The sequence below is a fragment of the Plasticicumulans lactativorans genome, assembly GCF_004341245.1.
Lineage (GTDB): Bacteria > Pseudomonadota > Gammaproteobacteria > Competibacterales > Competibacteraceae > Plasticicumulans_A > Plasticicumulans_A lactativorans.
In genome coordinates this window covers 169,865-227,180 of the sequence record NZ_SLWY01000004.1, presented here as the reverse complement: position 1 = coordinate 227,180, position 57,316 = coordinate 169,865, and the positions used below count along the sequence as shown (strand labels likewise).

General features: G+C 69.9%; 49 protein-coding genes and 1 pseudogene (2 of these 50 cut by a window edge). 29 read left to right on the top strand and 21 right to left on the bottom strand.

All coding sequences use genetic code 11. The annotated features are described in order from the left end of the window. The 6 genes from EV699_RS04535 to EV699_RS04510 form a co-directional block, all read left to right on the top strand. Window positions 1-657: the 3' portion of an ABC transporter permease subunit gene (locus EV699_RS04535; RefSeq protein ID WP_132539406.1), read on the top strand. It extends 327 nt beyond the left edge of the window; 657 of the gene's 984 nt are visible here — the last part of the coding sequence; its start codon lies beyond the left edge, outside the window; it ends in the stop codon at window positions 655-657. Between the two features lie 109 nt (window positions 658-766). Beyond that, window positions 767-1,702, top strand: coding sequence for an ABC transporter substrate-binding protein (locus EV699_RS04530; protein ID WP_132539404.1), 936 nt, complete (start codon window positions 767-769; stop codon window positions 1,700-1,702). Between the two features lie 163 nt (window positions 1,703-1,865). Continuing rightward, entirely contained in the window at window positions 1,866-2,624 is a 759-nt protein-coding gene (locus EV699_RS04525; RefSeq protein WP_132539402.1) for a response regulator, read from the top strand. A gap of 133 nt (window positions 2,625-2,757) precedes the next feature. Next, on the top strand, window positions 2,758-3,735 hold the full coding sequence (locus tag EV699_RS04520; protein WP_132539400.1) for a glucokinase: 978 nt from the start codon (window positions 2,758-2,760) through the stop codon (window positions 3,733-3,735). Between the two features lie 120 nt (window positions 3,736-3,855). Next, entirely contained in the window at window positions 3,856-4,581 is a 726-nt protein-coding gene (locus EV699_RS04515; RefSeq protein WP_132539398.1) for a response regulator, read from the top strand. 49 nt (window positions 4,582-4,630) lie between these two features. Further along, window positions 4,631-6,085, top strand: a complete 1,455-nt coding sequence (locus EV699_RS04510; RefSeq protein WP_132539396.1) for an ATP-binding protein — start codon at window positions 4,631-4,633, stop codon at window positions 6,083-6,085. A 13-nt stretch (window positions 6,086-6,098) separates the two neighbouring features. On the opposite strand, the gene EV699_RS04505 is transcribed toward EV699_RS04510, so the two are convergent. Genes EV699_RS04505 through EV699_RS04495 form a run of 3 tightly spaced genes read right to left on the bottom strand, consistent with a single transcriptional unit; the run spans window position 6,099 to window position 8,864 of the window. Next, the gene (locus EV699_RS04505; RefSeq protein WP_165904032.1) at window positions 6,099-7,799 is read right to left on the bottom strand and encodes a tetratricopeptide repeat protein; all 1,701 of its coding nucleotides are present in this window, start codon (window positions 7,797-7,799) and stop codon (window positions 6,099-6,101) included. 8 nt (window positions 7,800-7,807) lie between these two features. Further along, a complete protein-coding gene (locus EV699_RS04500) occupies window positions 7,808-8,173 on the bottom strand; it encodes a hypothetical protein (protein ID WP_132539392.1) in 366 nt (121 codons plus the stop codon). 10 nt (window positions 8,174-8,183) lie between these two features. Next, the gene (locus EV699_RS04495) at window positions 8,184-8,864 is read right to left on the bottom strand and encodes a YggS family pyridoxal phosphate-dependent enzyme (RefSeq protein ID WP_132539390.1); all 681 of its coding nucleotides are present in this window, start codon (window positions 8,862-8,864) and stop codon (window positions 8,184-8,186) included. Between the two features lie 111 nt (window positions 8,865-8,975). On the opposite strand from EV699_RS04495, the gene EV699_RS04490 reads away from it, so the two are divergent. Continuing rightward, entirely contained in the window at window positions 8,976-10,016 is a 1,041-nt protein-coding gene (locus EV699_RS04490) for a type IV pilus twitching motility protein PilT (RefSeq protein ID WP_132539388.1), read from the top strand. Between the two features lie 73 nt (window positions 10,017-10,089). Here the strand turns inward: EV699_RS04490 and folA are convergent, their stop codons facing one another. From folA to EV699_RS04440, 10 genes are all read right to left on the bottom strand, one after another. After that, a complete protein-coding gene (gene folA, locus EV699_RS04485) occupies window positions 10,090-10,584 on the bottom strand; it encodes a type 3 dihydrofolate reductase (RefSeq protein WP_132539386.1) in 495 nt (164 codons plus the stop codon). Between the two features lie 28 nt (window positions 10,585-10,612). Continuing rightward, complete coding sequence (locus tag EV699_RS04480) at window positions 10,613-10,894, bottom strand: Lrp/AsnC family transcriptional regulator (RefSeq protein ID WP_132539384.1); 282 nt, start codon at window positions 10,892-10,894, stop codon at window positions 10,613-10,615. Window positions 10,895-10,917: 23 nt separating this feature from the next. Then, entirely contained in the window at window positions 10,918-11,766 is an 849-nt protein-coding gene (locus EV699_RS04475) for a symmetrical bis(5'-nucleosyl)-tetraphosphatase (RefSeq protein WP_132539382.1), read from the bottom strand. A gap of 69 nt (window positions 11,767-11,835) precedes the next feature. Further along, entirely contained in the window at window positions 11,836-12,435 is a 600-nt protein-coding gene (locus EV699_RS04470) for a class I SAM-dependent methyltransferase (protein ID WP_132539380.1), read from the bottom strand. A gap of 13 nt (window positions 12,436-12,448) precedes the next feature. After that, the gene (gene apaG, locus EV699_RS04465) at window positions 12,449-12,829 is read right to left on the bottom strand and encodes a Co2+/Mg2+ efflux protein ApaG (protein WP_132539378.1); all 381 of its coding nucleotides are present in this window, start codon (window positions 12,827-12,829) and stop codon (window positions 12,449-12,451) included. A gap of 14 nt (window positions 12,830-12,843) precedes the next feature. Beyond that, a complete protein-coding gene (gene tal / locus EV699_RS04460) occupies window positions 12,844-13,953 on the bottom strand; it encodes a transaldolase (RefSeq protein ID WP_132539376.1) in 1,110 nt (369 codons plus the stop codon). Window positions 13,954-13,963: 10 nt separating this feature from the next. Next, window positions 13,964-14,776, bottom strand: coding sequence for a 16S rRNA (adenine(1518)-N(6)/adenine(1519)-N(6))-dimethyltransferase RsmA (gene rsmA / locus EV699_RS04455; protein WP_132539374.1), 813 nt, complete (start codon window positions 14,774-14,776; stop codon window positions 13,964-13,966). Next, window positions 14,773-15,783, bottom strand: a complete 1,011-nt coding sequence (gene pdxA, locus EV699_RS04450) for a 4-hydroxythreonine-4-phosphate dehydrogenase PdxA (RefSeq protein WP_132539372.1) — start codon at window positions 15,781-15,783, stop codon at window positions 14,773-14,775. The genes rsmA and pdxA overlap by 4 nt, the downstream gene beginning before the upstream one ends. A gap of 37 nt (window positions 15,784-15,820) precedes the next feature. Then, a complete protein-coding gene (locus EV699_RS04445) occupies window positions 15,821-17,227 on the bottom strand; it encodes a peptidylprolyl isomerase (RefSeq protein ID WP_132539370.1) in 1,407 nt (468 codons plus the stop codon). Window positions 17,228-17,240: 13 nt separating this feature from the next. Next, on the bottom strand, window positions 17,241-19,520 hold the full coding sequence (locus EV699_RS04440) for an LPS-assembly protein LptD (protein WP_165904031.1): 2,280 nt from the start codon (window positions 19,518-19,520) through the stop codon (window positions 17,241-17,243). A 118-nt stretch (window positions 19,521-19,638) separates the two neighbouring features. On the opposite strand from EV699_RS04440, the gene EV699_RS04435 reads away from it, so the two are divergent. The 3 genes from EV699_RS04435 to EV699_RS04425 are packed head-to-tail and all read left to right on the top strand — an operon-like array spanning window position 19,639 to window position 22,074. Then, entirely contained in the window at window positions 19,639-20,625 is a 987-nt protein-coding gene (locus tag EV699_RS04435) for an aminoglycoside phosphotransferase family protein (protein WP_424450019.1), read from the top strand. A gap of 7 nt (window positions 20,626-20,632) precedes the next feature. Beyond that, window positions 20,633-21,325 (top strand): N-acetylmuramate alpha-1-phosphate uridylyltransferase MurU, encoded by a 693-nt coding sequence (gene murU / locus EV699_RS04430; protein ID WP_207922989.1) that lies wholly within the window; start codon window positions 20,633-20,635, stop codon window positions 21,323-21,325. Continuing rightward, window positions 21,322-22,074 carry a class I SAM-dependent methyltransferase gene (locus tag EV699_RS04425; protein WP_132539364.1) on the top strand — a complete coding sequence of 251 codons (753 nt, stop codon included), beginning with the start codon at window positions 21,322-21,324 and terminating at the stop codon, window positions 22,072-22,074. The genes murU and EV699_RS04425 overlap by 4 nt, the downstream gene beginning before the upstream one ends. Before the next feature lie 10 nt (window positions 22,075-22,084). Here the strand turns inward: EV699_RS04425 and EV699_RS04420 are convergent, their stop codons facing one another. The 5 genes from EV699_RS04420 to dnaA all read right to left on the bottom strand — a co-directional run bounded on the left by EV699_RS04420 (window position 22,085) and on the right by dnaA (window position 32,947). After that, complete coding sequence (locus EV699_RS04420) at window positions 22,085-26,278, bottom strand: diguanylate cyclase (RefSeq protein ID WP_165904030.1); 4,194 nt, start codon at window positions 26,276-26,278, stop codon at window positions 22,085-22,087. 348 nt (window positions 26,279-26,626) lie between these two features. After that, on the bottom strand, window positions 26,627-29,044 hold the full coding sequence (gene gyrB, locus EV699_RS04415; protein ID WP_132539360.1) for a DNA topoisomerase (ATP-hydrolyzing) subunit B: 2,418 nt from the start codon (window positions 29,042-29,044) through the stop codon (window positions 26,627-26,629). A 30-nt stretch (window positions 29,045-29,074) separates the two neighbouring features. After that, window positions 29,075-30,151: a DNA replication/repair protein RecF gene (gene recF, locus EV699_RS04410; protein ID WP_132539358.1), complete on the bottom strand. Its 1,077-nt coding sequence runs from the start codon at window positions 30,149-30,151 to the stop codon at window positions 29,075-29,077. A gap of 68 nt (window positions 30,152-30,219) precedes the next feature. Further along, window positions 30,220-31,314, bottom strand: a complete 1,095-nt coding sequence (gene dnaN, locus EV699_RS04405; protein ID WP_132539356.1) for a DNA polymerase III subunit beta — start codon at window positions 31,312-31,314, stop codon at window positions 30,220-30,222. Window positions 31,315-31,549: 235 nt separating this feature from the next. Then, on the bottom strand, window positions 31,550-32,947 hold the full coding sequence (dnaA, locus tag EV699_RS04400) for a chromosomal replication initiator protein DnaA (RefSeq protein ID WP_132539354.1): 1,398 nt from the start codon (window positions 32,945-32,947) through the stop codon (window positions 31,550-31,552). 157 nt (window positions 32,948-33,104) lie between these two features. Between dnaA and rpmH the strand changes: the two genes are divergently transcribed. The 13 genes and pseudogenes from rpmH (at window position 33,105) to EV699_RS04340 (ending at window position 47,521) form a co-directional block, all read left to right on the top strand. Continuing rightward, on the top strand, window positions 33,105-33,239 hold the full coding sequence (gene rpmH / locus EV699_RS04395) for a 50S ribosomal protein L34 (RefSeq protein WP_132539352.1): 135 nt from the start codon (window positions 33,105-33,107) through the stop codon (window positions 33,237-33,239). An 8-nt stretch (window positions 33,240-33,247) separates the two neighbouring features. Next, window positions 33,248-33,607 (top strand): ribonuclease P protein component, encoded by a 360-nt coding sequence (gene rnpA / locus EV699_RS04390; protein ID WP_132539350.1) that lies wholly within the window; start codon window positions 33,248-33,250, stop codon window positions 33,605-33,607. Then, complete coding sequence (yidD, locus tag EV699_RS04385) at window positions 33,592-33,819, top strand: membrane protein insertion efficiency factor YidD (RefSeq protein WP_132539348.1); 228 nt, start codon at window positions 33,592-33,594, stop codon at window positions 33,817-33,819. The genes rnpA and yidD overlap by 16 nt, the downstream gene beginning before the upstream one ends. Then, the gene (gene yidC, locus EV699_RS04380; protein ID WP_132539346.1) at window positions 33,819-35,492 is read left to right on the top strand and encodes a membrane protein insertase YidC; all 1,674 of its coding nucleotides are present in this window, start codon (window positions 33,819-33,821) and stop codon (window positions 35,490-35,492) included. Before yidD ends, yidC begins: the two co-directional genes overlap by 1 nt. 91 nt (window positions 35,493-35,583) lie before the next feature. Then, entirely contained in the window at window positions 35,584-36,939 is a 1,356-nt protein-coding gene (gene mnmE, locus EV699_RS04375; RefSeq protein ID WP_132539344.1) for a tRNA uridine-5-carboxymethylaminomethyl(34) synthesis GTPase MnmE, read from the top strand. A gap of 769 nt (window positions 36,940-37,708) precedes the next feature. Further along, window positions 37,709-40,093: an N-6 DNA methylase gene (locus EV699_RS04370; protein ID WP_243662555.1), complete on the top strand. Its 2,385-nt coding sequence runs from the start codon at window positions 37,709-37,711 to the stop codon at window positions 40,091-40,093. A 23-nt stretch (window positions 40,094-40,116) separates the two neighbouring features. After that, window positions 40,117-41,334: a restriction endonuclease subunit S gene (locus EV699_RS04365; protein WP_165904029.1), complete on the top strand. Its 1,218-nt coding sequence runs from the start codon at window positions 40,117-40,119 to the stop codon at window positions 41,332-41,334. Window positions 41,335-41,371: 37 nt separating this feature from the next. Next, on the top strand, window positions 41,372-41,656 hold the full coding sequence (locus EV699_RS04360) for a hypothetical protein (protein ID WP_132539340.1): 285 nt from the start codon (window positions 41,372-41,374) through the stop codon (window positions 41,654-41,656). Further along, the gene (locus EV699_RS04355) at window positions 41,653-42,555 is read left to right on the top strand and encodes a TIR domain-containing protein (protein WP_132539338.1); all 903 of its coding nucleotides are present in this window, start codon (window positions 41,653-41,655) and stop codon (window positions 42,553-42,555) included. The genes EV699_RS04360 and EV699_RS04355 overlap by 4 nt, the downstream gene beginning before the upstream one ends. Window positions 42,556-42,602: 47 nt before the next feature. After that, window positions 42,603-43,187, top strand: a pseudogene (locus tag EV699_RS04350) (DUF1016 N-terminal domain-containing protein); the annotation flags it as partial. 7 nt (window positions 43,188-43,194) lie between these two features. After that, on the top strand, window positions 43,195-43,686 hold the full coding sequence (locus EV699_RS19855; RefSeq protein WP_243662558.1) for a Fic family protein: 492 nt from the start codon (window positions 43,195-43,197) through the stop codon (window positions 43,684-43,686). Continuing rightward, complete coding sequence (locus EV699_RS04345; protein WP_132539336.1) at window positions 43,683-46,808, top strand: type I restriction endonuclease subunit R; 3,126 nt, start codon at window positions 43,683-43,685, stop codon at window positions 46,806-46,808. Before EV699_RS19855 ends, EV699_RS04345 begins: the two co-directional genes overlap by 4 nt. Next, window positions 46,808-47,521, top strand: a complete 714-nt coding sequence (locus EV699_RS04340; RefSeq protein ID WP_424450020.1) for a M48 family metallopeptidase — start codon at window positions 46,808-46,810, stop codon at window positions 47,519-47,521. Before EV699_RS04345 ends, EV699_RS04340 begins: the two co-directional genes overlap by 1 nt. Window positions 47,522-47,621: 100 nt before the next feature. Here the strand turns inward: EV699_RS04340 and EV699_RS20075 are convergent, their stop codons facing one another. Further along, complete coding sequence (locus EV699_RS20075; RefSeq protein ID WP_132539332.1) at window positions 47,622-49,397, bottom strand: winged helix-turn-helix domain-containing protein; 1,776 nt, start codon at window positions 49,395-49,397, stop codon at window positions 47,622-47,624. 199 nt (window positions 49,398-49,596) lie between these two features. On the opposite strand from EV699_RS20075, the gene EV699_RS04330 reads away from it, so the two are divergent. Beyond that, window positions 49,597-49,902 (top strand): nickel-binding protein, encoded by a 306-nt coding sequence (locus EV699_RS04330; protein ID WP_132539330.1) that lies wholly within the window; start codon window positions 49,597-49,599, stop codon window positions 49,900-49,902. 153 nt (window positions 49,903-50,055) lie between these two features. Here EV699_RS04330 and EV699_RS04325 read toward each other — a convergent pair whose 3' ends face one another. Next, the gene (locus tag EV699_RS04325) at window positions 50,056-52,698 is read right to left on the bottom strand and encodes a PEP/pyruvate-binding domain-containing protein (protein WP_132539328.1); all 2,643 of its coding nucleotides are present in this window, start codon (window positions 52,696-52,698) and stop codon (window positions 50,056-50,058) included. Beyond that, complete coding sequence (locus tag EV699_RS04320; RefSeq protein ID WP_132539326.1) at window positions 52,688-53,305, bottom strand: TetR/AcrR family transcriptional regulator; 618 nt, start codon at window positions 53,303-53,305, stop codon at window positions 52,688-52,690. Before EV699_RS04320 ends, EV699_RS04325 begins: the two co-directional genes overlap by 11 nt. 185 nt (window positions 53,306-53,490) lie before the next feature. On the opposite strand from EV699_RS04320, the gene EV699_RS04315 reads away from it, so the two are divergent. The 5 genes from EV699_RS04315 to EV699_RS04295 form a co-directional block, all read left to right on the top strand. Further along, window positions 53,491-53,853, top strand: coding sequence for a gamma-butyrobetaine hydroxylase family protein (locus EV699_RS04315; protein WP_132539323.1), 363 nt, complete (start codon window positions 53,491-53,493; stop codon window positions 53,851-53,853). 110 nt (window positions 53,854-53,963) lie between these two features. After that, entirely contained in the window at window positions 53,964-54,713 is a 750-nt protein-coding gene (ubiE, locus tag EV699_RS04310; protein WP_132539321.1) for a bifunctional demethylmenaquinone methyltransferase/2-methoxy-6-polyprenyl-1,4-benzoquinol methylase UbiE, read from the top strand. Next, window positions 54,710-55,345 (top strand): ubiquinone biosynthesis accessory factor UbiJ, encoded by a 636-nt coding sequence (locus EV699_RS19845; RefSeq protein ID WP_279389398.1) that lies wholly within the window; start codon window positions 54,710-54,712, stop codon window positions 55,343-55,345. Before ubiE ends, EV699_RS19845 begins: the two co-directional genes overlap by 4 nt. A 28-nt stretch (window positions 55,346-55,373) precedes the next feature. Continuing rightward, window positions 55,374-57,044: a ubiquinone biosynthesis regulatory protein kinase UbiB gene (ubiB, locus tag EV699_RS04300; RefSeq protein ID WP_132539317.1), complete on the top strand. Its 1,671-nt coding sequence runs from the start codon at window positions 55,374-55,376 to the stop codon at window positions 57,042-57,044. Between the two features lie 41 nt (window positions 57,045-57,085). Continuing rightward, window positions 57,086-57,316, top strand: partial view of a GlsB/YeaQ/YmgE family stress response membrane protein gene (locus tag EV699_RS04295; RefSeq protein WP_132539315.1) — the 5' portion only. It continues 6 nt past the right edge of the window; the window shows 231 of its 237 coding nt (coding positions 1-231); it begins with the start codon at window positions 57,086-57,088; its stop codon lies off the right edge, out of view.

The window sequence follows — 57,316 nt, the reverse complement described above, 5'->3', positions numbered from 1 at the left end:
CTGTCGGGCCTGGTGATGGGCCTGATGAACGGTGCGCTGATCGCCGGCTTCAGACTGCCGCCGTTCATCGTCACCCTCGGCAGCTTCACCGCGATGCGCGGCCTCGCCTACCTGTTCGCCTCGGGCGGTTCGATCACCAACATGGAGATCAACTTCGCCTGGATCGGCAACAACTACTTCCTCGGCCTGCCCTGGCTGGTGTGGATCGCGCTGATCGTCGTCGCGGTGAGCTGGGTGCTGCTGAACCGCACCGTGCTCGGCCTGCACATCTACGCCGTCGGCGGCAACCCCGAAGCGGCGCGTCTCGCCGGCCTGCGCGTCGGTCGCGTGCTGCTGATCGTCTACGCTATCAGCGGCCTGCTGTCGGGCCTCGCCGGTGTGATGATGTCCTCGCGCCTGTTCAACGCCGACGGCAAGCTCGGTACCGGCTACGAACTCGACGCCATCGCGGCGGTGATCCTCGGCGGCACCAGCTTCGTCGGCGGCATCGGCACGGTTGTCGGCACGCTGTTCGGCGCGCTGATCATCGCGGTGCTCAACAACGGCCTGACCCTGATGAACGTCTCGTTCTTCTGGCAGCTCGTGATCAAGGGCCTGGTGATCGTGATCGCGGTGCTGATCGACAAGTACCGCAACAGCGCGAACCGGCGCGCCTGACGCCGGACGGCCTCGGGGCCGGCACGGCAGAACGAGCGGCGGCACCGGTCACGCGCCGCCGCACAACTCGAACCCGACCCACCACCACCACCGATCCGGAGAACCATCCATGCTCACCAGCCCGCGCTCGCTGCTCGCGCTCGCCCTGCTCACCGCCACCGCCGGTGCCCACGCGGTGGACCTCAAGTCGGTCGGCGTGTCCGTGTCCGACCTCGGCAACCCCTTCTTCCTCCAGGTCGCCAAGGGCGTCGAGAAGAAGGCGAAGGAAATCGGCGGACCCGACGTCAAGGTCACCGTGGTCGCCAACAGCTACGACCTGAATGCCCAGGTCGGCCAGATCGACGACTTCGTCGCCAACAAGGTGCAGATGATCGTCCTCGTCGCCGCCGATCCGAAGGCGATCGCCCCGGCGATCAAGCGCGCACGTGATGCCGGCGTGGTCGTGGTCGCGGTCGACGTCGCCGCCCAGGGCGCCGACATCACCGTGATGAGCGACAACGTCCAGGCCGGCGAAGTGGCCTGCGAGTTCATGGCCAAGAAGATGAGCGGCAAGGGCAACGCCGTGATCGTCAACGGCCCGCCGGTCTCCTCGGTGATCGACCGCGTCAACGGCTGCAAGAGCGTGCTGGCCAAGTACCCGGACATCAAGATCCTGTCCGACAACCAGAACGCCAACGGCAACCGCGAGGGCGGCCTGACGGTGATGGCCAACCTGCTCACCGCCAATCCGAAGATCGACGGCGTGTTCACGATCAACGATCCGACCGGCGTCGGCGCCGACCTGGCGGCCAAGCAGGCCAAGCGCAGCGAGTTCACCATCGTCTCGGTCGACGGCGCCCCCGCCGCCGAAGAGGTGCTGAAGAAGGAAGGCAGCCTGTTCGCCGCGAGCTCCGCGCAGAACCCGCAGCTGATGGCGACCCGCGGCGTCGAGATCGGCTACCAGATCCTGCAGGGCAAGCGCCCGGAGAAGAACGTCGAGCTGATCCCCACCCCGCTGATCACGCGCGACAACATCGGCGAGTACAAGGGCTGGCTCGCCAACTGAGACGGCAGCAATCGACCGCCGTTGCCGCTCACGCGGCAACGGCGGTTGCCCGATCCTGTGCGCCGCTTGCCCTTCCGTCCCGGATTCGCGGGTGCGGGGTGTCTTTGTGTCACCGATAGGCTAGCCTTTTGCCGCACGCGCCCATCGCCCACAGGTCACTGCGATGAACACCCCGAAGCTCCTGCTCGTCGATGACGATCCGGCCATTCGCGAACTTCTCGTCGACTATCTCGGTGAGCACGGCATCCGGCTGCACGCCGTGCCCGACGGCAAGGCGATGCGCGCCGCGCTCGAAACCAACCGCTTCGACCTCGTGCTGCTCGACGTGAAACTGCCCGGCGAGAACGGCCTGACCCTCGCCGGCAGCCTGCTCGCGCAGGGCGTGCCGCTGATCATGCTGACCAGTCTCGGCGGCGAGGTCGACCGCGTGGTCGGGCTCGAACTCGGCGCCGACGACTACGTACCCAAGCCCTTCAATCCGCGCGAACTCCTGGCCCGCATCCGCGCCGTGCTGCGGCGCACCCAGGGCACGCCGCAACCCGCCACCGGTGCTGCGCCGACGCTGGCTCCGAGCAACGGCACCGCCACCGCCACCGCGGCGGAGGTCTACCACTTCAGTCACTGGCGGCTCGATCTCGGCGCCCGCCGCCTGTTCGCCGCCGACAGCCGCACCGTCGGCCTCACCTACGGCGAGTTCAACCTGCTCGCCGCCTTCGTGCGCAACCCCAACCGCGTGCTCAGCCGCGACCGCCTGCTCGAACTCACCCACCTCGAACACGAGGACGTCTTCGACCGTTCGGTCGACGTGCTGGTGCTGCGGCTGCGGCGCAAGATCGAACCCGACCCGAAGCAGCCCAGCCTGCTGCGCACCGAACGCGGGGTCGGCTACGTATTCACCGCCGAAGTGCGTCGCGGCGCCTAAAAATGTTGCAAAACTACCTTTGTAGGCTGCACAGGCGCCCTTTCCTCACGCTATAGTGTAGTGACATTACATAATAAGCGCGGTCGGTCACGTGCCGACCGTTCGTCAACCGCTGCCCAGCAGGCCGACCACCATGAGCCACGCCGAACCCGCCCGCGCGCCCGCCCTGATCGCCGATATCGGCGGCACCAACGCCCGCTTCGCCCTGATCGACGAGCCGGGTGGCGAGCCGCGCTCGCTGCGGGTACTGCCGACCCGCGGCCACGCCACCATCGACGCCGCGATCGAAGCCTACCTGGCCGACGAGTCCGGGCCGCGCCCGGACCGCGGCGCCATCGCCATCGCCAATCCGGTGACCGGCGACGTGGTGCGCATGACCAACCACGACTGGCAGTTCTCGATCACGGCGGTGCGCGACGCGCTCGGCTTCCGTGAACTGCGCGTGCTCAACGACTTCACCGCGCTGGCCCTGTCGCTGCCGCTGCTGCGGCCCAGCGAACTGATGCAGGTCGGCGGCGGCACGCCGACCGAGGGTGCCGCCAAGGGGCTGGTCGGGCCGGGCACCGGGCTCGGCGTGTCGGGCCTGCTGCCCGACGGCCGCGGCGGCTGGGTGCCGATCGACGGCGAAGGCGGTCACGTCAGCTTCAGCCCCGTCGACGCGCTGGAGATCGAGATCCTGCGCTGGGCGCTCGAACGCCATGCGCACGTCTCGGCCGAGCGGCTGGTCTCTGGCAGCCTCGGCCTGCCCAACCTGTACCAGGCGCTCGCCGCGATCGAAGGGCGCAGCGCCGAGGCGCTGAGCCCGCCGGAGATCGTCACCCGCGGCAGCGACGGCAGCTGCGCGCTGTGTGCGCGCGTGCTCGACGTGTTCTGCGGCATGCTCGGCACCATCGCCGGCAACCTCGCGGTGACGCTCGGTGCCCGCGGCGGCGTCTACATCGGCGGCGGCATCCTCCCGCGCTTCCCCGAGCGCTTCGCCGCGTCGGCGTTCCGCGCGCGCTTCGAGCACCGCGGCCGCTTCGCCGACTACCTGCGGCCCATCCCCTGCTACCTGATCAACGCCGGCGACGCGGCGCTGCGCGGAGCCTCGGCGGCGCTGGCCAGCCGCTGAGACCGGGCGACAGCCGTCGCGCCCTGGGCGACGGCTCTTATATAAAGAAGGCCGGCCCGACGCCGCATGCCGGGCCCGGCCGATGACGCGGGAACCCACCCGCCGCATGGCCCGCCACCGATGAGCCAGCCAGCCCACATCCTGGTCGTCGACGACGACACCGAGACCCGCGAGCTGCTCGCGCAGTACCTGTCGCAGAACGGCTATTCGGTCGACGCCGCGGTGGACGGCCGGGCGATGGACGCACACATCGCCGCGCGCGCGCCGTCGCTGATCGTGCTCGACGTGATGCTGCCGGGCGAGGACGGCTTCGAGATCTGCCGGCGCCTGCGCCGTGACTCCGAGGTACCGATCATCATGCTGACCGCGAGCGCCGACGACGCCGATCGCATCATCGGCCTCGAATTCGGCGCCGACGACTACCTCGGCAAGCCCTTCAACCCGCGCGAGCTGCTCGCCCGCATCAAGGCGGTGCTGCGCCGCGCCGGTGCCGGCAACCGTCGCACCGCGGCCGACGCCGTGCCGCGGCGGCTGCGCTTCGGCCCGTGGGAGCTCGACACCGGCACCCGCGTGCTGACGCACACCAGCGGCCTGCGGCTGGAGATCGGCGGCTCCGACTACGCGCTGCTGATGGTGCTGCTGCGCCACCCGCTGCAGGTGATCTCGCGCGACCGCCTGTACGAGCTGACGCGCAACCGCGAGTCCACGCCGTTCGACCGCGGCCTCGACGTCCAGGTGTGCCGCCTGCGCCAGCGCCTGGAGGACGACCCGGCCGCGCCGCAGCTGATCAAGACCGTGCGCGGCCGCGGCTACCTGCTGGCGACGGCGGTCGAGGCGCTGCCCTGAGCCGGCACGGACACCGCCGCCGGAGCGCCGCCGGCGCGCAGGCGCAGCGATGAGCCCGCGCTGGCTGCCGCGCTCGCTGCGCGGGCGCTTCGTGCTGCTGATGGTCGCCGGCGTGCTGCTGGCGCAGCTCGGCAGCCAGCTGGTCTGGCGCGGCCAGGCGCAGGCGCTGCACCTGGAACTGGTCGAGCGTGTCGCCCGCAGCCTCGCGGCGAGCGTGTCGTCGACCGTGCGCTACGTCGGCGCCCTGCCCTACGAGTACCGCCACCTGGTGCTCGACCAGCTGCGCAACATGGGCGGCCAGCGCTTCTTCGTCAGCGTCAACAGCCGCCGCCTGGCGGTCAACGACCTCCCCGGCGGCGACGACAAGGCCCTGGTGGTGCGGGCGTTCCTGCGCACGCTGCAGCGCGAGCTCGGCGACGTCGAGACCCACGTCGAGTTCTCCCGCCCCGAGGACCTGCGCGTGCTCAACCGCGAACTGCAGCTCAACGAGCTGCCGCCGCGCTGGGCCGACTTCGTGCTGTGGCTCGACGACGCCTCGGCGGCGTCGCTGCCGCTCCTGGTGGTACAGGTGCGCCTGGCCGACGACGAGTGGCTGTACGTCGCCTCGCAGGTGCCGGTGCCCGGCTTCCTCGGCGAACGCAGCCTGCTCGCCCCCGAGCGCGCGCTGGCGCTGTTCGCGACACTCGCCGCGGTGCTCGCCGCCTCGCTGGTCGGCGTGCGCTGGCTGACGCAGCCGCTGTCGGCGGTCGCCCGCGCCGCGCGCGACCTCGGCCGCGATCTCTGGCACCCGCCGCTGCCGGAGGACGGCGCCACCGAGATCGCCGCCACCGCGCACGCCTTCAACCGCATGCAGGAGCGCCTGCAGGGCTACCTCGACGACCGTGCGCGGCTGTTCTCGGCGATCTCGCACGACCTCAAGACGCCGATCACGCGCCTGCGCCTACGCGCCGAACTGCTGCCCGACGAGCGCCTGCGCGACAAGTTCGTCGCCGACCTCGACGAGCTGAACCTGATGGTCCAGGGCGCGCTGCAGTCGGTGAAGGACACCGACATCCACGAGAACCCCGAGCCCGTCGACGTCGCCGCGGTGCTCGCCCACCTCGGCGAGGACCTCGACCTGCGCGGGCGGGCGTTCACGCTGAGCGGCCAGGCGCAGCCGCTGCGCGCGCGGCCGCTGGCGCTGCGCCGCTGCCTCGCCAACCTGATCGACAACGCCGCCTTCTACGGCGAGCGCGTCGAGGTGGAGCTGGAGGACACGCCCGAGCGGCTCACCGTGCGCCTCTACGACTACGGCGCCGGCATCCCCGAGGCGGCGATCGAGCAGGTGTTCCAGCCCTACGTGCGGCTCGAACGTTCGCGCAACCGCAACACCGGCGGCAGCGGGCTCGGCCTCGGCATCGCCCGGCACATCGCCCGTGCCCACGGCGGCGAGCTCACGCTGCACAACCACCCGCAGCGCGGGCTGGAAGCGCGGCTGCAACTGCCGCGCACCGGGGCGGCCTGACGCCGCCCGCCCGTCAGCCGTCGGCGGGGCGCCACTCGCGGGCGGCGCGGCGGGCGGCGCGCAGCGCCTCGGGGCCGAGCTGCGGGGCGAGCGCGTCGCGCGCCGCGGCGGCGCTGGGGTGGCCGGCGAGCGCGGCGAGGTCATACCAGCGGTAGGCGCAGTCGAGGTCGCGCGCCATGCCCACGCCCTCGGCGCAGAGCCGGGCGTAGACGAACTGCGCGGTCGCGAGCCCGCGCTCGGCGGCACGCCGGACCAGGCCGGCGCCCTGCACCGGCTCGGTCACCACGCCGCGGCCGCCGATCGCGGCGAGGCCGAGCAGCAGCTCGCCCCAGGGCTGGCGCCCCTGCGCGGCGCGCGCGTACCAGCGCGCGGCCTGGGTGTCGTCGCGCGGCAGGCCGTTGCCGCTGGCGTGCAGGATGCCGAGCGCGACCTGGGCGAGCGTCGCCCCCTGCTCGGCCGCCCGCTTCAGCCAGACCGCGGCGAGCGCCGGGTCGCGCGCCACGCCGCGCCCGTTCAGCAGCAGCAGGCCGAGCGCGAGCTGCGCCTGCGGGTGCCCGGCCTCGGCGGCGGCGCGGTAGGACTGGGCCGCCAGCAGCGGGTCGGCCGGCACGCCGAGGCCACGCAGCAGCGCCTCGCCGACGCGCACCTGCGCACTCGCCAGCCCCTGGCGCGCGGCGCGCTCGTACCACAGGTAGGCCGTGTGCGGGTCCGGCGCAGTGCCGCGGCCCGCCGCGTAGGCTTCGGCGAGCTCGAACTGCGCGCGCGCATGGCCGCTTTCGGCGGCGGCGGCGTACCAGCGGAAGGCCGCCGCCGGGTCGGCCGCCACGCCCTTGCCCTCGGCGTAGAGCCCGGCCAGCGAGAACTGCGCGAGCGCGTCGCCGGCCGCCGCCGCGGCCGCAAGCCAGCGCGCCGCGCGCGCCGCATCGACGGCGACGCGGCGGCCCTGCAGGTAAAGCAGGCCGAGGCTGGTCTGCGCCGCCGGCAGACCGGCGTCAGCAGCCTCCTGCAGCAACTGCAGCGCGCGCTCGGGGCCGGGCTCGCGCACCCGCCCGGCGAACACCAGCTCGGCGAGTTCCTGCTTGGCCCCGGCATGGCCCTGGGCGACGGCCGCGCGCAGGTACTCGGCGGCGGTCTCGACGCTCGGGGTGATGCCTTCGCCGCGCAGCAGCAGCTGGCCGAGACGGAACTGCGCGCCGGCGTCGCCGGCTGCGGCGGCGGCCTCGAACAGCCGCGCCGCAGCGACCGCATCGGGGCGGCCGTCACGGCCTTCGAGCAGGCGCTCGGCGAGGCGCGTCTGCGCCGGCGCGTAGCCCTGCCCGGCGGCGCTCTTCAGGAGCTGCAGTGCGGCGCGCGGGTCGGCGCCGGTGCCACGCCCGAGCTCCAGCAGTTCGGCGTAGCGCAGTTGCGCCGCCGCGTAGCCGGCCTGCGCCGCCCGCCGCAGCCACTCGGCGCCGGTGCGCTCGTCGCGCGGCACGCCGCGCCCCTCCAGGTACAGCTCGGCGAGGCGGGCCTGCGCACGCGCATCGCCGCGCTGGGCCCAGTCGAGCAGTTCGCGCGCGGCGGCGGTGTAGTCGCCCGCCCGCTCCGCCGCCGCGCCGCGGTCGAGGTCGGCGGGCGCCGCATCGCCGTAGTGCCACACCCCGCTGGCGTCGCGCCACTTGACCGGCGGGGCGGCATGCGCGAGGGCACAGACGAGCGACAGGACGATGGCCATCGCTGCCGTCATGGCCGGCCGCGCGCGAGCAGGGCGGCGCGGATCGCGCCCACCGCCGGATCGCGCCGGTAGTACTCGTACACCGCCTGCCGTGCCGGCAGGTCGAGCGCGGCGTATTCGGCATGCAGGCCGGGCCAGTCCTGGCGCAGGCGCGCTTCGAAGGCCGCCGGCGGCAGGCCGGGTGGCAGCGTCGTCGGGGCGTCGAACAGGTTGCGCGGGTCGAGCGCGGCATCGCGCACCTCGGCTTCGAGCGCCGGCAGCCAGGCATCGGCAGGGGTGGCGGCGAACGCCGCCGGCAGCGCCAGCAGCGCCCCGAACGCGCAGGCGAGACCGCCGACGGTCGCCGTGCGGACCGCAAGGGTGGAAGGTTTCACGCTCACTCGGTCAGTGCCGCGGTCCGAAGATGGCGGTGCCGATGCGCAGCAGCGTCGAGCCCTCGGCGACGGCGGCTTCGAGGTCGTCCGACATGCCCATCGACAGGGTGTCGAGGGCGAAGCCGTCGGCGTTCAGCGCCTCGAACAGCGCGCGCAGTTGCGCGTGCGGGCGGCGCTGCGCGGCGAAGTCGCTGGCCGGTGCGGGCACCGACATCAGCCCGCGCAGCTGCAGGCGCGGCAGCGCCGCCACCGCGTGCGCGAGCGCCGGCAGCTCGGCCGGACCCACCCCGCTCTTGCTCGCCTCGCCGCTGACGTTGACCTCGATGCACACCGCGAGCGGCGGCAGCTCCGCCGGGCGCTGCGCCGACAGGCGTTCGGCGATCTTCAGCCGCTCGACGCTGTGCACCCAGGCGAAGCCTTCGGCGATGCGGCGCGTCTTGTTCGACTGGATCGGGCCGATGAAATGCCACTCCAGCGGCAGCCCGGCGAGTTCGGCCTGCTTGTCGAGCGCTTCCTGCAGGTAATTCTCGCCGAAGGCGCACTGGCCGGCGGCGTGGGCCTCGCGCAGCGCCGCGGCGGGGTGCGTCTTGCTCACCGCGAGCAGGCGCACGCTGCCGGCAGGGCGGCCGTAGGCGGTTTCGGCACTGCGGATGCGCGCCTGCACCGCGTGCAGGCGTTCGGCGATGCTCATGGGAACGGCTTCCTCCGGGGCTGTCCGGGCGCCGGAGGCTTCGGCTGTCTCCGGCCCGGCGCGCGACGTATAGTGCGCCGCACATCTCCCGGCGTACAGAAGGAAACGCCCATGAACATCGACGAACTCCTCGCCTTCGGAGCCAAGCACAACGCCTCCGACCTGCACCTGTCGGCCGGGCTGCCGCCGATGCTGCGCGTCGACGGCGACATCCGCCGCATCAACGTGCCTGCGCTGGAGCACAAGCAGGTGCACGCGATGATCTACGACATCATGAACGACCGGCAGCGCAAGGATTACGAGGAGCACTTCGAGTGCGACTTCTCCTTCGCCATCCCCAACCTGGCGCGCTTCCGCGTCAACGCCTACCTGCAGAACCGCGGCGCCGGCGCGGTGTTCCGCACCATTCCCACGCAGATCAAGACGCTGGAGGAGCTCGGCTGCCCGCCGAGCTTCCGCGAGCTGATCGACGTGCCGCGCGGGCTGGTGCTGGTCACCGGCCCCACCGGCTCGGGCAAGTCGACCACGCTCGCGGCGATGATCGACCACATCAACAGCGAGGAGTACGGCCACGTGCTGACGATCGAGGACCCGATCGAATTCGTCCACGAGAGCAAGAAGTGCCTGATCAACCAGCGCGAGGTGCACCGCGACACGCACAGCTTCGCCAACGCGCTGCGCTCGGCGCTGCGCGAGGACCCCGACTACATCCTGGTCGGCGAAATGCGCGACCTCGAAACCATCCGCCTCGCGCTCACCGCCGCCGAGACCGGCCACCTGGTGTTCGGCACCCTGCACACCAGCTCCGCCGCCAAGACCATCGACCGCATCATCGACGTCTTCCCCGCCGGCGAGAAGCCGCTGGTGCGCTCGATGCTGTCGGAATCGCTGCGCGCGGTGATCTCGCAGACCCTGCTGAAGCGCAACGGCGGCGGGCGCATCGCCGCCTGGGAAGTGATGGTCGGCACCCCGGCGATCCGCAACCTGATCCGCGAGGACAAGGTCGCGCAGATGTACTCGACGATCCAGACCGGCGCCGCCCACGGCATGATCACGCTCGACCAGGCGCTGATCGACCTGGTGCGCAAGGGCCTGGTGTCGCGCCCCGAGGCGCTGTCGCGCGCGCAGAACAAGAACGAGTTCCGCGTCTGACGCACCCCGTGGCCCGCCGCCGCACCGCTCGTCCCCGCCCCGTCCACCTTCCCGCCAGCGCCGCGCGCACGGCTCAGGCCGGGGCGATGCGCTGCAGCCGGCGGAACACGAAGGCATGGGCGTGGCGGGCGTCGGCGGGGTGGGCCTCGCGCCAGGTCTCGCGCCACTGCGCCGGGTCGAGGGGTGGGAAGCGGGTGTCGCCGGGGGGTTCGGCATCGACTTCGGTGAGGTGGATCACGTCGGTGCGCGGCAGCGCCCGCGCGTAGAGCTCGCCGCCGCCGATCACCACCGCCTCGGGCACGGCGCCGGCGGCGGCGAAGGCGGCGTCGAGCGAGCCGACCACGCTGGCGCCGGCGGCGGCGTAGCCGGGGTTGCGGGTGACGACGATGTTGTGCCGCCCCGGCAGCGGGCGGCCGAGCGACTCCCAGGTGAGCCGGCCCATGATCACCGGCTTGCCGAGGGTCAGCGCCTTGAAGTGCGCGAGGTCGTCGGGCAGCCGCCACGGCATCGCGTTGTCGCGGCCGATCACGCCGTTGCGGGCGACGGCGACGACGCAGCTGACGATCACGCGCCCGCCTGCGGGCGTCGCGGCACGTTCAGGCCTCGTTGCCGACGGCGAACATGTCCTCCAGCGCGTGGCGCGAGTGCACGCGGAAGGCGACGTGGGTCTGCGAGTCGCGGATGCCGTCGATCTTCAGCATGCGGTGGGTGACGATGTCGGCGATATCGTCGAGCTCGCGCACGCGGATCACCGCGGCGAGGTCGTGTGGGCCGGCGAGCGAGTAGACCTCGGTGATGCCGGGGATGTCGGCGAGCGCCTCGGCGACCTCGTTGATGCGGCCCTTCTCGGTGTTCAGCAGTACCAGCGCGGTGTACATGGGTAGGCCCCTCCGTGACGGGCTCAGATGCCCTGGTCGGCGCGGTTCTTGGTCTTGCGCATCTCGTAGCAGTCCACGCAGCAGGGCGGCTCCACGGCGTCGAGGCGCAGCGCCGTCAGGTGCTGGCCCCAGATGCAGCCGGAGTCGAGCGCGTAGAGGCCGGGCGCGCGGTGGTAACCGAGCGCCGCCCAGTGGCCGGTGATCAGCCTGAGCCCGGCGTTGCGCCGGCCGGGCAGCTCGAACCACGGCTTCAGGCCCGGCGGCTGGCTGCCCGGCGGCCCCTTCTGGTCGAACGACAGCGAGCCGTCGGGCCCGCAGAAGCGCATGCGCGTCATCACGTTGACGATGTGGCGCAGGCGCTCCTCGCCGGCGAGCTCGTCGTGCCACACGCGCGGCTCGCTGCCGAACATGTGGGCGAGGAAATCGGCGTGGTCGGGGCCGCGCAGCACCGCCTCGACCTCGGCGGCGCAGGTGCGGGCGAGGTCGAGGTCCCAGTGCGGCGACAACCCGGCGTGGACCATCGTGAAGCCGAGCGCGTCGTCGTGGTGCAGCATCGGCAGGTGACGGATCCAGTCGATCAGCTCGGCGGCGTCGGGGGCGTCGAGCACGTCGTGGAAGGTGTCCTTCTTGCCGGGCTTGACGTGGCCGGCGGCAATCGCCAGCAGCGTGAGATCGTGGTTGCCGAGCACGGTCACCGCGGTGGCGCCGAGCCCGCGCACGAAGCGTACGGTTTCGAGCGACTTCGGTCCGCGGTTGACCAGGTCGCCGGTCAGCCACAGGCGATCCCGCGCGGGATCGAAGTCGAGCTTGTCGAGCAGGCGACGCAGCGGATCGAAGCACCCCTGCACGTCGCCGATCGCGTAAACGGCCATCAACGCAAACCTCTCTCGCCGGTCCCGGGCCGGACCGGCCCCGGGGGCTGTGCAGCATGCCCCAGACGCTCAGCCCTTTTCCACCACGATGCGCCGGAACCACCCGCCGGCGAGCGCCGGACGGTCGTCGAGCACGCGCAGCGCCGGCGGGCACACCGCCTCGAAGACCACGTCGGTGCGCGAGGCGAGGCGCCCGAGCAGCGGGCTCAGCGCGCGGCGCAGCGGGGCGCGCTGGCCGGGGCGCAGGAACTTGTCGAACACGAAGGCGCGCCCGCCGGGGCGCAGCACCCGGGCGGTCTCGGCGAGCACGCGCACCGGCTCGGGCACCACGGCGACGATCAGGTGCAGCAGCACGGCGTCGAACTGCGCATCCGCGTAGGCGAGCGCCTGGGCGTCGCCGGTTTCGAGCTGCAGCGCGAGCTCCGGCCGCCCGCCGGCGCGGCGGCGGGCACGCGCGAGCATCGCCGGGGTCAGGTCGAAGGCGGTGTAGCGCGGGCCGAGCGGCAGCGCGGGAATGTCGAGCCCGGTGCCGATGCCGGCGATCAGCACCGTCGCCGGGGCGAAGGCGGCGAGCGCGGCGACGCTGGCCTGGCGCGCCGGTGCGGTGGCGGTGGCCACCACGGCGTCGTACAGCGGCGCGAACAGCGTGTAGGCGCTGCGCAGGCTCATCGCGCGCCGCGCCTCAGTGCAGGGTGCGCGGCACGCTGAGCGTGAAGGCGGGGATGTCGGCGTCGAAGGCCACGCCGTCGTCGGCGAGCATCTGGTAGCTGCCGTGCATGCTGCCGACCGGGGTTTCGAGCAGCGTGCCGCTGGTGTAGCGGAAGCCCTCGCCGGGGCGCAGATAGGGTTGCTCGCCGACGACGCCGTCGCCACGCACCTCGGTGACCTTGCCGTTGGCGTCGGTGATCACCCAGTGGCGGGTGAGCAGCTTGGCCGGTACCGCGCCGGCGTTCTCGATCGTCACGGTGTAGGCGAAGGCATAGCGGTTGCGCGCCGGGTCGGACTGCTCGGCGAGGAACTGCGCCTGCACGCTGACGTGGATGGCATGGTCGGGGTCGCTCATGGCAGCGCGTCCCATCAGGCCGTCACCGCGCGCGCCTTGGCGGCGATGGCGGCGAGCAGGCTGTCGAAGGCGGTGGCGAAGGCGGCGACGCCTTCGGCTTCGAGCCGGTCGGTGACGGCGGCGAGGTCGATGCCGAGCGCGGGCAGGCGGGCGAGCGCCGCGGCGGCGGCATCGAGGTCGGTGTCGAGCGTGCGCGCGACCACGCCGTGGTCGCGGAACGCGGCGTAGGTCGCCGGCGGCATGGTGTTGACGGTGTCGGGGCCGATCAGCGCCTCGCAGTAGAGCACGTCGCTGTAGGCGGGGTTCTTGGTGCCGGTGCTGGCCCACAGCAGGCGCTGTGGCTGCGCGCCGGCGGCGGCGAGCACGGCGTAGCGCGCACCGGCGCGCAGCTCGGCGAAGTGGCGGTAGGCGAGGCGCGCGTTGGCGATGGCGATGTGGCCGCACAGCCCGGGCGCGGCGGCGGCGAGCTGCGGATCGAGCGCGGCGTCGACGCGCGACACGAAGAAGCTCGCCACCGAGGCGATGCGGTCGACCGGCTGGCCGCGGTTCAGGCGCTGTTCGAGCCCGCGCAGCCAGGCCTCGGCAACCTCGCGGTAGCGCTCGACCGCGAACAGCAGCGTGACGTTGACGTTGATGCCCTCGGCGATCAGCTGCTCGACCGCCGGCACCCCGGCGCGCGTCGCCGGTACCTTGATCATCACGTTGGGGCTGTCGAGGCGCGCGTGCAGCTCGCGCGCCTCGCGCACCGTCGCCGCGGTGTCGTGGGCGAGGTCGGGCGCGACTTCGAGGCTGACCATGCCGTCGACGCCGCCGCTCCTGCGGTAGACCGGCAGCAGCACCTCGGCGGCGGCGCGGATGTCGTCGATCGCGAGCCCGGTGAAGAGCTCGCGCGGCGTGGCCTGCGGGCGACGCGCCAGCGCCTGGGCGATCGCCGCGTCGTAGTCGCTGCTGCCGCCGATCGCCTTCTCGAAGATCGCCGGGTTGGAGGTCACGCCGCGCAGGTCGTCGCGCTCGACCAGCGCGGCGAGCTCGCCCGCGGCCAGCATCGAGCGCTGGATGTTGTCGTACCAGACGCTCTGGCCGCTCGCGTTCAGCGCCCGCAGGGGATTGTCGTGCTCGCTCATGGCTGGTTCCTCATACGTCGGTGAGGGGCGCCGGTCCGGCGCCGGCGACGCGGTTCGCCAGGGCGGCGAAATCGGCCAGCGACAGCGTCTCGCCGCGCGCGCCGGGGTCGACGCCGGCCTCGGCGATCGCCGCCGCCGACAGCAGGCCCTGCAGGGCGTTGCGCAGGGTCTTGCGCCGCTGCGCGAAGGCGCGCCGCACCACTTCGGCATAGACCTGCGGCGCGGCCACCGCCACCGCCGGCGTGGCGCGCGGCAGCAGCCGCACCACCGCCGAATCGACCCGCGGCGGCGGCGAGAAAGCCTCGGGGCCGATCTCGAACAGGGGTACCACCTCGCAGTGGAGCTGCACCATCACCGACAGGCGGCCGTAGTCGGGTTCGTCCGGCCCGGCGGCGAGCCGCATCACGACTTCCTTCTGCAGCATGAAGTGCATGTCGCGCACGCACCCGGCGAAGCCGAGCAGGTGGAACAGCAGGGGCGTCGAAATGTTGTACGGCAGGTTGCCGACCAGGCGCAACGGCCGCCCGGGCGCGGCGAGCGCGCCGAAGTCGAAGTCGAGCGCGTCGGCGCCGTGCACCACCAGCTCGCCGGCGCCGGCACAGCGGCGCTGCAGGTGCGGAATCACGTCGCGGTCGAGCTCCACCACGTCGAGGTGGCCGGCGGCGGCGAGCAGCGGGCGGGTGATCGCGCCGAGGCCGGGACCGATCTCGACCAGCGCCTCGCCGGGCTGCGGCGCCACCGCGGCGACGATGCGCCCGATCACCCCGGCATCGGTCAGGAAGTGCTGGCCGAAGCGCTTGCGGGCCTGGTGGCGCTCGCTCATGGCGCCGCGGCGCGCCACGCGCGCCGCACCAGGTCGCCGGCACAGTCGAGCGCGGCACGCAGGCTGCCGGCGTCGGCGCGACCGCTGCCGGCGAGGTCGAGCGCGGTGCCGTGATCGACCGAGGTGCGGATGACCGGCAGCCCCAGCGTGATGTTCACGGCGCGGCCGAAGCCGGCGTACTTCAGCACCGGCAGGCCCTGATCGTGGTACATCGCCAGCACCGCCGCGGCGCCGGCGAGGTGCTGCGGCTGGAACAGCGTGTCGGCCGGCAGCGGCCCGACCAGGTCGAGGCCGCGCGCGCGCAGCGCGTCGAGCAGCGGCGCGATGATCTCGACCTCCTCGCGGCCGAGGTGGCCGCCCTCGCCGGCATGCGGATTGAGCCCGCACACCAGGATGCGCGGCGCCACCAGCGCGAAGCGCGTGCGCAGCTCGCGGTCGAGGGTCAGCAGCACGTGTTCGAGGCGCGGCGCGGTGATCGCGTCGGCCACCGCGCGCAGCGGCAGGTGGGTGGTGGCGAGCGCCACGCGCAGCTCGCCGGCGGCGAGCATCATCACCGGCGTGACGCCGCCGCAGCGCTCGGCGAAGAACTCGGTGTGGCCGGAGAAGGTCACGCCGGCGTCGTTGATCACGCCCTTGTGCACCGGGCCGGTGACCAGCGCGTCGAACTCACCGGCCAGGCAGCCGTCGCAGGCGCGCGCGAGCATCGCCAGCACGTGCGGCGCATTGGCCGGATCGAGCCGGCCGGGGCGCACCGCGGCGGCCAGCGGCACCGGCAGCACGGTGAGGCGGCCCGGCCGCGGCGGCGGCAGCGGCGCCGCGGCGTCGTAGGGGTCGACGGCGAGCGGCAGCGCCAGCGCGCGGGCGCGCTCGAGCAGCACCGCCGGGTCGGCGGCGACGACGAGCGCGGGCTCCGGCGGCGACTGCGCCAGCGCGACGCAGAGATCGGGGCCGATGCCGGCAGGCTCGCCGGCGGTGAGCACCAGGCGGGGCGGGCGTGCGGCGTTCATGCCGGCGGCAACGCGGCCCGGCGGGCGGGGCCGGTCGTCACAGACGGATCTCGACGTAGGCCTCGTCGCGCAGGCGGCGCAGCCACAGGTCCCACTCCTCCTCGACCTTGCGCTTGTACAGCGCCTCGCGCACCTGCTCGCGCTGCGGGTCCTTGCCGGCCGCACCGCCACCGCTGCCACCGCTGCCCGCGGCGACCTGCCGGCGCTGCATCACCTGCACCAGGTGCCAGCCGGCGTTGGTCTTCACCGGCTGGCTGATCTCGCCCGGCTTCAGGCCGACGATCGCCGCCTCGAACGCCGGCGGCGCATCCTTCGGGCCGACCCAGCCGAGCACGCCGCCGCGCGCCGCGCTGCTGGTGTCCACCGAGGCCTCGCGCGCCAGCGCGGCGAAGTCCTCGCCGGCGAGCGCGCGGGCGCGCAGGCGCGCGAGCTGGGCGCGCGCCTGCGCATCGGTCATTCCCGGGCCGGAGCGCAGCAGGATGTGACGCACCAGGATCTGCGTCTGCTGCGGGCCGGCGGCCTCGCCGACGCTGCGCACCTCCAGCAGCTTGACGATGTGGAAGCCGCTCGGGCTGCGCACGAGGTCGGTGAACTGGCCGGGCTGCAGCCGCCCGACCGCCTCGGCGAAGGCGCTGGGGATCTGCGCCTGCGGACGCCAGCCGAGGTCGCCGCCGTCGAGCGCCTGCGGCGCGTCCGACACCGACACCGCGAGGGCGCGGAAATCGGCCCCGCGCTTCAGCTCCTCCAGCACCCGCTCGGCCTTGACCCGCGCCGCCTCGACCTGCTCGGGGCTCGCCCCCTCGCCGGCCGCGACCAGGATCTGCGCCAGGTGCAGCTCGCGCTCGGCGGCGGGTGCCGCCGCAGTCGCCGGCTCGGCGCCGCCGGCGAGGCCGCCGCCGCGCCCCATCGCCATGTCGACTTCCTGGTCGGTGACGTTCACGCGCCCCTCGACCACCTTCTGGCGCAGGCGCGCGCCGAGCATCTCGCGGCGGACCTGCTCCTGATAAGCCGCGAAGCTGTAGCCGTCGCGCTCGATCGCGCGCTTGAGCTGCTCGCGGCTCATGTTGTTGCGCTGCGCGATGCTGTCGATCGCCGCGTTCAGGCTCTGGTCGTCGACGGTGACGCCGTTGCGCTCGGCGGCGCGCTGCTGCAGCAGCAGCAGGATCTGGCGCTCCAGCACCTGGTGCTCCAGCACCTGCGGCGGCGGCACCGGCGTGTTGCGCTGGCGCAGCTGGCGCAGCGTGGTCTGCACCGCGTGGTCGAGTTCGCGGCGGGTGATCACGTCGTCGTCGACCACCGCGACCACGACGTCGAGGGCGGAGCCGCCGTTCGCGCCGGCGGCGGGTGTCGCGCGGTTGGCCGGGCCGAACTCGAGCCCCTGCTGGGCCTGCGCCGGCAGGGCCAGCACCGCCGCGAGGGAGAGGACGAGCAAGGGTCTGTTCATGACGGGACGGGTCTCAATAGCGGCTTGTGCTGCCTGGGTGGGTGTAGCCCAGGATCGACTTGTTCAGGAACTGGTCGACCCCGGCACCGATCGAGCTGAGGCCCTTGAGTTCGAACTCGAGGAAGAACGCGTTCTTGGCTTCCTCGTCCTGCGGGTAGTCGCGGTACTGGCGCCCGAGCATGCGCACCGCCCAGCAGCAGTCGCTGTACTCGACGCCGGCGAAGGTGTCGACCACGTGCTCGTCGAGCATCGAGTAGTTCCAGCGGCCGAACAGCCGCCAGCGCGGATTGACCGGCAGGACGCCGGTGAAGTCGATCTGGTCGGTGTCGGCGGGCGCGCCCTGCGCCGGCGGATCGCCGCGGTTCGAGTAACGGTAGGCGATGTTGAAGACGGCGCCACGCTCGCCGCGGTAGCGCAGGTCGACCGCGTTGCGCCGGGCCTCTTCGTTGTGCGGGTCCCACTGCGCGGCGATGCGCAGGTACCAGTCGCGGCCGAGCGTCACCTGGCCCTCGGCGATCAGGTCGGAGCTGCCGGTGTCGACCAGCTGGTCGGCGCCGAGCGCGACGCGGCGATCCTCGAAGTACTGGATCTGGCCGAGGCTCAGGCGCATGCGCTCGCGGCCGTCGGCGGCACCGATGATGCGCGTCGACACCGCCGTGGTCAGCTGGTTGGCATCGCCGAGGCGGTCGGTGCCGACGAAGCGGTTGTCGTAGAACAGCGCGTTGAACGAGGTGTTGACGAGGGTGGTGTCGAACACCGGGATGTCGCCCTGGCGGCGGTAGGGCACGCGCAGGTAGTACAGCCGCGGTTCGAGCGTCTGCGTGAAGGCGCTGTCGCCGAAGCCCAGCGGGCGCTCGAAGATCAGCCCGGAATCGAGGCTCAGGATCGGCGCGCCGCGGTTCGGCGAGGTGTCGTTCGTGGCCCCGGTGTTGCCGGGGTAGTCGAGCTGGTACTGCGTCTGCCGGTAGGCGACGCGGGGTCGCACGAAGGCGTAGGACCATTCGAGCGGCAGGCTCACCGCCGGCTCGATGTCGAAGCGCGTGCCGGTGACCATGGTCGGGTGGTCGAAGGCGACCACCTCGGTGCGCAGGTCGTAGCGCAGCAGGCCATGGTCCCAGCCGCCGAAATAGACCATCTGCGGCAGCCGCGAATACGGCGGCACGCGCTTGAGGTCGGGCGCATCGAGCGTCTGGTAGCCCTGGAAGCGCGTCAGCAGCACGCCGCCGAAGGGCACCGCGTAGGTGGTGTCGAAGGTGCGCTGCAGGTAGGCGGTGTCGACGACGTCGAGCTGGTTGCCGAGGTCGCGGAAGTAGTCATCATCCGACACCCAGTCGTAGATCAGCGAGCTGCTGAGTCCCGGGAACCAGGCCCCGCGCGCGCGCAGGTCGACCATGCCGCGGTCGCGCTCGGCCTCGCGGTCGTTCGGCAGGTACTCGCCGTAGAACTCGCCGCTGCCGCGCGTGCCGAGGTAGCGGTACTCGGTGCCGAGCTGGAAGCCGCGGTCGGTGATCACGCGCGGGGTGAGGGTCGCATCCTGGTTCGGCGCGATGTTCCAGTAGTACGGCAGCGCCAGGTCGAAGCCGTTGCCGCTGCTGCTGCTCAGCCGCGGCGCGAGGAAGCCCGACTGGCGCTCGTCGGTGATCGGGAACGACAGGTACGGCGAATACAGCACCGGCACGCCGCCGATCGCGACCGTGGCGTCGTGCGCCACGCCGCGGCCCGTGTTGTAGTCGAGCTTGAGGGTGTCGGCGCGGATCTGCCAGAGCTCGTCGCCGCGCTTGCAGGTGGAGTAGGTGGCCTGATCGAGGTCGGTGACGGCCTTGTCACGGTCGTCGACGACCTTCTTCGCACTGCCCTGGGCGTTGCTGCGGCCCATGAAGTACTCGGCGTCGTCGTAGTGGCCGACGTTCTGGTCGAGCGCGATCTCGGCCTTCTTGGCGCGGAAGGCGAACTGCGGCGTGCCGCCTTCGGCGCCCTCGGTGGCGTAGCCGATGTTGGTCTTGCGGTCGAGTTCGAGGCGCGGCGCCAGCAGGCGCTGGTCGCCGCGGTTGACTTCGACGTTGCCGCTCAGCGAGGCGCGTTCGGGGGTCGACTGGGCCGCGTCGGCCTCGTAGCGTACCGGCCCCTGGTCACTGGCCCCGGTGTCGGGACGCAGCAGGGCGGCGAGCTCGTCGGTTTCGCACAGTTCCGAGGCCTCGGGGCCCGCCCCCCGTCCCGGAGAGGCGCCATGCGCGTACGCCGCCGGCGCCAGCCCGAGACACAGGGCTGTTATGATGACTCTGCGATGCGTCACGAAAGCTGCGGGCTGGCCGAAAAAGGGCCCCACGATCGCATAGATCGCCCGGAGCATCAATTCTCGCCGCCCGCCGGGCGGCCCCTGCCGCGGCCTGCCGCGACGAGGAAACCCACCCGTGGATGAGCGATTCGACACCGTGCGGCAGTGGCTCGCCGCGGTGCTGCCCGAGCCCGGCCTGCGGCTCGAGCCGGCGTCGGCCGACGCCAGCTTCCGCCGTTACTTCCGCGCCCGCTGGGACGGCGGCAGCGCGATCGTGATGGACGCGCCGCCCGCGCACGAGGACTGCCGGCCGTTCGTCAAGGTGGCCGGGCTTCTGCACGCGGCCGGCGTGCACGCCCCCGCGGTGCTGGCGCAGGACCTCGAGCGTGGCCTGCTGCTGCTCTCCGACCTCGGCACGCAGACCTACCTCGACGTGCTCGACGCCGACAACGCCGACACGCTGTTCGCCGACGCCCTCGCCGCGCTGATCCGCTGGCAGCGCGCGAGCCGCCCCGGCGTGCTGCCGCCCTACGACCGCGCGCTGCTCGCGCGCGAGCTGGCCCTCTTCCCCGACTGGTACCTGGGCCGCCACCGCGGCCTCGCGCTGGCGCCGGCCGAGCGCGGCGTGCTCGACACCGCCTTCCGCCGCCTGGAGGACGCCGCGCTGGCACAGCCGCAGGGCTTCGTGCACCGCGACTACATGCCGCGCAACCTGATGCCGAGCACCCCCAACCCGGGCGTGATCGACTTCCAGGACGCCGTTCACGGCCCGCTCGCCTACGACGTGATCTCGCTGTTCAAGGACGCCTTCCTGTCCTGGCCCGAGGCGCGCGTCGAGGGCTGGCTCGCGCACTACCACGACGCCGCGCGGCGCGCCGGGCTGCCGCTGCCGGCGGACTTCGCCGCGTTCCGCCGCGACTGCGACTGGATCGGCCTGCAGCGCCACCTGAAGGTGATCGGCATCTTCGCGCGCATCTGCCACCGCGACGGCAAGCCGCACTACCTCGCCGACGTGCCGCGCTTCTTCGCCTACGTCCGCGACGTCGCCGCGCGCTATGCCGAGTTCGACCCGCTGCTCGACCTGCTCGACGCGCTGGAGGCGCGCACGGACGTACCGGCGTGAGGCGACGATGAAGGCGATGATCCTCGCGGCCGGGCGCGGCGAGCGCATGCGCCCGCTCACCGACCACCTGCCCAAGCCGCTGCTCGCGGTCGGCGGCCGTGCCCTGATCGAGCACCACCTGCTGCGGCTCGCCGCCGCCGGCTTCACCGAGGTGGTGATCAACCTCGGCCACCTCGGCCACCTGCTGCCGCAGCGCCTCGGCGACGGCAGCCGCTACGGCCTCAGCATCACCTGGTCGCCCGAGCCGCCGGGCGCGCTCGAAACCGGCGGCGGCATCCACCACGCGCTGGCGCTGCTCGGCGACGCGCCGTTCCTGCTGGTGAACGGCGACGTCTGGACCACGCAACCGCTCGCGCCGCTGCGCCACGCACTCGCCCCGGCCGACCTCGCGCACCTGGTGCTGGTCGACAACCCGCCGCAGCATCCGCGCGGCGACTTCGCGCTCGCGGCGGGACGGGTGCGGGCCGGGGAGGCACCGCGGCTCACCTACAGCGGCGTCGCGGTGCTGTCGCCGGCACTGTTCGCCGGCCGCGCGCCCGGGCGCTACCCGCTCGCGCCGCTGCTGGTCGCGGCGATGGCCCGCGACGCGGTCAGCGGCGAGCACTTCCGCGGCGACTGGCGCGACATCGGCACCCCCGAGCGCCTCGCCGCGCTCGACGCCGAACTGAGCCGTCACGCCACCCCGGAAGCCGCGCCATGACGAGCTTCAAGGACCACTTCTCGGTGCTCGCCGCCGCCTACGCCCGCTACCGCCCGAACTATCCGCCGGCGCTGTTCGACTTCCTCGCCGCCGCCGCCCCCGCACGCACGCTGGCGTGGGACTGCGGCACCGGCAACGGCCAGGCCGCGGGCGCGCTCGCCGCCCGCTTCGCGCGGGTGGTGGCGAGCGATCCGAGCGCGGCGCAGATCGCCGCGGCGACGCCGGCCGCGAACATCGACTACCGCGTCGAGCCGGCCGAGGCGTCGAGCCTCGCCGACACCAGCACCGACCTGCTCACCGTCGCGCAGGCGCTGCACTGGTTCGACCATCCGCGCTTCTTCGCCGAGGCGGCGCGCGTGCTGCGCCCCGGCGGCCTGCTCGCGGTGTGGTGCTACGAGGGGGCGAGCGGCACGCCGGCGGTGACGCCGATCGTGCAGCACTACTACGCCGACATCATCGCCGCGGACTGGCCGCCGGAGCGCGCCTGGGTCGAGCGCGGCTACCGCGACTTCGCGCTGCCGTTCCCGGAGGAGCCGGCGCCGGCGTTCGAACTCGCCGCCGAGTGGACGCTCGCCGAGCTGCTCGGCTACCTGGGAAGCATGTCGGCGACGCGCCGCTACGCCGAACGCGTCGGGCACGATCCGCTCGACCGGGTCCGCGACGACCTCGCCGCCGCCTGGGGCGACCCGGCCGCGCGGCGGCCGATCCGCTGGCCGCTGACGCTGCGCCTGGCACGCAAGCCGGGCTGAGCGCCGCGCCTCACTCGACCCCGGCGGCCAGCATCACGCGGTTGCGCCCGCCGTGCTTGGCGCGGTACAGCGCGCGGTCGGCGGCGCCGAGCAGGGTTTCGGTCTCGACGCCGTGGCGCGGGAACACCGCGACGCCGAGCGACAGCGTGACGCGCCCGACGTGGGCGTTGCCGACGAGGTGGTCCTGCGCCTCGGCGAGCGAACGCACGTGCTCGGCACGCGCCTGCGCGACCTCGGTGTCGGCGCCCGGCAGGATCAGCACGAATTCCTCGCCACCGTAGCGGCAGACCACGTCACTCGGGCGCACCGCCTGCTTCAGCAGCGCGCCGACGGTGCGCAGCACGGCGTCGCCGGCATCGTGGCCGAAGGTGTCGTTGATGCGCTTGAAGTGGTCGATGTCGAGCAGCACCACGGCCACCGGCGTGTGGCTGCGGCGCGCGCGGGCGAGTTCGCGCCGCAGGCAGTCCTCCATGAAGCGGCGGTTGTAGACCCCGGTGAGCGCATCGTGCAGCGACTGGAAGCGCAGCGATTCGCGCAGCTCCAGGTTGGCGAAGGCGAGCCCGACGCGCTCGGCAGCCTCGCGCGCGAGCGCGGCCGCGGCGTCGGCATCGACCCCGGCGCCGGGCAGCAGGTGCAGCAGCGCGAAGACGCGCCCCTGCACGCTGAGCGGCACGCACACGGCGGAGCTGCGCACCGGGTCGGTGTGCGTGCAGCGCGGCGCCGCGTGCTGCGGCGAAACCACGTGCAGCTTGGCGCGGCGCAGCGCCCAGCAGTCCTCGGCGAAGAACGTGGCGGCGCTTTCGACCGGCGCCGCGCCGCCCCAGCTCGCCACCGTCAGCAGCGGCTCGCTGGCGGCGCCGAGGCGGTAGAGGGCGCCGGCGCAGCCGGCGAACAGCCCGGGCAGGCCCGCCGCCAGCGTGGCGTAGGCCTCGTCGAGGCGATGCGCGGTCTGCAGCAGGTCGGCGAGCTCGGCGAGGCGCGCCGCCTGGCGCGCGCGCCGCTCCGACTCCTCGGCGCGGCGTTCGAGGGCGCGATTGGCCGCGTCGAGTTCCGCGGTGCGCGCGGCGACGGTGGCCTCGAGCACCTCGGCGCCGTGCTTCAGCGCCTGCTCGGCCCGCTCGCGGCGGGCATCGGCCTCGAAGCGGTCGAGCGCATAGGAGAGATCGTTCGCCATCTGGCCGAGCAGGCGCACCATGTCGGGGTCGAAGTAGCCGACCTCGGCGGCGTAGAGGTTGACCACGCCGGCGACCGCCCCGCGGCGGCGCAGCGGCAGCGTGGCCGAGGCCGCGATGCCGGCGCGGCGCGTGCGTTCCGCCCAGGCGCAGGTGCGCGGGTTGGCCTGCACGTCGTTGCAGATGTACGGGTCACCGCTGCGGTAGGCGATCGCGGTGGGGCCTTCGGCGCCCGGCTGCCCGGGGCGCAGCGACAGCTGCAGCGCGGCGACGAACTCGCAGCCTTCGGGCACACCGGCGACCGCGACCGGGCGCACGTCGCCGCTGCCGCTGTCGACCGTGCCGACCCACGCCGCGAGGAAGCCGCCCTCGCGCCAGGCGATGTCGCAGACCTCGGCGAACAGCGCCTGCTCGCCGGTGGCACGGACGATGGCCTCGTTGGTTCGCGACAGCAGCGCGTACAGGCGCGTCTGCGTGCGCAGGCGCTGTTCCATGCGCACCCGCGCCGAGATGTCCTGCACCAGGATGACGAAATGTTCGGGTTCGCCGGCCGTGCGCACGCAGCGCACCACCAGGTGCGTGTGCAGCACGCCGCCGTCCTTGCGCAGGTAGCGCTTGTCGAGGACGTAGCCGTCGGTCTCGCCGCGCAGCACGCGTTCGAACTCGGCGACGTCCCGCAGCAGATCGTCCGGGTGGGTCAGCTCGGACCAGCTGCGCTGCAGCAGCTCCTCGCGCGTGTAGCCGAGCATCCGGCACAGCGTGTCGTTGGCCTCGATCCAGCCCTTGTCGGGCGCGGTCATCGCCATGCCGATCAGGGACTCGTCGAAGTACTGGCGGAAGTGCGCCTCGCTCTGGCGCAGCGCGCGTTCGGCCTCGCGGCGGCGGGCGTCGGCGCGGAAACGTCCGAGCGCGTAGGAGATGTCGTCGGCGAGGCGGCCCAGCAGCGCACTCATCTCGGCATCGAACCAGCCGGTATCGTCGGCGTAGAAGGTGACCGCGCCGACCAGCTCGTGCATCGCGAACAGCGGGAAGCTCGCCGCCGAGGCGATGCCGAGCGGACCGAGCACGTCGGGCCAGGGGCCGAGGTCGGGGTCGCTGGCGAGGTCGTTGCAGACCGTCACCGCCTGGCTGCGCAGCGCGCGCAGGGTCGGCCCGCGGCTGTCGCCGTTGTCGGCGCCGAGCACCATGCGCGCGCGCGCCAGCGTGCGGTGCACCTCGGACGGTCCCTCGAAGGCGGCGACGCGCACCTCGCCGCTGCTGCGATCGAGGCTCGAGAACCAGCACGCGCGAAAGCCACCCTCGTGCACCGCGATGCGGCCGATGGCGAGGAACAGCATCTCGTGGGTGTCGGCGCGCACGATCGCTTCGTTGCCGCGGCTGAGCAGCACGTACAGGCTCGTCTGCTTGAGCAGCTTCGCCTCGGCGATCTTGCGCTCGGAGATGTCGCGGATGATCGCCTGCAGGTAGTGCTCGTCGCCGACGTCGAAGGCCCGCAGGCTGACCTCGACCGGAAAGCTGCTGCCGTCGCGGCGCCGGTGCACGGTTTCGTAGGTGGCGCCGGCCGCGGCCTGGCGCCACTGCTCGTCGAAGTCGTCGCAGGCATCGATGGCGCGCAGGTCGCGGGCGTGCAGGGCACGCAGTTCCTCGGCGCTGTAGCCGTAGGCGGCGAGGCCGCGGTCGTTGATGCGCAGCACGCGGCCGTCGCCGTCGAGCAGCACGATGATGTCGTGGGCGTGCATCGACAGGAACTCGATCTCGCGTTCGAGGCGGGTCTGCTCGGCCTCGCGCCGGCTGTCGGCGAACTGGCGACGCGCCTGCTGGCGGGTCAGCGCGGCGAGCGTGACGATGCCGGCGGCCACGATCAGCACCACCACCAGCCCCCCCATCATCCAGGCCATGCGGTCGAGCGGTGCGAACACCTCGGCGTGGTCGATCTTCGCGATCAGGAACCAGGGCATGCCGCCGACGCTGGCGATCGCCCCGACCACCGGCACGTAGCGGTAGTCCTTGCCCTCGGTGAAGCCGCGCACGCCCGCCCGCGCCTGCGCGGCCAGCAGCGTCGGGTCGTCGGCCGGCAGCCGCAGCGCCAGTGGCTGGCCCTGCAGGAAACGCAGCGCGCTCAGGTAGATGACGGTGTCGCCTTCGAGCCGCACCAGGTAGGTCTCGGCGCTGCTGCTCGGGCCCGGCCACTGGCGCATCAACGCATCGAGGTAGGCGCGCGGATCGATTACCAGGACCACGGCGGCGATCGCGGTCGGCGCGCTGCCGCGCAGGTCGATCAGGGGCGCGATCAGGGCCATGCGCGCCGCGGACTGCCCGCCCGCGGTCGCGAGGTAGAGATCGGACACCAGCGCCGTGCGCCGCTCGATGGCCTGCCCGATCAGCCCCTCGAGCAGGCCGTCGGGTGCTGCCGGCGAGGTACCGGCGCTCAGCACCGGGTGGCCGCGGACGTCGGTGAGCCACGCCGATTCGTAGCCCTTGACGCGCTGCAGGGCGGCGAGGCGTTCGCGCAGGCGCGCCTGCCAGGCGGTGTCGGCGTGGTCGCTGGCGAGCCAGTCCGCGGTGCGCTCGGCGTAGGCGCGGTCGCTGGCGAGGGTGTCGGCGTCGGCGCGGCGCTCGTCGAGCCAGTCGGCTAGCTGCTGCCCCTTGAGGTCGGCGACGGCGAGCAGGGTGCGCTGCACCTGCTGCCCGACCCGCACCGATTCCCAGCGGTAGGAGAACACGCCCGCGGTGAGGATCGCCGCCGCCAGCACCACGAACACCAGCAGGGACGGGAAGGCGCTTTCCCTGCCGGCTTCCGCCGAGCGTTCGTGGCGGATGGCAGCGGCGCGCAGCACCACGAACACCAGCACCGCGGTGACGAGGAGGAAGCCGCCGTCCCGGGCCAGGTCGACGAAGCCGGCCTGCGCCCCGTTGGCGAGGCCGCCGAAGCGCCCGGCCAGCACGTGCCAGAGTACGCCGAAGACGAGGTAGAGCCCGGCAAAGGCGAGTGGTCCATAGCGCACCCGGTGCGCGGGCCGGTTCGATGCCATCGTTAGATCTCCCTGGGCGGCCGGCGCTGCGGATGCGGCAGGCGACGCGCTGGGGCGCCTGCGCACGGCGTCCATCGTCCCATGCCCGCCACCGCGACCCCACCGGGGCGGTCGGTCAGCGGTACCGGCCAACCTCCTAACTCTAGCGCGTGAAATCCCTCGCTACCGACCGGACGGTGTCCCCGCGGCGTCCACAGCCTCGTCCACCGTTTCTGTTGAAAACCCGCCCCTGCCGCGGGCGGCACCCGTCATCCGGCCGCGCCTTCGGGGCCGGGCTGTCCAACGGTCATCCACCGCGCCGTCCACCGTTTCTGTTGACAAGTCTTCGCGCGGCGGCGGCGACGGGCCTCAGACGTCGAGGTTCGATGCCGACAGCGCGTTCTGCTCGATGAAGTCGCGCCGCGGTTCGACCTCGTCGCCCATCAGCGTGGTGAACACCTCGTCGGCGGCGATGGCGTCCTCGATGCGCACGCGCAGCAGCCGGCGGGTCGCGGGGTTCATCGTGGTCTCCCAGAGCTGCTCGGGATTCATCTCGCCGAGACCCTTGTAGCGCTGCACGTGCTGGCCGCGCTTGGCCTCGTCGAGCAGCCAGTCGACCGCCTCGCGCAGGCTCGCGGCGGGGTGGCTGCGCTCGCCGCGGCGCACCACGGTGTCGGGGCCGAACAGGTCGACCACCTTGTCGGCGAGCCGGGCGATGGCCTCGTACTCGGGCGAGCCGAAGAATTCGGGCCCGAAGCGGCTGTCGCGCACGAGGCCGTGGCGCAGCGCGCTGACCACGAGCATGTGGCCCTCGCCGCCCGCGCGCGGCTCGAGCCGTGCGCCGTAGTCGGCGTGCTCGCCCTCCAGGGCGTTGAGCCGCGCGACGAACTCGGCGATCCAGGCCTCGAGCCCGCTGCCGCTGCGCACCACCTCGCTGCCGACGCGCGGCAGCTGCGCCATCAGGCTCAGTGCCTGGGCATCGAAGCGGCGCGACAGGCGGCGGATGATCGCGGTGACGGTCATGTGCTCGCGCGCGAGTTCCTCGAGCGCCACGCCGCGCACCGGCGGGGTGTGGGCGTCGATCGCCAGCTCGGCGCCGTCGAGCGCGGCGGCGAGCAGGTAGGCGGCGAGCTCGGCGTCGTCCTTGACGTACTGTTCCTGCTTGCCCTTCTTGACCTTGTAGAGCGGCGGCTGGGCGATGTAGATGTGCCCGCGCTCCACCAGTTCGTGCATCTGCCGGTAGAAGAAGGTCAGCAGCAGCGTGCGGATGTGCGAGCCGTCGACGTCGGCGTCGGTCATGATGATGATGCGGTGGTAGCGCAGCTTGTCGGGGTCGAATTCCTCGCGGCCGATGCCGCAGCCGAGCGCGGTGATCAGCGTGCCGACCTGCTCGGAACCGAGCATGCGGTCGAAGCGCGCCCGCTCGACGTTGAGGATCTTGCCGCGCAGCGGCAGGATCGCCTGGAACTTGCGGTCACGCCCCTGCTTGGCCGAGCCGCCGGCGGAGTCGCCCTCGACCAGGAACAGCTCCGACAGCCCCGGGTCGCGTTCCTGGCAGTCGGCGAGCTTGCCGGGCAGCCCGGCGATGTCGAGCACGCCCTTGCGGCGCGTCATCTCGCGGGCGCGGCGCGCGGCCTCGCGGGCGCGGGCGGCCTCGACGATCTTCGCGGTGATCGCCCTGGCTTCGCCGGGCTGCTCCAGCAGGAACTCGTGGAACTTCTCCACCACCAGTGATTCGACCACCGGCTTGACCTCGCTCGACACCAGCTTGTCCTTGGTCTGCGAGGAGAATTTCGGGTCGGGCACCTTCACCGACAGCACCGCGGTGAGGCCCTCGCGGGCGTCGTCGCCGGTGGTGGCGACCTTGGCCTTCTTGAGGATGCCCTCGGCCTCCATGTAGTCGTTCAGCGTGCGCGTCAGCGCGCTGCGGAAGCCGGTCAGGTGGGTGCCGCCATCCCGCTGCGGGATGTTGTTGGTGAAGCAGAAGATGTTCTCCTGGTAGGAGTCGTTCCACTGCAGCGCGACTTCGACCTCGATGTTGTCCTTGCGCGTGCGGAAATAGAACACGCTCGCGTGCAGCGGCGTCTTGTTGCGGTTGAGGTGCTCGACGAAGGCCTGGATGCCGCCCTGGTACTCGAACACGTCGCGCCGGTCGCTGCGCTCGTCCTCCAGGCAGATGCGCACGCCGCAGTTCAGGAACGACAGTTCGCGCAGGCGCTTGGCGAGCACGTCGTAGTGGAACTCGAGGTTGCTGAAGGTCAGCGGGCTCGGCCTGAAGCGCACCTCGGTGCCGGTGAGCTCGGTGTCGCCGATCACCTTCAGCGGGTACTGGGGTTCGCCGTGGCGGTATTCCTGCACGTGCAGGTGGCCGTCGCGGCGGATGGTCAGCCGCAGGTACTCCGACAGCGCGTTGACCACCGACACGCCGACCCCGTGCAGGCCGCCCGAGACCTTGTAGCTGTTCTGGTTGAACTTACCGCCGGCGTGCAGCACGGTCATGATGACCTCGGCGGCGGAAACACCTTCCTCGGGATGCAGGTCGACCGGAACGCCGCGGCCGTTGTCGGTGACGGTCACCGAGTTGTCGGTGTGGATGATCACCCGCACCTCGGTGCAGTAGCCGGCCAGAGCCTCATCGATGGCGTTGTCGACGACCTCGAACACCATGTGGTGCAGCCCGGTGCCGTCGTCGGTATCGCCGATGTACATGCCGGGACGCTTGCGCACGGCGTCGAGACCGCGCAGAACCGTGATGTCGTTCGCGTTGTAAGTACTTGTTTCGCTCATCGAATCGATCCCGGAAGGCCAAGCGCCCGATTATATCAATTTCGTGATCAGGCCGTCGTCGAGATGGAAGCGCGCCGGGGCCTCCCAGGCTTCGGTGTCGAGGCTCGCCGGTTCGATCGCGGTGACGAAAACCTGCGCGCCGACGCCGGCGAGGCAGCGCATCACCCGCGCCCGGTGCGGACGGTCGAGCTCGGCCGGCAGGTCGTCGATCAGCAGGGTACAGGCACGGCCGCAATGCGCCCGGTAGAGCGCCGCCTGGGCGAGCACCAGCGCGGTCACCAGGAGCTTGTGCTGCCCGCGCGACAGGCTCTCGGCCACCGCCCGGCCGCCGACACGCACGCCGAAGTCCGCCCGGTGCGGCCCGCTGCGCGTGTGGCCGAAGCGTCGGTCGACCTCGCGGCCCTCGGCGAGCACCTCGGCCAGTTCGCGCTCGCGGTGCCAGCCGCGGTGGTAATCGAGACGCAGCTCGCCGAGATCGAGCAGGGCGTCGGCGTAGCCACCGAGGCGCGCTTCGAGTGCCGCGCAGAAACCGCGGCGGGCGGCATCCAGCGGCAGCGCGGCGGCGGCGAGCTCGGCCTCCCAGACCGCCAGGCCGCGCGCCGCGACGCCCTGGCGCAGCGCGGCGTTGCGCTGTCGCAGCGCGAGGTCATAGCGCCGCCAGTGGCCGATGAAGGCCGGATCGGCCTGGAACAGCCCCCAGTCGAGCAGCCGCCGCCGCTGCTTCGGCCCGCCGTCGAGCAGGCGGTGGCTGTCGGGCGTCAGCAGCAGGACCGGCAGCGCGCGCGCGAGGGTGGCGAGCCCTGCGACCGGCTCGCCGGCGAAGCGGGCGCTGAAGCCGCTGGCGTCGCGCTGAATGCCGAGCCGTGGGTGGCGACCGTCAATGTCGAGTTCGGCGACCACGCGCCAGGCCTCGGCACCGCGGCGGATCGCCTCCTCGAGCCGCGCGGCGCGGAACGACTTGCCCCGGCCGAGGAGGTAGACGGCTTCGAGCAGACTGGTCTTGCCCGAGGCGTTGTCGCCGCTGACGACGTTCAGCCCCGGCGAACACGCCAGCAGGGGACCGCGCAGGTGGCGGAAGTCCGTGAGTTCCAGCGTAACCAGCGCCATGGCGGGATCGATGACGACGAAGAAGGAGGGCGGCCGGCGCGCGGGCCGCCAGCCCCGGGGAGCGCGGCCTACAGGCGCATCGGCATGATCACGTAGCGGCAGTCCTCGCTGTCGGGGTTCTGCAGCAGGCAGCTCGAATTGGCGTCATTGAACGACAGCTTGACGAGTTCGCCGTCGAGCGCGCCCAGCGCGTCGAGCAGGTAGGCGACGTTGAAGCCGATCTCGAGCCCGTCGCCGCTGTAGTTGACCTCGACCTCCTCCTCGGCCTCCTCCTGCTCGGGGTTGTGCGCCTGCACCCGCAGCAGCCAGTTGTCGAGCTGCAGGCGCACGCCGCGGTACTTCTCGTTCGACAGGATGGCGGTGCGCGTGAGCGCCGTACGCAGCACCAGACGGTCGGCCAGCACCACGCGACGCCCCTCGCGCGGAATCACCCGCTGGTAGTCGGGGAACTTGCCGTCGATCAGCTTGGAGGTGAAGCGGATGTCGCCGATGACGACCTGGATGTGGTTGGTACCGATGCGCACCTGCGCGGGCTCGTCGCTGTCGGCGAGCAGCCGCGCCAGCTCCTGCACGCCCTTGCGCGGGACGATCACCTGGGCCGCCGCCGCTGCCGTCACCGCCGCGCAGGCGTAGGCCAGGCGATGGCCATCGGTCGCGACCGCGCGCAGTTCGCCGTCGACGCAGTCGAGCAGCAGGCCGTTCAGGTAGTAGCGCACGTCCTGCTGCGCCATCGCGAACTGCGTCTTCTCGATCAGCGTCTTCAGCGTCCGCTGCGGCAGGCTCAGCTCGAGATCGAAGGGGATCTCGTCGAGCGTCGGGAAGTCTGCGGCCGGCAGGGTGGCCAGCGTGAAACGCGATCGACCGCTCTTCAGCACCGCGCGCTCGCCGTCGAAGCCGAGCTGGATCGCCGCCTCCTCGGGCAGGTTGCGCAGGATGTCGAAGAGCTTGCGCGCCGGCAGCGTGACCTCGCCGCTGTCGCTGGTGATGACGGAAGCTCGGGTGACCAGCTCGACTTCGAGATCGGTCGCGGTGAGCGTGAACGCGTTGTCGTGCATCTCCAGCAGCACGTTGGCCAGCACGGGCAGGGTCTGTCGGCGCTCGACGACGTTGACCACGTTCTGCAAGGGCTTCAGCAACTGCTCGCGCTGGATCTCGAGTTTCATCGGCGGCCTCGTGGTAATGACCAGGGTTATATATGAAAAGACCTTGTTATTATTGGCAAGGTCCCGATCTGTGGATAGTTTATAGGTTTGTTTTTCGAGTCAATGGGTTGAGCGTGGTTTCCTGTGGATAAGCAGGGGATGATTCGATCATCCGGGTTGTTGCTGACCTGTGGATGAAAGGCGCGAGAGGAGCCTGCCCTTTTTTATTCAGTTGTTGCCCACAGGTTTTCCGGCACTACATCGACAGGGTTGCCAACAGGTTGTTGTAGTCCTCGCGGATGCGCGGGTCTTCGCCCTGCAGCTCGGCGATCTTGCGGATGGCGTGCAGCACCGTGGTGTGGTCGCGTCCGCCGAAGGCATTGCCGATCTCGGGCAGGCTGTGGCTGGTGAGTTCCTTGGCCAGCGCCATGGCCATCTGCCGCGGGCGGGCCAGCGAACGGTTGCGTGACGGCGAGTTCAGGTCGGCCACGCGAATCTTGAAGTACTCCGCCACCGTCTTCTGGATGTTGTCGATGGTGATCAGCTTGTCGTGCAGGCTGAGGACGTCGTGCAGGGCCTCGCGCGTCAGCTCCAGCGTGATCGGCCGGCCGGTGAAGTGGGCGTTGGCCATGACGCGGCGCAGGGCGCCTTCCAGTTCGCGCACGTTCGAGCGGATGTGCTTGGCGATGAAGAAGGCCACCTCGTGCGGCAGCGACAGGCGGGCTTGGGCGGCCTTGCTCATCAGGATGGCGACGCGCGTCTCCAGTTCGGGCGGCTCGATCACCACCGTCAGGCCCCAGCCGAAGCGCGACTTGAGGCGGTCCTCGAGGCCGTTGACCTCCTTGAAGTAGCGGTCGCAGGTCAGGATCACCTGCTGGCGCCCTTCCAGCAGCGCATTGAAGGTATGGAAGAACTCCTCCTGCGAGCGCTCCTTGTTGGCGAAGAACTGGATGTCGTCGATCAGCAGGGCGTCGAGCGAGCGGTAGAAACGCTTGAAGTCGTCCATCCGGTTGTGCTGCAGCGCACGCACCATGTCGGCGACGAAGTGTTCCGAATGCTGGTAGAGCACGCGTGCCTGCGGGTTCTGGCCGAGCAGCAGGTTGCCGACGGCGTGCATCAGGTGGGTCTTGCCGAGGCCGGTGCCGCCGTAGATGAACAGCGGGTTGTAGGCGGTGCCCGGATTCTGCGCGACCTGCGTGCAGGCGGCGCGTGCCAGCTGGTTCGACTTGCCGGCGACGTAGTTGTCGAAGGTGAAGTCCGGGTTGAGGTTGCTCGACAGCGGCTCGACGTCCACCGCCGGTTCTTCGATGACCGGCAGCGCCGGCTTGCGGACCGGTTCGGGCCGGCGCTCGGCGACCTGGCGGCTGCTGCCGATCTCGAGGTGCACGCCCACCTCGACATCGGGGCTGACGTCGGCGAGCGCGGTGCGGATCACGCCCAGGTAATGGTCGCGGACCTGGTCGAGCACGAACTTGTTGGGGGCGAGCAGGCGCAGCACGCCATCCTCCTCGATGGCATGCAGGGGACGGACCCAGGTGTTCAGCAACTGCTCGCTCAGCTCGTGTTCGAGTCGATCCAGGCAGCGCTTCCAGAGAGCATCGGTCACGCGGATGGAACCTTGGAAGTGGCGCTCAAAGGCGGGCAGTGTAGGCATCCGTCATGGAGTTATCCACATGTGCCCAAGTGTTTGTCCACATGCCGTGCCTTGACAGTCCGCGGCGCCAGCCGATAGATTCGCGCCCCTTGTGTCGAACGCCCCGCCCCGTCGCGGGGTCCGTCGTCGAAATTCTTCTGCCGAGCGGATCGCCCCCATGAAGCGCACCTTTCAACCCAGCAACCTGCACCGCAAGCGCACCCACGGCTTCCGTGCGCGCATGGCGACCAAGAACGGCCGCCTCGTGATCAAGGCCCGCCGTGCCAAGGGCCGGGCGCGTCTGACGCCGTAAGCCTGCGCGTGAGCACCGCGCGCTTCGACCGGCGCGCCCGGTTGCTCGACAAATCCGATTTCAGCGCGCTGTTCGAGCGCGCCGAACGTTCGGCCGACCGCTACTTCGCCGTGCTCGCCCGCCCCAACGGACTCGGCCATCCCCGCCTCGGTCTGGCGATCTCGAAACGCTCGGCCAAGTTGGCAGTGGTCCGCAACGGCATCAAGCGGGTGATCCGCGAAAGCTTCCGGGTGCGCCAGCAGCTGCTCGGCAGCAACGACTTCGTGGTACTCGGACGCCCGGGAATCGCCGGTACGGCCAACCAGGCGTATTTCGAATCGCTCGAAGGGCACTGGCGGCGACTGGTGAAACGATGCGCACGATCCTGATGCTTCTGCTGCGTGCCTATCGTTACCTGATCAGTCCCCTCCTCGGTCCACGCTGTCGCTTTTATCCCAGTTGTTCCTCCTACGCGCTGGAAGCGGTCGAACGCTTCGGTGCCGCCCGGGGCGCTTGGCTGGCCTTGGGGCGCGTGCTACGGTGCCACCCCTGGCAGCCCGGCGGCCTCGACCCCGTTCCCGATCAGATCAAGAAAAACTGATGGAAAATCAAAGACTTTTCCTCTTTTTCGCGCTTATTCTCGTACTTTTTCTGATCTGGCAGGCGTGGAACGAGGAGAAGGTCGCGCGCCTCGCTCCGCCCGCCTCGCCGGTCACCGCGGTGACCCCGTCGGCTCCCGCGGGCGCTACCGGCGGTGAGGCGGCGGCGCCGCGCCATGACGTGCCCGGCTCGCCGCAGCAGGCGCTGCCGGCTGTGCCCGGCGGCTCGACGCTGAAGAGCGGCACCCGCATCCACGTGCAGACCGACGTCTACGACATCGTCATCGACAGCGTCGGCGGCGACCTGCGGCAGGCCGGCCTGCGCACCTACCCGCAGTCGATCGACCACCGCGACCGCCCCTTCGTGCTGATGCAGGACGGCAGCGAGTTCTACATCGCGCAGTCCGGGCTGGTGGCGTCCGAGGGCGAGGCACCCGACCACTACGCGGTGTACAGCGCCGAGCAGACCGACTACCGCCTGGCGGACGGGCAGGATCGGCTCGAGGTGCCGCTGGTGTGGACGTCGCCGTCCGGGGTGAAGGTCACCAAGACCTACACCTTCCATCGCGGCAGCTTCGTCATCGATCTCGACCATCGGGTCGTGAACGCCTCGGCCGAGCCCTGGCGCGGCAGCCAGTACCGCCAGCTGCAGCGCACCGGCGTATCCACGTCGGTCGGCATCGGCCAGACCTACACCTACACCGGCGGCGTGGTGTCGACCCCGGAGAAGAACTACGAGAAGCTCGACTTCGCCTCGCTGGCGAAGCAGGACTTCAACCAGGACGTCACCGGCGGCTGGCTGGCGATGATCCAGCACTACTTCGTCAGCGCCATCGTGCCCAACCAGGGCGAGACCAACGCGTTCTACTCGCGCGCGCTCGGCGACAACCGCTTCGTGCTCGGCATGCGCGGTGCGGCGCAGAGCGTCGACCCGGGCGCCAGCGCCGATTTCGCCACGCGCCTGTACGTCGGGCCGAAGCTGCAGGACGAGCTCGCCAAGGTCGCGCCCCATCTCGAACTCACCGTCGACTACGGCAAGTTGACGCTGATCGCGCAGCCGCTGTTCTGGGCGCTCAAGCACATCCACGGCCTCATCGGCAACTGGGGCTGGTCGATCATCATCCTGACCGTGCTGATCAAGCTCGCCTTCTTCAAGCTGTCGGAGACGAGCTACCGCTCGATGGCACGGATGCGCACGCTCGCGCCGAAGATGCAGGACCTCAAGCAGCGCTACGGCGACGACAAGCAGAAGCTCAACCAGGCGATGATGGAGCTGTACAAGAAGGAGAAGGTCAACCCGCTCGGCGGCTGCCTGCCCATCGTGGTGCAGATCCCGGTGTTCATCGCGCTCTACTGGATGCTGCTCGAATCGGTCGAACTGCGCCAGGCACCGTGGCTCGGCTGGATTGCCGACCTCTCCGCGCAGGACCCGTTCTACGTGCTGCCGATCATCATGGGCGCGACGATGGTGATCCAGCAGAGGCTCAACCCGCCGCCGCCCGACCCAGTGCAGGCCAAGGTGATGATGTTCCTGCCGGTGCTCTTCACCTTCATGTTCCTGTGGTTCCCGTCGGGGCTGGTGCTGTACTGGGTGGTCAACAACACGCTGTCGATCCTCCAGCAGTGGGTGATCACCAGGCGCGTCGAAGCCGGCAAGGACGCGGCAACCGCCTGACGCGGCGTTACCCGGCGCATCGTTTCGACAGGGGTGGGTGCCGGACGGCCCCGCCCCTTTTCATTTCAGGCCCTGACGCCCGCGCCCGACCATGGCATCGCCCGACGCCCCCGATACCATCGCCGCCATCGCCACCCCGCCCGGCCAGGGTGGCATCGGCGTGGTGCGGGCCTCCGGCCCGGCGGTGCCGGCGATCGCCGCGGCGCTGTGCGGCAGCTTGCCCGAGCCGCGGCACGCGCGGCGCTGCCGCTTTCGCGACGCCGCCGGCGCGGCGCTCGACGACGGCCTCGCGCTGTACTTCCCGGCGCCGCATTCCTTCACCGGCGAGGCGGTGCTCGAATGCCACGGGCACGGCGGGCCGGTGGTGCTCGACCTGCTGCTCGCGCGCATCTGCGAACTCGGCGCCCGTCCGGCACGCCCCGGCGAGTTTTCCGAACGCGCCTTCCTCAACGGCAAGCTCGATCTCGCCCAGGCCGAGGCCGTCGCCGACCTGATCGCCGCCACCAGCGCGGCCGCGGCGCGCGCCGCGCTCGCCTCGCTGGAGGGCGCCTTCTCGCGCCGGGTCGAGGCGCTGGCGGCGGGCCTGGTCGAACTGCGGGTGTGGATCGAGGCGGCGATCGACTTCCCCGAGGAGGAGATCGACTTCCTCGCCGACGGCACGCTGGCCGAGCGCCTCGACCGCCTCGCCGCCGAGCTCGACGCGCTGATCGCCGCGGCCGGCCAGGGGCGGCTGCTGCGCGACGGCCTGACGCTGGTGATCGCCGGGCGCCCGAACGCCGGCAAGTCGAGCCTGCTCAACCATTTCGCCGGCACCGACGCGGCCATCGTCACCGACATCCCCGGCACCACCCGCGACGTGCTGCGCGAACGCATCGCGCTCGACGGCCTGCCGCTGCACCTGATCGACACCGCCGGCCTGCGCGACTCCGACGACCCGGTCGAGCGCGAAGGCATCCGCCGCGCCTGGGCCGAGATCGCCCGCGCCGACCGCATCCTGCTGCTGGTCGACGACGCCAGCGGCGTCACCGCGGCCGACCGCGAACTGCGCGCGCGCCTGCCGGCGGGCACGCCGCTGACGCTGGTGCGCAACAAGATCGACCTGAGCGGCGCCGAACCCGGCGCGATCTCCGGCACCGACCCGCCCGAGTGGCGCGTGTCGCTGAAGACCGGCGCCGGGCTCGACGCACTGCGCCACCACCTGGTCGACTGCGCCGGCTACGCGGGCGGCGGCGAAGGCACCTTCATGGCGCGCCGCCGCCACCTCGACGCGCTGGCGCGCGCCCGCACGGCGCTCGCCGCCGCCGGCGGACAACTGCGCGCCCGCGCCGGCGAACTCGCCGCCGAGGAACTGCGCGCCGCGCACCACGCCCTCGGCGAGATCACCGGCGCCTTCACCAGCGACGACCTCCTCGGCGCGATCTTTTCGAGCTTCTGCATCGGCAAGTAGCGCGGGCTCCATGGCGATCCATGGAGGTCTCCTGGCCGGCCTTTTCAGGGGCAGCCCCATGTCCCGCCGCTACCTGGAAGGGCGTCCCGCCTCGCATCGGCGGCAGGCCGATCGGCACCGCCGGTGGCAGTGCTCAAGCCTCTTGTCATTTTCTATCCCGGAGATCGCGGAGACTTGCTCCGGTGTGAGAGCCGGGGCATGGCGCTGCGGGCGATGAAGGCCGAGGGTTTGAACGAGCCGATGGGTAAGGGGCGCGGGGCGCGGTGGTCTCGAATAGTCGGAGGCACACCGACATGGCAGATGAAACGGATCTATTGACAGGCGTAAGGCCGACCCTACAGCAATGATGGAAAACTAAGTGGCATCCACCGGACAGAAGATCGAACGCTTCATCGACACGCTGGCCTCCATGGGGGGCTCCGCAGGCAACCAGCGGCTGCGTGAAGCACTGGGATGGGAGGAATCCACCTATGGCGCCATCAGGCAGCAACTGCTTGATGACAGCCGGATCGTTCCCGGGCGCGGGCGCGGTGGTTCAGTTGCCCTGGCCACTGCCCATGCCGCACGCACACAAGTCCCTGCATCGCTGGAGGTACGCGAGGCAGGGGTGCCGTACCTGAAGGCAAGCGTGGAAGCAGGTGTGCCATCAGGGGTGCAGGAAACCGCCGCAGCGGCGACAGCCCCCCGCGCCGCACAGCGCAATGGCGTGGTCAGGAAGTCCGACCTCTACAGCTCCATCTGGGCTTCCTGTGATGAACTGCGCGGCGGCATGGACGCCAGCCAGTACAAGGACTACGTGCTGTTCATGCTGTTCATCAAGTACATCAGCGACAAGTACGGCGACAGCGATGACTTCGCCCCGCCCGTGGTCATCCCGCCCGGCGCCTCGTTCAAGGACATGGCGGTGCTCAAGGGCAGGCCGGACATCGGCGACAGGATCAACACCCAGGTCATCCAGAAACTGATCGAAGCCAACACCCGGCTGGCGCGCAGCGACTTCCCCGATTTCAACGATCCCAACAAGCTCGGCGAAGGCGCCGCGATGGTCGAGCGCCTGGGCAACCTGATCGCCATCTTCGAGAAGCCCGAACTGAACTTTGCGAAGAACCGCGCCGAAAACGACGACCTGCTCGGCGATGCCTACGAATACCTGATGCGGCATTTCGCCACCGAGAGCGGCAAGAGCAAGGGGCAGTTCTACACGCCGTCCGAAGTCAGCCGCATCATTGCCAAGGTCATCGGCATTTCGCGGCAGAACACCAAGGGTTCCACGACCGCCTATGACCCGACCTGCGGCTCGGGGTCGCTGTTGCTGAAGGTGGCCGCCGAAGCCGGCAAGCAGATCACGCTGGAAGGGCAGGAAAAGGACGTGACCACCGCGGGCCTGGCGCGGATGAACATGATCCTGCACGGTTTCCCCACCGCGACCATCATGACCGGCGACACGCTGGTCAATCCCAAGTTCAAGGATGGCGAACAACTGCGCAGCTACGACTACGTGGTCGCCAATCCGCCGTTCTCGGACAAGAAGTGGTCGACTGGTCTGGATTCGGCCAGGGACCCCTACCAGCGTTTCACCTGGGGTGAGCCGCCGGCCAAGCAGGGCGACTATGCCTATCTGCTGCACGTCATCCGCAGCATGAAGGCCACCACCGGCAAGGGCGCCATCATCCTGCCGCACGGCGTGTTGTTCCGTGGCAATGCGGAGGCCACCATCCGCCGGCAACTGGTGTGCTCCGGCATCCTCAAGGGCATCATCGGGCTGCCGGCCAACCTGTTCTACGGCACTGGCATCCCCGCCTGCATCCTGGTGCTCGACAAGGAAAACGCCAGCGCCCGCCAGGGCATTTTCATGATCGATGCCAGCAAGGGCTTCATCAAGGACGGCCCCAAGAACCGCCTGCGCGAGCAGGACATCCACCGCATCGTCGATACCTTCCGCCGAGGCGTGGAGGTGCCGCGCTACGCCCGCAGGGTGTCGCTGGACGAAATCGCCGACGCGAAGAACGACTACAACCTCAACCTGCCGCGCTACATCGACGCGAGCGAGCCGGAAGACCTGCACGACATCGATGCCCATCTGAACGGCGGCATCCCCGAGCGCGACATCGATGCCTTTGCCGCCGACTGGCAGGAAATGCCCGGCCTGCGCCACGCGCTTTTCTCCCCTCTCCCCCTGGGAGAGGGGCCGGGGGTGAGGGTTCGCCACGGCTACGCCCAATTGAACGTACCGGTGGCCGAGATTCGCCAGACCATCCTCGCGCACCCGGAATTCCAGCGCTTCCGCGCCAAGGTGGAAACTCTGTTCGACAAATGGCGGCAAGCCATCACCCCGCTGCTCACCGGCATCCAGCCGGGCGACCACCCCAAGGCGCTGATCGAGACCGTCTCCGAAACCCTGCTCGCCACTTTCCAGGCCGCGCCCCTGCTCGATCCTTATGACGTCTACCAGCACCTGATGGACTACTGGGCCGAGACGATGCAGGACGACGCGTACCTGATTACTGCCGACGGCTGGGTGGCGCTGCCCCGGCGTATTCTGGAGACCGACAAGAAGGGCAAGACCCGCGACAAGGGCTGGACCTGCGACCTGCTGTCCAAGCCCGCTATCGTTGCCCGCTACTTCGCCGCCGAGCAGGCCGAACTGGAAGTCAGGCAGGCCGAACTGGAAAGCCTCACCAGCCAGATTGCCGAACTGGAGGAAGAGCACGGCGGCGAGGAGGGTGTTTTCTCCGGCTTCGACAAAATCAATGCCGCGCAGGTGAAGGACCGCATCGCCGAAATCGGCAACGACGCGGATAGCGCCGAGGAACGGGCCGTGCTCAAGCAATGGTTCAAACTCAGTACCGAGGAGGCCGCATTGAAGAAGGCGGTCAAGGCGCTCGATGCCGGACTCGACCGGAAAGCCTTGGAGCAATACCCGAAGCTGACCGAGGCCGAGGTGAAAACCCTGGTGGTGGACGACAAATGGATGGCCCGGCTGCAACAGGACGTACAGCAGGAACTGGAGCGTGTATCACAGACGCTGGCCAATCGCATCCGCGAACTGGCGGAGCGCTATGAAACACCGCTGCCCCGGCTGGAAGCGGACGTTGCCGCCCTGAGCGCGAAGGTGGAGGAGCACCTGAAGAAGATGGGGGCGGTATGGAGGTAAGGCCAGGATACAAGCAGACGGAGGTGGGGGTAATTCCGGTGGATTGGAAAGCTAAGTCCCTCGACTCTATTGCCGCCGTGACGAGTGGAAAGAGATTACCGCTTGGCTACTTGGTGGGAGAGAAGGTGACTCCATATCCGTATATTCGTGTTACGGATATGCGCCCTGGCGGACTAGTTACAGAAGATATCAAATATGTTCCTGTCGAGGCTTATCCTGCCATAAGTCGATATCGGATTTTTAAGGAAGATTTATTCATCTCCGTTGCAGGGAGCCTGGGTATCGTCGGAAAGATACCTGTGAAACTTGATGGTGCGAACCTTACGGAAAATGCCAACCGAATTAGTGAAATAAAGTGCGATAGAGACTACTTACTTTATGTGTTGATGTCTCCGGTCGTGCAGGATGTTATAAATTCGACTCAAACTATTGGTGCACAGCCGAAATTAGCACTGACAAGGATTCGAAATTTTGTAATCCCGCTGCCTCCGACTCTTGATGAACAACATGCCATCACCACCGCCCTCAGCGACATGGACGCACTGCTGGACGGCCTGGATCGCCTGATCGCCAAAAAGCGCGCCATCAAACAGGCCACCATGCAGCAACTCCTCACCGGCCAAACCCGCCTGCCGGGGTTCAGTGGGGAGTGGGAGGTGAAGCGGTTGGGGGAGCTTGGAATATTTCTGAAGGGTACTGGCATACGTAAGGATGAAGCACAAAGCGGAGTTCTGCCTTGCGTACGTTATGGCGAACTTTACACGCACCATGATGACATCATCAGGTTATTCAACTCATACATTTCAAGAGAAGTTGCGGAGTCCGCTATCAGAATCAAAAAGGGAGACATCCTATTCGCGGGTTCTGGAGAAACGAAGGAAGAAATTGGTAAATGTGCTGCCTTTGTTGATGAAATTGAGGCGTATGCAGGTGGGGATGTTGTGATTCTTCGGCCGATTGGAGTGAATTCAGTTTTTATGGGCTATTGCTGTAACACGCCTGCTGTGACAAGACAAAAGTCCAGTTTGGGACAAGGTGATGCTGTTGTTCATATCAGCGCAAATGCGTTATCCAGCATCGAGGTTTATTTGCCTGATACTTCGGAGCAAACTGCCATTGCGACTATCCTCAGTGACATGGACGCCGAAATCACCACCCTCGAAATCCGCCGCACCAAGACCAGCGCCCTCAAGCAGGCCATGATGCAGGAATTACTGACTGGCCGGACGCGGTTGGTGTAGGTATTTCACTCATTGGGATCACCACAGGAGAATCGAGATGTTCAAGATCGACGGTCTGGACAAACTGACGAGACAGCTTGAACAAGCACAGCAAGCCCTCGAAGAATTCGATGGTGAACTGGGGACGGTGAACTTCGACCCCAATGACCCGGCCAGCATCGAAGCGGCCATCCAGCAAGCCAACGCCACGCTTGAGGCCAAAGTCTCGCCTTGGGTCGACGATCCGCTGGTTGCACAGATGGTTGACGGGATGAAGGAGCAATTCCGCGAAGCCATCATTGAGCGCGCTGCGGCAGCACGACTTGAAAGTGACGAAAAATGACAGCACTGGATTTGTTTGATCAGATCAATTCGGCGGTGCTCGACCTTCAGGGCGCAACGCTCCAGACCTACGGGCGTTCACTCAGAAGGTTAGGTCAACTGCTAAATCACCCAGACTTGTTCCAGATCAACGAAGGTCTAACTGCCGGTCTGAACCTTGAACAGTTCATTGAGGATGGCAGAAAAACCGGTGGTAGCCTTGTTGGCAGCAGCGTTCTGCAATGGCCGGACGATCCGAAGAAACAGTTGGGGATGCAATTGCTTCTGGTGAAGCACTTGGCGGAAGACCCGCAAAGGGCAATCAACTTATCGCACGACTTTTACTACTCCGGAAAGAAGGTCATCAGCGGCATTCAGACCATGACGGGGCAGTTGATTATTCCGTTCGTGAGAGATTTCAAGGCTTATGTCAGAGCCAACGGGAGCACAACTGTACAGCTTTTGGCGCCGCCCAAGTCTAACAAGGTTTTCATCGTGCATGGTCACGATGTTGCTGCACGCGAATCGGTTGCGCGTTTCCTTGAAAAAATCGGCATTGATGTGGTGATTCTGCATGAACAGGCCAACCAAGGCCGCACTATCATCGAGAAGATCGTGGCGAACTCGGATGTTGGCTTCGCCGTTGTCCTGCTTACGCCGGATGACGAGGGGCGTTCTGTTGGGGGAGACAGTTTGGAACCTCGTGCCCGTCAGAACGTGCTGCTGGAGCTTGGTTATTTTATTGCCAAGCTAGGTCGGGGGAACGTTTGTGCATTGAAGAAGGGAAGGCTTGAGATCCCCAGTGACTTTGCTGGTGTCGTCTGGTCGGTAATGGACGATAACAACGGCTGGAAAACAGAACTTGCCAAGGAACTGAAGGCTGCGGACTACCCGATAGACTGGAACAAGGTGATGGGGTAGCAAATGCACAGTCAAGTGCTCAAGTGGATTGATTTGGGGTAAGGCGCATGACCGAACTTCATCAGGACGTAAAAAACTGGTTGGCCGAACTTAAGGGCCGCATCCACATAGCACAGCAGCGCGTCGCGCTGGCAATCAATCGGGAACTGGTGGGGCTGTACCGGCAGATCGGCTGCGACATCCTGGCACGGCAGGCTGAGCAGGGCTGGGGTGCGAAGGTGATCGAGCGGCTGGCGCACGATCTGCGCGCGGTCTTTCCGGACATGAAGGGCTTTTCCCCAAGCAATTTCAAGTACATGCGTGCCTTCGCCGAGGCCTGGCCCGACGAGTCGATTGTGCAGCAACCTGCTGCACAATTGCCCTGGGGCCACAATTTGGTGCTGTTGGATCGGCTAAAATAGCCCGCCGAGCACTTGGCCTACGCCCGCGCCGCACTAGAGCATGGCTGGTCGCGCAATGTGCTGAGCATCCGCATCGAAACCCGCCTGCTGGCGCGTACGAGCAAGGCCGTCACCAATTTCGACCAGCGTCTGCCGGCGCCACAGTCCGACCTAGCGCGGGAATCCCTGAAAGATCCCTACCGCTTCAACTTTCTGGGCTTGGCGGGGGAAGCGCAGGAGCGCGAGATCGAACAGGAGCGTGGAGGACATCCGCGAGGGCAAGACCAACCGCCGCAACCCGACGTTGACGGAACATGCCTCGAAGGTGCTGCCTTATCGTGGGCTGGGCAGCGGTGTGCCGCGTGCGTTGAAGGAGTGGCCCCGGATCGAATTCGTCGATGATGTGTCAGGCAACCAGTTCAGCGCCGTGGTCCAGCGGCCGGAGGTGGAATGGCAGAAGGCCGCCGGCCAAGTCACCCCACCAGTCACTCCACCAGTCACCCCACCAGTCGCAGCCCTGCTGATGCTGCTCGCGGAAACTGGCGAATTGGGCAATGTGGAAATCCGCGGGCACCTGCAACTCAAGGACCGCACACATGTGCGCGAACGCTACATCGAACCGGCGCTTGCACAGGGCCTGATCGAGTACACATTGCCCGGCAAGCCTAACAGCCGTTTGCAGAAATACCGCCTGACCGACGCTGGACACGCGATGCTGCAATCCCTGCGCAAGGAGCCGCCGACACCATGACCCCTTCCATTCCCCGTTCCGAGCGCAATACCCAGAACCGCGTGGTCCGGCTCTTTTCCGCCCCTCTGGAAGAAAGCGGCCTTGGCTACGACTATCTCGGCAACTGGGGCAAACGCGACGACAACCGCGCCATCGAGACCGAACTGCTGCGCGCCAATCTGGCCGCGCGCGGCTATTCGCCCGCCCACATCGGCGCTGCCTTGCAGAAGCTGGAAACGGCGGCAGATGTCACGGGCATCACCCCGTATCAGGCCAGTCTGCGCACCTACCAGTTGCTGCGCTACGGCGTGCCGGTGCAGGTGGCTATGGGCCAGTCGCATGAAACGGTGCAACTGATCGACTGGGATCATCCGGAGCGCAACCACTTCGCGCTGGCCGAAGAGGTGACGCTGAAGGGAGAGCACGTGCGCCGGCCGGACATCGTGCTCTACCTCAACGGCCTGGCGGTGGCGGTGATCGAACTCAAGCGCAGTTCGGTGGAAATAGGCGATGGCGTTCGCCAGTTGATCAGCAACCAGGAGCCGATCTTCAACCAGGGCTTCTTCAGCACGGTGCAGTTGCTACTGGCGGGTAGCGATGCGCAGGGGCTGCGCTACGGGACGACCGGCACGCCGGAGCAGTTCTTCGTGCAGTGGAAGGATGAATCTCCCGAGGCGGCCGCCACCGGCGTGGCTGGCACGCTGCTGGATCGGCCGCTGGCGCAGATGTGCCGGCAGGATCGGTTGCTCGATCTGGCCCGTAATTTCGTGATCTTCGATGCCGGGCAGAAGAAGGTGCCACGGCCGCATCAATACCTTGGCATCAAGGCGGCCCAGGAGCGCATCCGGCAGCGCGAGGGGGGCGTGATCTGGCACACCCAGGGCAGCGGCAAGAGCATCCTGATGGTGCTGCTGGCCAAGTGGCTGCTGGAACACGACCCGCAGGCGCGGGTGCTGGTGGTGACCGACCGCGACGAACTGGACAAGCAGATCGAAGGCGTGATGCGCAATGCCGGGGTGATCGGTGCGGAGTCGCCTTCGCCGCGCATCACCTCGCGCGCGGAATTCGTGCAGAAACTGAGGGAGACCGCGCCGCGCCTGCTGTGTGCGCTGATCCACAAATTCGACGCCGCTGACCTGAAGGGTGAACCACCATCCATCCACGGGCGCTTCTACGTGTTCGTGGATGAATGCCATCGCACCCAGGGCGGCAACATGAACAAGCAGATGAAGCGCTGGCTCCATGGCGCCATCTTCATCGGCTTCACCGGCACGCCTCTGCTGCGCAAGGATCGGCAGACCACCCGGGACGTGTTCGGCACCTACATCCACACCTACAAATTCCACGAGGCCGTGGCCGACCACGTGGTGCTGGACCTCAAGTACGAGGCCCGCGACGTGCCGCAGCGGCTGACCTCGCCGCAGGCCATCGACGCCTGGTTCGAGAAGAAGACACGTGGCCTCAACAACTTCCAGAAGGCTCTGCTGCGCAAGCGTTGGGCAACGATGGAAGAACTGATGAGCGCCGGCGAGCGCAAGCAGCGCATCATTGCCGACATCATCGAGGACTTCAGCCTCAAGCCACGCCTGAACAACGATCGCGGCACGGCCATCCTGGTGGCGGCCTCCATCTACGATGCCTGCCATTACTACCGGCTGTTCCAGAACACGTCCTTCGGGCGTCACTGCGGCATCGTCACCTCCTACGAACCCAACCATAACGCCATTTCGCGCGCACCCAGGGACAGCGACGAGCGCTACAAGTACGACACCTACAAGGATTACGTGCTGCGTAATGGCCGTACGACCAAGCAGTACGAGGACGAAGGCAAACGCCGTTTCATCGAAGAGCCGGCCAACCTGAAGTTGCTGATCGTGGTCAGCAAGCTGCTCACCGGTTTCGATGCGCCCAGTTGCACCTATATCTACCTGGATAACGAACTGCGCGACCACAACCTGTTTCAGGCCATCTGCCGCACCAACCGCCTGGACGGGGATGACAAGGACTATGGCCACATCGTCGACTACAAGGAATTGTTCGGCGACGTCCAGCAGGCCATTGCCGTGTACAGTTCCGACGAGCTGGACATCGACCAGGGCAATGGTGGCGACAACAATGTCAATTTGAAGAACTGGCTGGCCGAAGGCCGCAAGAAACTGGATGAAGCCCGCGAGGCATTGCATTACCTGTGCGAGCCGGTGGAGCAGCCGCGCGAACTGGAGCAGTTCATCCATTATTTCTGCGGTCATGCGGGCAACCCGGAAGCGCTCGATGCCACCGAAGCACTGCGCATCGCCTTCTACAAGGCAGTGGCGACCTATATCCGCGCTTTCGCCGCCATCGCCCAGGATTTGTCTGCAGCTGGATACTCGGATGACGAAGCCGCCATCTTGCAGCGGGAGATCGAGTTCCATGCCGAAGTGCGATCCGCGATCAAGCACTACAGCGGCGAAGAACTGGACATCAAGCCCTACGAGGCGGACATGCGCCACCTCATCAACACCTACATCCAGGCGGAACCGGCAGAGGCACTGGGCGAACTGGACGGGATGTCGCTGACCGACCTGATCATCATGACCGGCATCCACGACGCCATTGCCCGCAAGCTCAACGAGAAGGGCAGGCTGTCGAAGAACGCGATTGCGGAAACCATCATCAACAATGTCCGCAAGACCATCATTCGTGATCGCCTGACCGATCCGCGCTTTTATGAACAGATGTCCAAGCTGCTGGACGATCTGATCAAGCAGAGTCGCGAGGATGCCGAAGCCTACGAAAAATTCCTGCGCGATGCGGAAGCCCTGGTGAGGAAGCTGCACGAAAAGCAGTCCGACAGTGATGAGCCCACCATCCTGTGTGGCAACCCTGCTGCCTTGGTCATCTATCGCAAGCTGCCGGAGATCCTTGCCGGAGCCCCAGTGGTGGATAGCGTGAAGGAATCACAGGCCGACTACGATGACAGCGTCGCATCGCTCGCCCTGAAAATTGATCGCGCCATGCACGAACACGCACCGGCCGGATGGCGGGGAGACGAGGCCAAGGAGCGCACGGTGCAGAATTTTCTGTACCCATTGGTCGGAAAGAACCGTGAGGCCACGCTCAAGCTCTTCGAACTTCTCAAGAATCAGCCCGGCTACCGATGATCCATACGCGCATACAACTGGGGGGGCTGGACATCGCCGTCACTTTCAAGGCGGTCAAGCATGTCCACCTGTCGGTGCATCCCCCCGAGGGTAACGTCACCCTCGTCGCGCCGAACGGTACGCGACTGGAAGTCGTGCGCGCATATGCCATTTCCAAGCTCGGCTGGATTCGCCGGCAGCAAGCCCAGTTGCTGGGTCAGGCGCGTGAAACGCCCCGTCAGTTCGTAACGCGGGAAAGCCATTACATCTGGGGCAGGCGCTATCTGCTCAACGTGGTACAGCAGGATGTTCCGCCGTTCATCAAGATGGATCATCGGCGCATTACCTTCAGTGTCCGCCCCGGGACCGATGCGGCGAAGCGCGCGGCCATTTACCAAGGTTGGCAGCGCTCCTTGCTGCACCAGGTCATTCCGCCGTTGATCGGCCATTGGGAATCCCGGATCGGTGTCGAGGTCGCGGGTTATTTTCTCCAGCGCATGAAGACCAAGTGGGGCAGTTGCAACCATGACCGCGCCCATATCCGGCTCAATACGGAACTGGTCAAGAAGCCTCGCGACCTGCTCGAATACGTGATCGTGCACGAGATGATTCATCTGATCGAGCCCACGCACAATGAGCGCTTCATCGCCTTGCTGGATCGGTTCTACCCCGCTTGGCGAGAAGCCAGATCGGAATTGAACGAACTTCCATTGGGAACGGATGGCACCGGCTGAACGCTGTCGGCCGGAATAAGCAATCGACATTGCCGGGCTGGAATGTGGGACGCTTCGCGGTGCTGCCCGATGACGGCCTGCGCCTGCAGGCCGCGCGTTTTTACCCGCCGCCCCCGCTCACCGCCGCCCGCAGTGCCCGGCAGCGCGACAGGTAGCCGCCGGCGCCGGCGGATTCGAATACGGCTTCGGCGGCGGCGAGTTCCATCGCTGCCGCGCCGTGTTCGCCGCACGCGGCGAGGGCTTCCGCCAGGCGCAGGCGCAGCAGTGCCGCGTCCATGACGGCGCGCTGGTGGCGGAGGACGTCGGCGGCGCGGGCGAACAGGCGCAGCGCTTCGTCCTGCTCGGCTGTCGCCCACGCGAGTTCGGCGCGGGCGCGGTCCACCTGGGCGGCCGCGGCGCCGGAGGCCCACATCGCGGGCGCGCGGTCGAGGGCCTCCAGCAGCGCCCGGGCCTCGTCGAGCGCCCCTGCCAGGCTCGCGATCTGGCAGGCGTGGGCGAGGTAGCGGCCTCTGCGCTCGCCGGCCACCCAGTTGGTCAGCGTCGCGGCGCGTTTCAGGCCCCGCACCGCCTCGTCGCTGCGGCCGCGCTGGTGCAGGAGGATGGCGTAGCCGGGATACGGGTCCCAGCCGTGCTGGTAGGCGTGCAGGTAGCTCTGTTCCGCCGCGTCCTCCTCGCCGCGGGCGAACAGCACGTCGCCGAGCAGGCGGTAGGCGTCGCCGAGGGCCCAGGGGGCGCCGGCGCGGATCAGCGGGTCGGCGCGGGCGATGGCGTCGTGGGCCAGCGCCAGGCGGCCGGACATCGCGAAGACCTCCGCGCGGTGGATCAGGCAGGCGCCGGCGAAGGTGTCGATGTGGCAGCGCTCGCACCAGCGGGTGAAGCTGTCCGTCCACTGCTCGGCGCGCCGCCAGTCTTCGCTGTTGCAGCAGCTGGAAATCACGCCGCAGTAGACGATGCCGCCGACCAGCGGCGAGACGTCGCCGGCCAGCACCGCGGCCGCGGCCTCGTCCTGCAGGGCCATGCCGGCGGGGGTGTCGCCGCGCGCCTGCAGCCCGATGCCCCAGATCAGCAGCCCCATGGACTCGATGTCCGCGTTCTGCAGCTCGCGGCCGATGTCGCGCGCCTCGATGGCGCAGCGGATCGCCTCGGCGAGGTCGCCGTTGTAGAGGTGCAGGCGGGCGCTCATCCAGGCGAGGAAGCCGTGCTGCGCGCCGCGCGGCAGGCCGCTGAGCAGGCGGCGGGCGCGGCGCAGGCAGCCCTGGGTCACGGCGACGTCGAGGGATTCGATCTGGATGCGCGCGAGGCCGATGGTGACGCGGGCGGCCGCCTCGGGTTCGCTGCGGCTGGAGTAGGCGACGGCCGCACGCTCCAGGGGCGGGGCGGCGGCGGCGAGCTCGCCCGCGCATTGCGCGGCGGCGGCCCAGCGCTCGAGGCATTCGGCGCTGAGCGGCGTTGCGCGGTCGGCGCTGGCGAACGCTGCCATCGCCGCCCGCCACCGGCCGGCCGCGAAGGCGCATTCCGCCTCGGCGAGGGCGTCGCCGTCCTGCGCATCGGCCGCGGTGGCCGGCGGCGGCTCGTCGACGAGGAAGCGGTAGCCGCGTCGCGCGTAGTTGCGGAGGGCCTCGCCCAGCCCGCCCTGCTGCAGCGCGGCGCGCGCCAGGCTGACCGCCCGCTGCAGGGAGCCCTCGGTGACGATCACCCCCGGCCACAGGGTGTCGAGGAGTTCCTCCTTGCTCACCACCCGCTCCCGGTTCTCCACGAGGTAGAGCAGCAGGTCGAACACGCGCGGCTGCAGCGGGATTTCCCGGCCGTCGAGGCGCAGGGCGCGGCCGTCCCGGTCGAGTTCGAAAGCCGCGAAGCGATGGATGCCTGCTGTCATGGGCGGGTCGGGGCAGCACTCGGCCGGAAGGATTTCGGGGCAATGATAAGAACTTGATCAGGCTGCGGAAAGGATTCGGAGCCCGGTGCCGGCGCAGGCTGTGGTCGTCCGCGGGCCCGATCGAGATCGAGGTCGAGGTCGAGGACGGCGGGCGCCGCCGGCGCCGGCCACTGCCCATCCTGAACCGAGGAGTCCGATCATGAAAACCTTCGTCATTCGTCGCCGCAGCAACTGGAAGGATGTCGACGAGCTGGGCATCACCGCGGGCGTGTCCGCGCGGGTGGGCAACGAGGAGATGCCCGACCAGGTGCGCTGGATCCGCTCCTACGTGGTGCACGAGGTCGACGGCCGCCTGGGGACGGTGTGCATCTACCAGGCCACCGATGCGGCGGCCATTCGCGAGCACGCCCGCCGCGTCGGCATGTCCGCCGACGAGATCGTGCCGGTCGCGGACACCGTGATCGTCCGCGAGGACCCGGTCGCGCAGGCGGAGGCGTTCGCCTAGGCCGTGGCGACAGCCCGGCGCCGGGGGCCGCCGACCGGTCGCCCCCGGCCCGCACCCGCGGGTGCCTGTGCGGACGACGGCCACCCGCGGCGCATCCTCGCGGCATCACGCCGCTTCTCCGCGGTCGCACGGGCCCCGCGGATACCCCCCGCTTCAGGCGGTGTCCGCCGCCTGCAGCCGCCGCACCTCGCCGGCGTCGCCGTCGACCTCCAGCATCTGCCCGTCCTGCAGCCGCGCGAGCGCGCCGGGGACGTTGACCACCGCCGGCACGCCGAACTCGCGCGCGACGATCGCGCCGTGCGACAGGAAGCCGCCGGTCTCCATCACCAGCGCCGCGGCGCGCAGGAACAGCGGCGTCCATGCCGGGTCGGTCGACGGCGCCACCAGCACCTCGCCGGCGGCCAGCCGCACGCCGGCGTCGGGGTGCGGCACCCGCCGCGCCGGGCCGCGCGCGCTGCCGGCCGCCGCCCCCAGCCCGCGCAGGCAGGCGGCGTCGTGTGCCTCGGGCGCGACGGCGTTGCGCGGCGCGTCGTCGAGCCACAGGTCGGGCGCCGTCTGCGCCTCCCACGCGGCGTGCTGCGCGCGGCGGTCGGCGGCCAGCGCGGCGAGCCCCGCGGCGCCGCGGTCACCGCCGAGCGCGCGTTCGAGTTCGCGCCAGGTGCAGAAGTGCACGTCGTCGGCGTCGGCGAGCACGCCGCGCGCGGCGAGGCGCTGGGCCAGCGTGCGCGCGACCGCCCGCAGCGGTTCGAGCCAGGCGACCAGCGCCGACTTGGCGAGTTCGCGCTGCGCGGCCTCGCGCGCGGCCTGCGCGACCAGGCGGCGCAGCAGCGGGTGCAGCCAGCGCGGCACGCGCGTGCCGAGCTCGGCCCAGGCGCGCGCGGCGAGCGCCTGCTGGCGCGCGGCGGGCGGCGTGCCGTCGGTGTGGCCGAGGCGGGCGCGGATCAGGTCGAGCAGGTAGCCGGGGTCCTCGCGCCAGCGCGGCGTGCGCAGGTCGACCTCGTACACGCTGCGGTGGCCGTAGGCGTCGAGGAAGGCGGCGAAGTCGCGGCGGAACGTCGAGTCGGCCGGCAGTTCGCGCCAGGCGGCGGGCACGAAGGGCTCGGCGGCGAAGAACGCGCGGGCGGCGGCATCGTCGGTGGCCCGCGCCGCCAGCGCCTCCAGGCGGTAGCCGTGCTCGGCGCTGGTGATCGTGCCCTGGCCGGCGAGCAGCGCCGCGGCCAGCGCATCGCCGCGGCCGGGCAGGCGGCGTTCGAGCAGCCCGGCGAGCACGAACAGCGTCGCCCCGCCGCTGCCGAGCAGCAGCTGCACGCGGGTGTCGCCGGCGGCCTCGGCGCGCAGTGCCGCGAGCCGCGCGAGCAGGGTGGCGTCGTCCAGCGCCGCCCAGTCGATGTCGCGGTAGTGCGCGGCGCGCGCGATCACCGCGGCGAGGTGGCCCTCGGCGCCGCGGCGCAGGCGCTGCAGCGCCTGCCCGAGGCGCAGGTTGCGCCACAGCCGCTGCCCGCGCGTGCGCCAGGGCGTGTGCGCGGGCAGCGTGATCGTCGGCTGGTGGCCGCCGGTCAGCGCGTTCAGCCGCTCTGGCGGGAAGCCGAGGGCGTCGTGGTAGTCCCACTGCAGGCGCGTCACCGCGAGGTAGGCGCGCCCGGCGTGCAGGCGCGCGAACGGCCGGCCGTGCGGCAGCGGGTAGCCGGCGAGCGCGAACGGCGTGTGCATCACGCGCTGGATCATCGGCTCGGTGAGGCTCCAGTTGAGCGGGGTCTGCACCATCGGGATGGCGTCGCGGAAATTGCCGTTCGACCAGGCGACGGCCTGCCCGGCGAGGGCCGCCGGCGCGTCGGCCGGCAGCGCGGTGACCGGGCGCGCCTGCACGAGCCGGAACGCCTGGCCGTCCCACACCCATTCGATGTCCTGCGCCGGCCGGTCGAAGCCGAGTGCGTCGGCGACGTCCCACGCCAGCCGCGCCAGTTCCAGCGCCGCCGCCTCGGGCAGCACCGGGCCGTCGGCGGCGGGGTCGGCGACCAGTTCGGTGCCGCCGCCGGGCGCCGGCACGCAGCGCCGCGCCGGTTCGCCGCGGCGGCAGGTGGCGAGCGCGGGTGCGGCGTCGGCCCAGGCGCGGGTGAGCACGTAGGTGTCGGGCTCGACGCGGCCGCCGACCAGCGCCTCGCCGAGGCCGCGGGCAGCGTTGATGACCACGGTGTCGAAGCGTCCGCGGTGCGGGTCGCAGGAGAAGGCCACGCCTGCGGCCTGTGCCGGCAGCAGCGGCATCAGCACCACCGCGAGCGCGGTGGCGCGGTGGGTGAGGCCGAAGCGGCGGCGGTAGGCGAGCGCCTGCGGCGTCCACAGCGACGCGTACACCGCGGCGATGGCGTCGAGCACCGCGGCGGCGCCGCGCACGTTGAGCCGCGACGCGTGCACGCCGGCGAAGGAGGCGCGCGCCGAGTCCTCGGCCACCGCCGACGAGCGCACCGCGAGCGGCACCTCGGCGAGGCCGGCGGCGGCGAGGAAGGCGTCGACCGCAGCGCGTACCGCCGGCGGCGCCGGTGTCTCGAGGATGCGCGCGCGCACGGCGTCGAGCGTCGCCGCGTCGGGCCCGGCGGCTTCGAGCGCATCGAGCTCGGCGTGCCACGCGGCGTCGGCGAGCCAGGCGGCGTGCGCGGCCACCGGCAGCACGCCGCCGTCCGCCACCGGCAGGCCGTAGCGGGCCAGGCGGGCGAGGTTCCAGCCCTTGCCGCCGACCCGCGCCGGGCCGGCGGCGAAGGCGTCGGGCCAGTCGAGCACGGCGAGGGCGTCAGCGCTCATCGCGCACCCCCGCGCCGTCGAGGAACAGGCTGAGCATCTCGGTGAGCGCCGCCGGCAGGTCGAAGCCCGGCGGCGCGGCGAGCCAGCGCAGCAGCACCGACAGGTAGGCGAATTCGAGCTGCGCGGCCAGCACCGGCACGGCGATGTCGCCACGGACCTCGCCGGCGGCCTGGCCGGCGCCGAGGATGCGGCCGATGATCGCGTCGAGCCCGCTGCGCTGCGCCGGGTCGGGGGCGTCGATGCGCAGGTGGCCGAGGCGGTAGGCGATGTGCGGGCCGAGCAGCTCGCGGTGCGGCTCCAGCCACGCCGCGGCGCAGGCGAACAGGGTGTCGAGGCGCGCGCGGGTGTCGGCGGCGGCGGCGAGCCGCGGGGCGAGCTGCGCCTCGCCGGCGCGCAGCTCGGCGCGCATGTAGTCGCCGAGGATCGCCTCCTTCACCGGGAAGTGGGCGTACAGCGTGCCCTTGGCGACGTCGGCGCGCGCGGCGATCTGCTCCATCGTGGTCGCGGCGTAGCCCTGCTCGGCGAACAGCTCGCGTGCCGCCTGCACGATGGCGTCGGCGGTCTGCTGGCGCTTGCGCTCGCGGCGCCCGCTCGGTGCTTCGTTCATCGCTGTCTACTTATGGACGACGTTCTTTATTGAACGACGTTCAATATTATCGTGATGCTGTACCGGGTCAAGCGCGGTGGCGGCGCCCTGCCCGGCGCCTGCGCCCGACATGGCGGTGAATCCTGCTAGAGTGCGGGCGCTGCGCGCGGCACGGCGCCGCGCCGAGTGCCCCGCCGGTGACGCCGATGAGCATCCGCCCCACCGAGATCCTGCTGCGCCAGGTGTCGCGCATCCTCGACATCACCTTCGAGGACGGCGCGCATTTCGAGCTGCCCTGCGAGTACCTGCGCGTCTACTCGCCGTCGGCCGAGGTGCGCGGCCACGGGCCGGGCCAGGAGGTGCTGCAGGTCGGCAAGGAGGACGTGACCATCCGCGACATCGAGCCGGTCGGCCACTACGCGGTGCGCCTCAGCTTTTCCGATGGCCACGACTCCGGCCTCTACACCTGGAGCCTGCTGTACGAACTGGGGCGCGACCAGGCCGCCAACTGGCAGCGCTATCTGGAGCGGCTGCAGGCCGCCGGGCATGTGCGCCGCTCCCCCGACTGAGTGCGGCCGCGACGACGGCGCGTTTGAGCGCGCCGGGTGGCGTCCGTATGCTGTAACGCCGCCGCGTGCCCCGGTCGTCGGGGTGCGCGGGGCCACGACGGAATCAAGCGATGTCTGAGCAGGAAACCACGCATTTCGGCTTCGAGCAGGTCGCGGTCGACGACAAGGCGCGCAAGGTCGCCGAGGTGTTCCATTCGGTCGCGTCGCGCTACGACCTGATGAACGACCTGATGTCGTGCGGCGTGCACCGGCTGTGGAAGCGCTTCGCGATCAACCTCGTCGGCGTGCGGCGCGGCGACCGCGTCCTCGACCTCGCCGGCGGCACCGGCGATCTCAGCGTGCGCCTGGCGCGGCTGGTCGGCCCCAAGGGCTGCGTGGTGCTGTCGGACATCAACGCCTCGATGCTCGGCGAGGGCCGGCGTCGCCTGCTCGACGAGGGCATCGTCGGCAACGTCGCCTTCGTGCAGGCCGACGCCGAGCGTCTGCCCTTCCCCGACAACCACTTCGACGCCATCACCATCGCCTTCGGCCTGCGCAACGTCACCCGCAAGGAAGCCGCGCTGGCGTCGATGTGGCGGGTGCTGAAACCGGGCGGGCGGCTGGTGGTGCTCGAATTCTCCAAGCCGGTGCTGCCGGGCCTGGCGCCGGTGTACGACGTCTATTCGTTCCGCGTGCTGCCGCTGCTCGGCAAGCTCGTCGCCGACGACGCGGCGAGCTACCGCTACCTCGCCGAATCGATCCGCATGCACCCCGACCAGGACACGCTCAAGGGCCTGCTGGAGCAGGCGGGTTTCGAAGGCGTCGAGTACTTCAACCTGACCGGCGGCATCGTCGCCGCGCACCGCGGGTACAAGTTCTGAGCCCCCCGTCCACCGGCCCGGCGCTGCTCGCCGCCGCCGCCCTCGAGGCGGCGCTGGCACGCCTGCTCGCCCTCGACCCCGACGCCGCGCCGCGGCTCGCCGCGCTCGACGGGCACGTGGCGGCGGTCGAATTCAGCGGCCTCGGCCTGACCCTCTACCTGCTGCCGGGGGCGTCGGCAATCCAGGTCGTCGACCGCTACGCCGGCGTGCCCGACGTGCTCGTGCGCGGCAGTCCGGCGGGCTTCGCGCTGCTCGCCCGCGGCACGCCGCTGACGGCGAGCGGCGTCGAGATCGTCGGCGACCCGCTGCTGGCCAAGACCCTGCGCGAGCTGTTCGAGGGGCTGCAGATCGACTGGGAGGAGCCGCTCGCGCAACTGCTCGGCGACGTCGCCGCGCACCAGATCGGCCGCGCCGTGCGCGAGGGCTTCGCCTGGCTGCGCGGTGCGCGCGACAGCCTCGCCGCCACCGGCGCCGAGTTCCTGCACGAGGAGCGCCGCGCGCTGCCGACCGCGGCCGCGGTCGAGGACTTTCTCGCCGCCGTCGACCGCCTGCGCGAAGGGGCCGACCGCCTCGACGCGCGGATCGCGCGCCTCGAACGCGCCCGGTGTCATCCCGGGCGCCATCCCGGCTGAGCCGCCCGCCCCCACCGCGACGACCTCCATGTTCCGACCCGCCCAGGTGCTGCGCCTGCTGCACATCAACCGTGTGCTGGTGCGCCACGGCCTCGACGACATCGTGCTCGCCACCCACCTGTTCCGGCCGATCGGCTTCATCCGCCACTGGCTGCCGTGGAACTGGCTGCGCGGCGAGGACGCGCGCCCGCGCGGCGAGCGCATCCGCCGTGCGCTGGAGGACCTGGGGCCGATCTTCGTCAAGTTCGGGCAGATGCTGTCGACGCGCCGCGACCTGCTGCCCGACGACATCGCCGAGGAGCTGGCGCGGCTGCAGGATCGCGTGCCGCCGTTCGCGCCCGAGCAGGCGCGCGCGATCGTCGAGGCCACGCTCGGCAAGTCCGTCGCCGAGCTGTTCGAGCGCTTCGACGAGGCCCCGCTCGCCTCGGCCTCGATCGCGCAGGTGCACGCGGCGCGGCTGCCCGGCGGCCGCGAGGTGGTGGTGAAGGTGCTGCGCCCGGGCATCAACCGGATCATCCGCCGCGACGTCGACCTGCTCTACATCATCGCCGGGCTCGCCCACCGCTACTGGAAGGAGGGGCGGCGGCTGCGGCCGCTGGAGGTGGTCGGCGAGTACGAGAAGACCATCTTCGACGAGCTCGACCTGATCCGCGAAGCCGCCAACGGCGCGCAACTGCGGCGCAACTTCGAGCACTCGCCGATCCTCCACGTGCCCGAGATCTACTGGCCGTACTGCCGCCACGACGTGCTGGTGATGGAGCGCGTGCGCGGGATACCGGTGGGCCAGATCGAGACGCTCAAGCTGCTCGGCGTGGACATGAAGAAGCTGTCGGAGCGCGGCGTGCAGATCTTCTTCACGCAGGTGTTCCGCGACAGCTTCTTCCACGCCGACATGCACCCCGGCAACATCTTCGTCGACGCCACCGACCCGGCCGACCCGAAGTACATCGCCATCGACTTCGGCATCATCGGCACGCTGTCACCGACCGACCAGCACTACCTCGCCGAGAACTTCCTCGCCTTTTTCCGCCGCGACTACCGGCGCGTGGCCGAGCTGCACATCGAGTCGGGCTGGGTGCCGCGCGACACGCGGGTGGACGAGTTCGAGAGCGCCATCCGCACCGTCTGCGAGCCGATCTTCGACCGCCCGCTGCGCGAGATCTCGTTCGGCGGCTTCCTGCTGACGCTGTTCCAGACCGCGCGCCGCTTCAACATGGAGGTGCAGCCGCAGCTCGTGCTGCTGCAGAAGACGCTGCTCAACATCGAGGGCCTCGGCCGCCAGCTCGATCCCGACCTGGACCTGTGGAAGACCGCCAAGCCCTTCCTCGAAAACTGGATGAACGAGCGCGTCGGCCCGAAGTCGGTACTGAACAAGCTGAAGAGCACGCTGCCGCGGATGGCCGAGCACCTGCCGGACCTGCCGCTGCAGCTCAGCGAGCTGGTGCGCCTGGCGCGCGCCGGCGAGCTGACGGCGCGCCTCGAGTCCGGTGCGCTCGAACGGCTGCGCCACGACATCCACCGCGACGGCGAGCGCACGCGCCGCACCACGCTCGGCGCGGCGCTGATCGTCGCCGCCGCGGTGATCTACGGCTTCAACAGCCTGCACCCGGCGGTCGCCGCCGGCGCGCCGCTGGTCACCTGGCTGCTCGGGCTCGGCGGCCTGGCGCTGGTGCTGCGGGCGGCGTTCGACCGCCCCTAGCCGTTGCTCCCATCCCCATTCATGGCGCGAGGAGACTTCCGATGCTCTGGACCCTGCTGATCGGCCTGCTCGTCGGTCTGGTCGCGAAACTGCTGATGCCCGGGCGCGATCCCGGCGGCTTCATCGTGACGATCGTGCTCGGCATCGCCGGTGCATTCGTCGCCTCGCTGGTCGGGCAGACGCTCGGCTGGTATCTCCCCGGCCAGCCGGCGGGCTTCATCGGCTCGGTGGTCGGGGCGATGGTGCTGCTCGGGCTCTACCGCGCGCTGAAG

Bases quoted from the DNA above. Each gene is read 5' to 3' on its own strand.
- mnmE (WP_132539344.1), top strand. From the start codon at position 35,584: ATGGCATCGCCCGACGCCCCCGATACCATCGCCGCCATCGCCACCCCG.
- recF (WP_132539358.1), bottom strand. From the start codon at position 30,151: ATGGCGCTGGTTACGCTGGAACTCACGGACTTCCGCCACCTGCGCGGT.
- yidC (WP_132539346.1), top strand. From the start codon at position 33,819: ATGGAAAATCAAAGACTTTTCCTCTTTTTCGCGCTTATTCTCGTACTT.
- EV699_RS04495 (WP_132539390.1), bottom strand. From the start codon at position 8,864: ATGAGCATCGCCGAACGCCTGCACGCGGTGCAGGCGCGCATCCGCAGT.
- EV699_RS04515 (WP_132539398.1), top strand. From the start codon at position 3,856: ATGAGCCAGCCAGCCCACATCCTGGTCGTCGACGACGACACCGAGACC.
- EV699_RS04480 (WP_132539384.1), bottom strand. From the start codon at position 10,894: ATGTACACCGCGCTGGTACTGCTGAACACCGAGAAGGGCCGCATCAAC.
- EV699_RS04370 (WP_243662555.1), top strand. From the start codon at position 37,709: ATGGACGCCAGCCAGTACAAGGACTACGTGCTGTTCATGCTGTTCATC.
- EV699_RS04445 (WP_132539370.1), bottom strand. From the start codon at position 17,227: ATGAACAGACCCTTGCTCGTCCTCTCCCTCGCGGCGGTGCTGGCCCTG.
- EV699_RS04470 (WP_132539380.1), bottom strand. From the start codon at position 12,435: ATGAGCCTGCGCAGCGCCTACACGCTGTTCGCGCCGCTGTACGACGCC.
- EV699_RS04510 (WP_132539396.1), top strand. From the start codon at position 4,631: ATGAGCCCGCGCTGGCTGCCGCGCTCGCTGCGCGGGCGCTTCGTGCTG.
- tal (WP_132539376.1), bottom strand. From the start codon at position 13,953: ATGAGCGAGCACGACAATCCCCTGCGGGCGCTGAACGCGAGCGGCCAG.
- EV699_RS04325 (WP_132539328.1), bottom strand. From the start codon at position 52,698: ATGAGCGCTGACGCCCTCGCCGTGCTCGACTGGCCCGACGCCTTCGCC.
- EV699_RS04525 (WP_132539402.1), top strand. From the start codon at position 1,866: ATGAACACCCCGAAGCTCCTGCTCGTCGATGACGATCCGGCCATTCGC.
- EV699_RS04330 (WP_132539330.1), top strand. From the start codon at position 49,597: ATGAAAACCTTCGTCATTCGTCGCCGCAGCAACTGGAAGGATGTCGAC.
- gyrB (WP_132539360.1), bottom strand. From the start codon at position 29,044: ATGAGCGAAACAAGTACTTACAACGCGAACGACATCACGGTTCTGCGC.
- EV699_RS04530 (WP_132539404.1), top strand. From the start codon at position 767: ATGCTCACCAGCCCGCGCTCGCTGCTCGCGCTCGCCCTGCTCACCGCC.
- apaG (WP_132539378.1), bottom strand. From the start codon at position 12,829: ATGAGCGACCCCGACCATGCCATCCACGTCAGCGTGCAGGCGCAGTTC.
- pdxA (WP_132539372.1), bottom strand. From the start codon at position 15,783: ATGAACGCCGCACGCCCGCCCCGCCTGGTGCTCACCGCCGGCGAGCCT.
- ubiE (WP_132539321.1), top strand. From the start codon at position 53,964: ATGTCTGAGCAGGAAACCACGCATTTCGGCTTCGAGCAGGTCGCGGTC.
- dnaN (WP_132539356.1), bottom strand. From the start codon at position 31,314: ATGAAACTCGAGATCCAGCGCGAGCAGTTGCTGAAGCCCTTGCAGAAC.
- ubiB (WP_132539317.1), top strand. From the start codon at position 55,374: ATGTTCCGACCCGCCCAGGTGCTGCGCCTGCTGCACATCAACCGTGTG.
- EV699_RS04360 (WP_132539340.1), top strand. From the start codon at position 41,372: ATGTTCAAGATCGACGGTCTGGACAAACTGACGAGACAGCTTGAACAA.
- EV699_RS04355 (WP_132539338.1), top strand. From the start codon at position 41,653: ATGACAGCACTGGATTTGTTTGATCAGATCAATTCGGCGGTGCTCGAC.
- EV699_RS04425 (WP_132539364.1), top strand. From the start codon at position 21,322: ATGACGAGCTTCAAGGACCACTTCTCGGTGCTCGCCGCCGCCTACGCC.
- murU (WP_207922989.1), top strand. From the start codon at position 20,633: ATGAAGGCGATGATCCTCGCGGCCGGGCGCGGCGAGCGCATGCGCCCG.
- EV699_RS04475 (WP_132539382.1), bottom strand. From the start codon at position 11,766: ATGGCCGTTTACGCGATCGGCGACGTGCAGGGGTGCTTCGATCCGCTG.
- EV699_RS20075 (WP_132539332.1), bottom strand. From the start codon at position 49,397: ATGACAGCAGGCATCCATCGCTTCGCGGCTTTCGAACTCGACCGGGAC.
- EV699_RS04320 (WP_132539326.1), bottom strand. From the start codon at position 53,305: ATGAACGAAGCACCGAGCGGGCGCCGCGAGCGCAAGCGCCAGCAGACC.
- yidD (WP_132539348.1), top strand. From the start codon at position 33,592: ATGCGCACGATCCTGATGCTTCTGCTGCGTGCCTATCGTTACCTGATC.
- rpmH (WP_132539352.1), top strand. From the start codon at position 33,105: ATGAAGCGCACCTTTCAACCCAGCAACCTGCACCGCAAGCGCACCCAC.
- rsmA (WP_132539374.1), bottom strand. From the start codon at position 14,776: ATGAGCGAGCGCCACCAGGCCCGCAAGCGCTTCGGCCAGCACTTCCTG.
- EV699_RS04315 (WP_132539323.1), top strand. From the start codon at position 53,491: ATGAGCATCCGCCCCACCGAGATCCTGCTGCGCCAGGTGTCGCGCATC.
- EV699_RS04520 (WP_132539400.1), top strand. From the start codon at position 2,758: ATGAGCCACGCCGAACCCGCCCGCGCGCCCGCCCTGATCGCCGATATC.
- EV699_RS04490 (WP_132539388.1), top strand. From the start codon at position 8,976: ATGAACATCGACGAACTCCTCGCCTTCGGAGCCAAGCACAACGCCTCC.
- dnaA (WP_132539354.1), bottom strand. From the start codon at position 32,947: ATGCCTACACTGCCCGCCTTTGAGCGCCACTTCCAAGGTTCCATCCGC.
- EV699_RS04505 (WP_165904032.1), bottom strand. From the start codon at position 7,799: ATGGCCATCGTCCTGTCGCTCGTCTGTGCCCTCGCGCATGCCGCCCCG.
- EV699_RS04420 (WP_165904030.1), bottom strand. From the start codon at position 26,278: ATGGCATCGAACCGGCCCGCGCACCGGGTGCGCTATGGACCACTCGCC.
- EV699_RS04345 (WP_132539336.1), top strand. From the start codon at position 43,683: ATGACCCCTTCCATTCCCCGTTCCGAGCGCAATACCCAGAACCGCGTG.